Annotated in this window: 39 protein-coding genes (1 of these 39 running past the window's edge); 33 read left to right on the top strand and 6 right to left on the bottom strand. The window is 69.3% G+C overall.

Going from position 1 to position 57,671, the window contains the following annotated elements:
• The first annotated feature begins 141 nt into the window (after nucleotides 1–141).
• The 8 genes from VGR06_RS26065 to VGR06_RS26100 all read left to right on the top strand — a co-directional run bounded on the left by VGR06_RS26065 (nucleotide 142) and on the right by VGR06_RS26100 (nucleotide 9,139).
• A complete protein-coding gene (locus VGR06_RS26065; RefSeq protein WP_327561763.1) occupies nucleotides 142–1,368 on the top strand; it encodes a bifunctional cobalt-precorrin-7 (C(5))-methyltransferase/cobalt-precorrin-6B (C(15))-methyltransferase in 1,227 nt (408 codons plus the stop codon).
• A 114-nt stretch (nucleotides 1,369–1,482) separates the two neighbouring features.
• Complete coding sequence (locus VGR06_RS26070) at nucleotides 1,483–3,105, top strand: ABC transporter substrate-binding protein (protein ID WP_327561764.1); 1,623 nt, start codon at nucleotides 1,483–1,485, stop codon at nucleotides 3,103–3,105.
• Complete coding sequence (locus VGR06_RS26075; RefSeq protein WP_327561765.1) at nucleotides 3,102–4,058, top strand: ABC transporter permease; 957 nt, start codon at nucleotides 3,102–3,104, stop codon at nucleotides 4,056–4,058. The genes VGR06_RS26070 and VGR06_RS26075 overlap by 4 nt, the downstream gene beginning before the upstream one ends.
• A gap of 61 nt (nucleotides 4,059–4,119) precedes the next feature.
• Nucleotides 4,120–5,004, top strand: coding sequence for an ABC transporter permease (locus VGR06_RS26080; RefSeq protein ID WP_327561766.1), 885 nt, complete (start codon nucleotides 4,120–4,122; stop codon nucleotides 5,002–5,004).
• A 178-nt stretch (nucleotides 5,005–5,182) separates the two neighbouring features.
• Nucleotides 5,183–6,184 (top strand): ABC transporter ATP-binding protein, encoded by a 1,002-nt coding sequence (locus tag VGR06_RS26085; protein WP_327561767.1) that lies wholly within the window; start codon nucleotides 5,183–5,185, stop codon nucleotides 6,182–6,184.
• A gap of 202 nt (nucleotides 6,185–6,386) precedes the next feature.
• Nucleotides 6,387–7,385 (top strand): oligopeptide/dipeptide ABC transporter ATP-binding protein, encoded by a 999-nt coding sequence (locus tag VGR06_RS26090; RefSeq protein WP_327561768.1) that lies wholly within the window; start codon nucleotides 6,387–6,389, stop codon nucleotides 7,383–7,385.
• Nucleotides 7,386–7,409: 24 nt separating this feature from the next.
• Entirely contained in the window at nucleotides 7,410–8,450 is a 1,041-nt protein-coding gene (locus VGR06_RS26095) for a hypothetical protein (RefSeq protein ID WP_327561769.1), read from the top strand.
• 131 nt (nucleotides 8,451–8,581) lie between these two features.
• Nucleotides 8,582–9,139, top strand: coding sequence for a hypothetical protein (locus VGR06_RS26100; protein WP_327561770.1), 558 nt, complete (start codon nucleotides 8,582–8,584; stop codon nucleotides 9,137–9,139).
• A gap of 141 nt (nucleotides 9,140–9,280) precedes the next feature.
• On the opposite strand, the gene ligD is transcribed toward VGR06_RS26100, so the two are convergent.
• Nucleotides 9,281–10,300, bottom strand: coding sequence for a non-homologous end-joining DNA ligase (gene ligD / locus VGR06_RS26105; RefSeq protein WP_327561771.1), 1,020 nt, complete (start codon nucleotides 10,298–10,300; stop codon nucleotides 9,281–9,283).
• Nucleotides 10,301–10,321: 21 nt separating this feature from the next.
• The gene (locus VGR06_RS26110) at nucleotides 10,322–11,131 is read right to left on the bottom strand and encodes an SAM-dependent methyltransferase (protein WP_327561772.1); all 810 of its coding nucleotides are present in this window, start codon (nucleotides 11,129–11,131) and stop codon (nucleotides 10,322–10,324) included.
• A gap of 148 nt (nucleotides 11,132–11,279) precedes the next feature.
• On the opposite strand from VGR06_RS26110, the gene VGR06_RS26115 reads away from it, so the two are divergent.
• The 4 genes from VGR06_RS26115 to VGR06_RS26130 all read left to right on the top strand — a co-directional run bounded on the left by VGR06_RS26115 (nucleotide 11,280) and on the right by VGR06_RS26130 (nucleotide 15,653).
• Complete coding sequence (locus VGR06_RS26115; RefSeq protein WP_327561773.1) at nucleotides 11,280–11,573, top strand: hypothetical protein; 294 nt, start codon at nucleotides 11,280–11,282, stop codon at nucleotides 11,571–11,573.
• A 287-nt stretch (nucleotides 11,574–11,860) separates the two neighbouring features.
• Entirely contained in the window at nucleotides 11,861–12,502 is a 642-nt protein-coding gene (locus VGR06_RS26120; RefSeq protein WP_327561774.1) for a VPLPA-CTERM sorting domain-containing protein, read from the top strand.
• Between the two features lie 85 nt (nucleotides 12,503–12,587).
• Nucleotides 12,588–13,331 carry an SDR family oxidoreductase gene (locus tag VGR06_RS26125; protein WP_327561775.1) on the top strand — a complete coding sequence of 248 codons (744 nt, stop codon included), beginning with the start codon at nucleotides 12,588–12,590 and terminating at the stop codon, nucleotides 13,329–13,331.
• Between the two features lie 504 nt (nucleotides 13,332–13,835).
• Entirely contained in the window at nucleotides 13,836–15,653 is a 1,818-nt protein-coding gene (locus VGR06_RS26130; protein WP_327561776.1) for a glycoside hydrolase family 6 protein, read from the top strand.
• 355 nt (nucleotides 15,654–16,008) lie between these two features.
• On the opposite strand, the gene VGR06_RS26135 is transcribed toward VGR06_RS26130, so the two are convergent.
• The gene (locus VGR06_RS26135; RefSeq protein WP_327561777.1) at nucleotides 16,009–17,181 is read right to left on the bottom strand and encodes a lytic polysaccharide monooxygenase; all 1,173 of its coding nucleotides are present in this window, start codon (nucleotides 17,179–17,181) and stop codon (nucleotides 16,009–16,011) included.
• A 260-nt stretch (nucleotides 17,182–17,441) separates the two neighbouring features.
• On the opposite strand from VGR06_RS26135, the gene VGR06_RS26140 reads away from it, so the two are divergent.
• The 17 genes from VGR06_RS26140 to VGR06_RS26220 all read left to right on the top strand — a co-directional run bounded on the left by VGR06_RS26140 (nucleotide 17,442) and on the right by VGR06_RS26220 (nucleotide 48,121).
• Nucleotides 17,442–20,381, top strand: coding sequence for a glycoside hydrolase family 48 protein (locus VGR06_RS26140; RefSeq protein ID WP_327561778.1), 2,940 nt, complete (start codon nucleotides 17,442–17,444; stop codon nucleotides 20,379–20,381).
• Nucleotides 20,382–20,481: 100 nt separating this feature from the next.
• A complete protein-coding gene (locus VGR06_RS26145) occupies nucleotides 20,482–23,049 on the top strand; it encodes a glycoside hydrolase family 9 protein (protein ID WP_327561779.1) in 2,568 nt (855 codons plus the stop codon).
• A gap of 17 nt (nucleotides 23,050–23,066) precedes the next feature.
• A complete protein-coding gene (locus tag VGR06_RS26150) occupies nucleotides 23,067–24,632 on the top strand; it encodes a cellulase family glycosylhydrolase (RefSeq protein ID WP_327561780.1) in 1,566 nt (521 codons plus the stop codon).
• A gap of 165 nt (nucleotides 24,633–24,797) precedes the next feature.
• Nucleotides 24,798–26,672, top strand: coding sequence for a cellulose binding domain-containing protein (locus VGR06_RS26155; RefSeq protein WP_327561781.1), 1,875 nt, complete (start codon nucleotides 24,798–24,800; stop codon nucleotides 26,670–26,672).
• A gap of 120 nt (nucleotides 26,673–26,792) precedes the next feature.
• Complete coding sequence (locus VGR06_RS26160) at nucleotides 26,793–29,537, top strand: cellulose binding domain-containing protein (RefSeq protein WP_327561782.1); 2,745 nt, start codon at nucleotides 26,793–26,795, stop codon at nucleotides 29,535–29,537.
• Nucleotides 29,538–29,700: 163 nt separating this feature from the next.
• The gene (locus VGR06_RS26165) at nucleotides 29,701–31,602 is read left to right on the top strand and encodes an endo-1,4-beta-xylanase (RefSeq protein ID WP_327561783.1); all 1,902 of its coding nucleotides are present in this window, start codon (nucleotides 29,701–29,703) and stop codon (nucleotides 31,600–31,602) included.
• Between the two features lie 11 nt (nucleotides 31,603–31,613).
• Nucleotides 31,614–33,314: an endo-1,4-beta-xylanase gene (locus tag VGR06_RS26170; protein WP_327561784.1), complete on the top strand. Its 1,701-nt coding sequence runs from the start codon at nucleotides 31,614–31,616 to the stop codon at nucleotides 33,312–33,314.
• A 10-nt stretch (nucleotides 33,315–33,324) separates the two neighbouring features.
• Nucleotides 33,325–34,848 (top strand): endo-1,4-beta-xylanase, encoded by a 1,524-nt coding sequence (locus VGR06_RS26175; protein WP_327561785.1) that lies wholly within the window; start codon nucleotides 33,325–33,327, stop codon nucleotides 34,846–34,848.
• A gap of 196 nt (nucleotides 34,849–35,044) precedes the next feature.
• The gene (locus VGR06_RS26180; protein ID WP_327561786.1) at nucleotides 35,045–36,613 is read left to right on the top strand and encodes a heme peroxidase family protein; all 1,569 of its coding nucleotides are present in this window, start codon (nucleotides 35,045–35,047) and stop codon (nucleotides 36,611–36,613) included.
• 437 nt (nucleotides 36,614–37,050) lie between these two features.
• Nucleotides 37,051–38,547, top strand: a complete 1,497-nt coding sequence (locus VGR06_RS26185; protein WP_327561787.1) for a DUF7405 family protein — start codon at nucleotides 37,051–37,053, stop codon at nucleotides 38,545–38,547.
• Between the two features lie 275 nt (nucleotides 38,548–38,822).
• Nucleotides 38,823–39,341, top strand: coding sequence for a hypothetical protein (locus VGR06_RS26190; RefSeq protein ID WP_327561788.1), 519 nt, complete (start codon nucleotides 38,823–38,825; stop codon nucleotides 39,339–39,341).
• 442 nt (nucleotides 39,342–39,783) lie between these two features.
• A complete protein-coding gene (locus VGR06_RS26195; RefSeq protein ID WP_327561789.1) occupies nucleotides 39,784–40,362 on the top strand; it encodes a PadR family transcriptional regulator in 579 nt (192 codons plus the stop codon).
• On the top strand, nucleotides 40,359–41,087 hold the full coding sequence (locus VGR06_RS26200) for an ABC transporter ATP-binding protein (RefSeq protein WP_327561790.1): 729 nt from the start codon (nucleotides 40,359–40,361) through the stop codon (nucleotides 41,085–41,087). Before VGR06_RS26195 ends, VGR06_RS26200 begins: the two co-directional genes overlap by 4 nt.
• A 154-nt stretch (nucleotides 41,088–41,241) precedes the next feature.
• Complete coding sequence (locus VGR06_RS26205; protein ID WP_327561791.1) at nucleotides 41,242–43,950, top strand: FtsX-like permease family protein; 2,709 nt, start codon at nucleotides 41,242–41,244, stop codon at nucleotides 43,948–43,950.
• A 69-nt stretch (nucleotides 43,951–44,019) separates the two neighbouring features.
• Nucleotides 44,020–44,886, top strand: a complete 867-nt coding sequence (locus VGR06_RS26210) for a class I SAM-dependent methyltransferase (RefSeq protein ID WP_327561792.1) — start codon at nucleotides 44,020–44,022, stop codon at nucleotides 44,884–44,886.
• Between the two features lie 81 nt (nucleotides 44,887–44,967).
• On the top strand, nucleotides 44,968–46,665 hold the full coding sequence (acpA, locus tag VGR06_RS26215) for an acid phosphatase (protein ID WP_327561793.1): 1,698 nt from the start codon (nucleotides 44,968–44,970) through the stop codon (nucleotides 46,663–46,665).
• A 205-nt stretch (nucleotides 46,666–46,870) separates the two neighbouring features.
• Entirely contained in the window at nucleotides 46,871–48,121 is a 1,251-nt protein-coding gene (locus VGR06_RS26220; RefSeq protein WP_327561813.1) for a cytochrome P450, read from the top strand.
• Nucleotides 48,122–48,173: 52 nt separating this feature from the next.
• Here the strand turns inward: VGR06_RS26220 and VGR06_RS26225 are convergent, their stop codons facing one another.
• From VGR06_RS26225 to VGR06_RS26235, 3 genes are all read right to left on the bottom strand, one after another.
• Complete coding sequence (locus tag VGR06_RS26225) at nucleotides 48,174–49,643, bottom strand: sialidase family protein (protein ID WP_327561794.1); 1,470 nt, start codon at nucleotides 49,641–49,643, stop codon at nucleotides 48,174–48,176.
• Nucleotides 49,644–49,789: 146 nt separating this feature from the next.
• Nucleotides 49,790–50,155 (bottom strand): YidH family protein, encoded by a 366-nt coding sequence (locus VGR06_RS26230; RefSeq protein WP_327561795.1) that lies wholly within the window; start codon nucleotides 50,153–50,155, stop codon nucleotides 49,790–49,792.
• Nucleotides 50,156–50,245: 90 nt separating this feature from the next.
• A complete protein-coding gene (locus VGR06_RS26235; protein WP_327561796.1) occupies nucleotides 50,246–51,574 on the bottom strand; it encodes a sigma-70 family RNA polymerase sigma factor in 1,329 nt (442 codons plus the stop codon).
• Nucleotides 51,575–51,786: 212 nt separating this feature from the next.
• On the opposite strand from VGR06_RS26235, the gene VGR06_RS26240 reads away from it, so the two are divergent.
• From VGR06_RS26240 to VGR06_RS26255, 4 genes are all read left to right on the top strand, one after another.
• On the top strand, nucleotides 51,787–53,376 hold the full coding sequence (locus VGR06_RS26240) for a tryptophan halogenase family protein (protein ID WP_327561797.1): 1,590 nt from the start codon (nucleotides 51,787–51,789) through the stop codon (nucleotides 53,374–53,376).
• Between the two features lie 4 nt (nucleotides 53,377–53,380).
• The gene (locus VGR06_RS26245; RefSeq protein ID WP_327561798.1) at nucleotides 53,381–54,622 is read left to right on the top strand and encodes a cation:proton antiporter; all 1,242 of its coding nucleotides are present in this window, start codon (nucleotides 53,381–53,383) and stop codon (nucleotides 54,620–54,622) included.
• A gap of 150 nt (nucleotides 54,623–54,772) precedes the next feature.
• Nucleotides 54,773–56,563, top strand: coding sequence for a hypothetical protein (locus VGR06_RS26250; RefSeq protein WP_327561799.1), 1,791 nt, complete (start codon nucleotides 54,773–54,775; stop codon nucleotides 56,561–56,563).
• Between the two features lie 38 nt (nucleotides 56,564–56,601).
• A protein-coding gene (locus VGR06_RS26255; RefSeq protein WP_414637331.1) for an AAA family ATPase crosses the window boundary here: on the top strand, nucleotides 56,602–57,671 show its 5' portion. 58 nt of this gene lie beyond the right edge of the window; 1,070 of the gene's 1,128 nt are visible here — the first part of the coding sequence; the start codon lies at nucleotides 56,602–56,604; its stop codon lies off the right edge, out of view.

Raw genomic sequence — 57,671 nt, forward strand, 5'->3', positions numbered from 1 at the left:
GTAGGCCGTAAGGCCCTGAAGGCCGCCTTCGGGACGTTCATCGTCCCGAAGGCGGCCTTCACGGCATGTCACCCGGATGATGCGCGATGTTGCACCCTTCTTCCCTGCCGGGGCGGCGCCGGGCGTGGTCTGATGGGTGGCGTGACCGCCACCGTGACCGTCATCGGCGTGGACGGGCGCAGCCTGCCGCCGGGGGCCGTGCCGGCGCTGGCCGGTGCGCGGTTGGTGGTGGGGCGGCGGGCGCTGCTGCACACCTACGCGGGTGCCGGGGCGCGGATGGTGGAGCTGGGCGCGGCGGCTGCGATGCCGGTGGCGGCGCTGGACGCGCTGGACGCGTCGGTGCGGGCGGGGGAGCCGGCGGTGGTGCTGGCGTCCGGGGATCCCGGGTTTTTCGGGCTGCTGCGGCAGTTGCGGGAGCGTGGCCTGCCGACCGTGAGCTGGCCGTCGGTTTCCTGCCTGCAGCGGGTGGCCGCGGCCATGGGGCGGCCGTGGGACGACGTGTCGGTGGTGAGCGCGCGGGACTTCGCCGCCGCGGTGAACGTGTGCCGGGCGCGGCGTGCGGTGGCGGTGGTGACCGCGCCGGGATCCGGGCCGGCCGAGCTGGGTGCGGCGCTGGACGGCTGGCGGCGCACGCTGGTCGTGCTGGAGGATCACGGCGGGCCGGGCGAGAAGCTGTCCGTTGTGGACACTGTGGAGGCCGCCGGGCGGGACTGGCAGGAGCCGAACATCGTGCTGTGCCTGGCCGATCCGGAGGGGGTCGGCCGGGACAGCTGGCTGGCCGGGGGCGAGGTGGTGCCGCCGGCTGACGGCTGGGCGCTGCCCGAGGACCGGTTCGCGCACCGGGAGGGGGTCGGCAGCCCGCCGGAGGTGCGCGCACTGGCGCTGGCCAAGCTCGCGCCGCGGCCGGGAACCCTGGTGTGGGACGTGTTCGCCGGCTCCGGCGCGCTGGGCATCGAGGCCGCCCGGCTCGGCGCCGCGGTGCTGGCCGTGGAGAGCGACCAGGGCCTGTGCGTGCGGATCGTGGCCAACGCCAGCGCGCACGGCGTGGACGTCCGGCTGGTCGAGGGCGACCTGCCGGCCGTGCTCGCCGGCCTGCCCGCCCCCGACGCGATCTTCATCGGCACCGCCCGCTCGGACGTGGTGCGCCGCTGCGCCGGCGTCGGCGCCTGCCGGGTGGTGGTCGTCGTGCACGAGTTGGAGGGCCTCGGCCCGGCCCGGGACGCGCTCACCGACAACGGGTACACAGTAGACGGTTGCCAGCTTTCCGCTGCGCCGCTTGAGGGTCTGGCCGGTGGCGGTGCCGCGGTGGGCGCGGCCAACTCGACGTTCCTGCTCTGGGGCGCTCAGCAGCGCGTGTACCTGCCCTGAAGGTGCGGTTGGTCGCATACCGGTCACGATTACGGTTGGGCAACGAGCCCATTGTCGACCTTCAACTGTATGCAGTATGTTCCGGAAAACCTCCAATTGAACCGGGAGGGCTCCATGACTCGTTCCCGTGTTCGAGGCGGCGCCGCTGTTGCCGCCCTGCTGCTGGCGCTGACCGGCTGCGGCAAGATCGATAACCAGCAACAACCGTCCGGCGGCGGCAACAGCGCCGACAACCGGGCGGTCAAGAGCGGCGGCACGCTGCGCATCGCGCTGGACGGCGAGCCGGACAAACTCGACCCGACGCTGGCCCGCACCCTGGTCGGCCGCAACGTGTTCGCCGCGATCTGCGAGAAGCTCTACGACGTCAACGAGAAGCTCGAGGTCGTCCCGCAGCTGGCCGCGGCGATGCCCGAGGTGTCGTCCGACGGCAAGACCGTGACGATCAAGCTGCGTACCGGGCTGCGGTTCTCCGACGGCACCACGCTGGACGCGGCCGCGGTGAAGACGTCGCTGGACCGGCACCGCACGCTCGACGGCTCGCAGCGCAAGAGCGAGCTGGCCAACGTCAAGGATGTCACCGTGACCGACCCGGCGACGGTGACGCTCGGCCTCGCCCAGCCGTTCGCGCCGCTGGCCGCCGTGCTCGCCGACCGCGCCGGGATGATCATGTCGCCGGCCGTGCTGACGGCTAAGGGTGCCGACTTCGGCACCGCGCCGTCCTGCGTCGGGCCGTTCAAGTTCGCCACCCGGGTCGCCCAGGACCGGATCGAGGTGGTCAAGGACCCGAACTACTACGACGCGGCCAAGGTCAAGCTGGACAAGGTGATCTACCGGTCCATCCCGGATGCCAACACCCGGTTCAACAACCTGCGCTCGGGCGACATCGACGTGGTGTTCAACGTGAGCCCGATCAACGTCGACGAGCTCAAGGGCATGAGCAACCTGCGCCTGATCAGCACGGAGTCCCTTGGCTACCAAGGCATCACGGTCAACATCGGGAACGTCGCCGGGGTCGGCAAGGCACCCGGGACGCTCGCCGCACCCTTTGCCGGGCCGTTCGCCACCGAAGCCAAGGTGCGCCGGGCGTTCATGCTGACCATCGACCGGGATTCGCTCAACCGCACGGTGTTCCGCGGTCAGTATGCCCCGGCGTGCGGCCCGGTCAGCCCGGCCAGCCAGCTCTCCTCGGACGCCGCGCAGGCCTGCCCGAAGCATGACGTCGCCGAGGCGAAGAAGCTGCTCGGCGAGGCCGGGGTGCAGACTCCGGTCAAGGTCAGCCTGACCGTGGTCAACGACCCGGACAACCGGCGGATCGGCGAGGCGGTCAAGTCCATGGCCGCCGAGGGCGGATTCGACGTGCAGCTCGAGCCGACCGAGTTCGCCAGCTCCCTCGACCTCACCGACGCCGGCAAGTACCAGCTGTACCGGATCGGCTGGTCCGGCCGGGTCGACGCGGACGGCAACATCACGCCGTTCGTGCAGACCAAGGGCTCGCAGAACGTCGCCGGCTACTCCGACGCGGAGATCGACCAGTGGCTCAACGACGCGCGCTCCACGCAGGACCTGACGAAGCGCAAGGAGCTGTACGGGAAGGTGGTCGGCAAGCTGCAGCAGGACGCCCCGCTGATCTACCTGTACCGGCAGAAGAACCTCACCGGCGTGACCAGCAAAGCCGGTCAGGTCAAGGAGTTCGGTGACGGCATCATCCGGGTCACCACGGCCGGTTTCGTCGAGTGAATCGGTACCTGGCGCGGCGCCTCGTCGAGTCGATCATCACGTTGTTTTTGGCAACCGTGGTGGTGTTCCTCGGAATCCGGGCGCTGCCCGGGGACCCGGCGCGGGTGCTGGCCGGTGAGGAGAGCGACCCGCAGGCGATCGCCGAGGTACGCGCCTCCTATGGTCTGGACCAGCCGCTGCCGGTGCAGTACGTGCGGTACCTCGGCAAGGCGTTCACCGGGGATCTCGGCACGTCGGTGCGCACCGGGCTGCCGGTCACCGAGATCATCGCCGGCGCCCTGCCGGTGACGCTGGAGCTGGCGTTCCTGGCCATGCTCGTCGCGATCCTGATCGGCCTGTCCACCGGCGTGATCGCCGCGGTGCGCCGGCGCGGGCCACTGGAGTGGGCGTCGAACTCGGTTGCCCTGCTCGGACTGTCCATTCCGAACTTCTGGTTCGGGCAGATGGGCATCCTGCTGTTCGCGGTGCTCCTCGGCGTGCTGCCGGCGTCGGGTTTCGTGCCGTTCCTGGACGACCCGGTGGAGAACCTGCGGCGCATGATCATGCCGGCGGTCGTGCTCGGTTCGGCGATCGCCGCGGTGATCATGCGGCAGACCCGGTCGGCCATGCTGGAGTCGCTCACCGCGGACTTCGTGCGCACCGCCCGGGCCAAGGGGTTGCCGCGGCACCAGGTGATCCTCGGCCACGCACTGCGCAACAGCCTGATCGTGGTCACCACCGTGGTGGGGCTGCAGCTCGGCATCCTCATCTCCGGCGCGGTGGTCACCGAGTCGATCTTCGTGCTGCCCGGCTTCGGCCGGCTCACCCTTGACGCCGTGTTCACCAGGGACTACCCCTTGATGCAGGGGGTCGTGCTGATCACGGCGACCGCGTACATCGTACTGAACCTGCTCGTCGACCTGCTGTACTCGGTCATCGACCCGCGGATCCGGGTGGGAGGTGCGGCGCTGTGAGCGAGCTTGCGAGCGAACCATCAGGCAGGGCGCGGCGGCACCGAGCTTGCGAGGTGACGCTGTGACGGCCGTCGTCGACGCACCCGTGGTAAAGGAACCGCGGCTGACCCGGCGCCGGGCGCTGCGCCGCGTGCTGCGCAACCCGCTGGCCATGGTCGGGCTCAGCGTGGTGCTGCTGGCCGTGCTGCTCGCCATTCTCGCCCCGCTCATCGCGCCCTTCCCTTACGAGGCAACGGATTTCACCGCGCCCGCGCCGCAACCGCCGTCCGGGCACCACTGGCTGGGCACCGACGAGCTCGGCCGTGACCAGTTCTCCCGCGTGCTGTTCGGGTTGCGCGCGTCGGTCGTGGTCGGCGCGCTGGCGGTGCTGCTGTCCGTGATCGTCGGTGTCCCGCTGGGGCTGCTGGCCGGGTTCTACGGCTGGCTGGACCCGATCGTGTCCCGGCTCACCGACCTGCTGCTGGCCTTCCCGTTCCTGATCCTGGCGGTGGGGCTCGCCGTGATCCTCGGCCCGTCGCTGTTCACCGCGGTGGTCGCGATCGGGGTGGGGCAGATCCCCGGCATGATCCGGGTGACCCGCGGGGAGACACTCCGGTTGCGTGGCATGGACTACGTGGGCGCGGCGTTCGCCAACGGCGCCGGCGACCTGACCGTGCTCGGCCGGCACATCCTGCCCAACGCGGTGAACGCGATCCTGGTCCAGGCCACCGTGTACGTGCCGGCCGCGATCATCGGCGAGGCGGTGCTTTCCTTCCTGGGCCTCGGGGTTCGCCCGCCCACCCCGTCACTCGGCGTGATGCTGGCCAGTGCGCAGCCGTTCTACCACGACGGCCCGTGGATGGCGGTGTTCCCCGGCCTGGTGATCGTCGTTTTGACGCTGGCGCTGAACCTGCTCGGCGACGGCCTGCGGGATGCGCTGGACCCCAAGGAAAGCGGTCGGGCATGAAGCTTGCGGAATGCCGGGCGAGGGAGTTGGCCCACCGCGACGAGGGGGGCCCGAGGAACTGGGGTCTGGGGGCCTGCCCCCAGTGGAGCGCTGTCTGCCCGAGGAGCGGTCCGGTGACCCACCACCCAAGGAGACCCAAGACCATGGCCAACACTCCCGAGTTGACGGGCACTGCCTCGTGACGCTGCTGGAGGTGTCCGACCTCACCGTCGCGTTCCACACCGAGGACGGGCCGGTGCTCGCGGTGGACTCGGCGTCGTTCACCATGGCGGAGCGGGAAGTCCTGGCGCTGGTCGGCGAGTCCGGGTGCGGCAAGAGCGTGACCTCGATGGCGCTGACCGGGTTGCTGCCGGCCAACGCCGAAGTGTCCGGCTCGGTGCGTTTCGCCGAGCGGGAACTCGTCGGCCTGCCGGAGAACCGGCTCTCCGGGGTACGCGGGCGGGACGTCGCCTACGTCTTCCAGGAACCGATGACCTCGCTGAATCCGGTGCTCACCGTGGGGCGGCAGATCCGTGAGGTGTTGTACCGGCACCAGCGGATGGCGCGGTCCGCGGCCTCCCGGCGGGCGCTGGAACTGCTGAACCAGGTGGGAATTCCGGAGCCGGAGCGGCGGCTGGGGGAGTACCCGCATCAGCTTTCCGGCGGCATGCGGCAGCGCGTGATGATCGCGATGGCGCTGGCCTGCCGGCCCCGGCTACTGGTGGCCGACGAGCCGACGACCGCGCTGGACGTGACGATCCAGGCCGGGATCCTCGACCTGCTGCGGACGCTGAGTGCCGAGATCGGCACCGCGGTTCTGCTGATCACGCACGACCTCGGGGTGGTCGCCGACATCGCCGACCGCGTGGTGGTGATGTACGCCGGGCGCACCATCGAAGAGTCCACAGTAGATGGACTGTTCGCAAGCCCGTCCCATCCGTACACTCGCGGGCTGCTCGACGCGGTGCCCAACCCGGCCCGGCGCACCGACGGCGGGCTGCGCGAGATCCCAGGCCTGGTACCGGTTCTGTCGTCCTCTTCGGACTCCTGCACGTTCGCCGACCGGTGCGCTCACACCGACGATCTCTGCCGGAGCAGCCGTCCACCGTTTGAACCCGGACCCGCCGGTCATCCGGTCGCCTGCTGGCATCCAGTGTCTACTGTGGATGCTTCACCGGAGCTGTGGCGGGCCGGCGCCTGATGAGCGGGCCGGCGGTGTCTGGACTGACGAGCAGCGCAGGGTGCGAGGAGGAGGGGGCGGGTCCCCGCAGGGGGTCGGTATCAACACCGGCGACCGAGCAGCGCAGGAGGGAAGACACCGCGTCACGGCCCGCTCCCGCGAGCGGAGCGAGCCAAATGTCACTGCCCGCTCACGCGAGCGGAGCGAGCCGATTGGACACAGCATGAGCGGGCCGGTGTTGGAGCTCGTGGACCTGGTGAAGCATTTCGGCACCGGTTCGTCTGCGGTGCGCGCGGTCGACGGGGTGAGCTTGACGCTCTCACCCGGCGAGGTCGTCGGCCTGGTCGGTGAGTCCGGCAGCGGCAAGACGACCCTGGGTCGCTGCGTGGTGCGGCTGGTGCCGGTGACGTCCGGCCAGGTGGTCATGCGCGGTGTGGACATCGCCGGGCTGCCGCGTCGCAAACTGCGCGGGTTGCGCCGGCACTTCAACATCGTGTTCCAGGACCCGTCCTCCTCGTTGAACCCGCGCATGACCGTCGCCGACATCGTGTGCGAACCCTTGCGGCTGCACCGGATCGCCGACTCCGCCGGCCGCCGGGCCCGGCTCACCGAGCTGCTCGACCAGGTCGGCCTGCGCCCCGAAGTCGCCCGCCGCTACCCGCACGAGCTCTCCGGCGGCCAGCGCCAGCGCGTCAGCCTCGCCCGTGCCCTTTCCGCCGGGCCGGCCTTGCTGGTGGCCGACGAGCCGACCTCCGCCCTCGACGTCTCCGTCCAGGCCTCGGTCCTCAACCTGATCGCCCGCCTCCAGGCCGACCTCGGTTTCGCCTGCCTCTTCATCACCCACGACCTCGCCGCCGTCGAGTTCCTCGCCCAGCGGATCGCCGTGATGTACCTGGGAAAGCTCGTCGAGGTCGCCGAACGCGCCGAGCTTTTCGCCACCCCGCGCCACCCCTACACCCAGGCGCTGCTGTCGGCCGCCCCCATCCCCGATCCCCGCCTACAACGCACCCGGCAGCGAATCGTGCTGTCCGGCGATGTCCCCAGCCCGGTCCACCCCCCGCCCGGCTGCCGCTTCCACACCCGCTGCCCGGTCGCCGAAATCCGTTGCCGCACCGAAGAACCCCCATTGCGCCCGGTCGGCCCGGACGGCGCACTCGTCGCCTGCCACCTGGTTACCGACGCCGGCCTCGGCCCGCGCCTGGTCCAACCGGCCGTGGTCTGACCGGTGTCACGGTACGGTGTGGCCATGAACGGGCCGCTCCGGTCGTTCTTCCTTGACCTGGGGCTCATTCGGCGCGCGCTGCAGCGGGAGATCCAGCTTGCCGAGGACCGGGTGTCGCGGGAGGCCGAGGAGGCCCTCGACCGCGCCCGCGAGCGCCACCGGAAAGCCCTGCGCGAGCGCGCGGACCAGAACACCGAACTCCAGGGCCACAACGACGAGCTGCGCCAACGCATCACCGACCTCGAAACCACCGCTCACGACCTCCGCAAGGAGCTGGTCGCGGAGCGGCACAGCGGACACCGAAGACAGCGCGAACACGAGGCTGAGCAAGAACATCGGCGCGAGCTCGACCAGGACACCACCTCGGATCTGTTCTGCTGCCTGACCTGTACGTCGTTATGGCTGCTGAGCGCCCGCACCGACAACAGCTGCACGGTCCGCCGCCCGGTCGGCGACGGCTGCGACACCTGCAACGAGACGCCCCTGCACTGGTTGTGGGCGGCCCGAACCAGCGGCGCCAAGTCGGCTGCCGCCACCAAGGTCGCCCGCCCGTCCCGCGGCGCCCCCGGCCCGATGATGATTCTCCCGCTCCCCGGCGACCGCCCCGTCCGCACCGAGATCGGCGTCCGCCTGGCGACCGCGCTCCGCGACAACGACCAGGACGCCGCCATCACCGCGCTCGCCGGCGAACTCGCCCGCCACCCGGCCGAACCACCTCACACCTGCGCCACCCTCAATGCCATCGCCATCGGCCTCGACCGGATCCCGGACTCGATCCGCACCGGCGTCGTCTGGTGCACCACCGACATCACCGGTTCGCCCGAGAATGTCGCCAACGTCCTCACCGAAATCGCCACCCGCACAGCCGCACCGTCCAAAGACGTCGCCCGCGCCGCCCGCGTCGTCGGCCTCGTCTCCTGCGCCGCCGGTAACCGTTTAGGCGAATGCCACTGCGCCCGCCAACTCGTCACCGGGGACAAACTCAAAAGAATGGTCGACGACCTCATCGACGCCCGCTCACCCGGATACGGCGGCTGGTTCGACTCATCCGACGAAGACCAATAGCGCGAGCCCGGGTCCCGTCATCCGGCGGGCACGTTCCCGGGCTCACTTCCGGCCACCTCCGCAGACCGACCGGCTTCGCTGCAGAGGGTACTGGATCGAGCACTGTCGGTCCTCCCGGTTACCGTCCACTCGTGACTGAGCGGATCATGGCGCACGTCGACGAGGCCGGGGCCAATCTCCCCGGCGGGCATCGGCTGTACGTGCTTGCCGCCGTGATCAGCTCACCGTGTGATCACGCTCGCGTGATCGATGCGATGACTGCTCTGCAGATTCGGAAACTCCCGCTGCACTTTCATCCCGAAGGTCCGGAGCGCCGGGTGACTATTGCCAAGGCCCTTGCAGATTTGCCGTTTCACGGCGCGATCGTGCTGGCGACCAGAAGCACGAACACTGGCCAGGAACGGGCTCGAGCTCGCCTGATGGCGGCGTTGCTGCCGCGTCTTGAACATGTCGAGCGGGTCAGCCAGGTCATCGTGGAGAGCCGAGCCGGCGGCGATCGCCACGACCGTCGGATTCGGGAGCAACTGCGTCGCTCTCGCCTGATCACTGCAGCGCTCGTGCTGGATCATGCGGGCAAGTCTGAACCGTTGCTCTGGCCTGCCGACTTTTGTAGCTTCCTCCTACGTTGCCGCGCACCACCGCAGCGAACGCGCACCATGGGATGTCTTCAACCGCAGCCATCCGATTGATGTCATCGAGATTCCCCAGACATGACGCGAGCCGGAGGTCCCGTCATCCGGCGGGCACGTTCTCCGGCTCACTTCCGGCCGCATCCGCGGATCGACCGGCTTCGTACGCAACTGTACCGCACCCGTCCGCTGGGGTGCTCGTCAATCCTCCTTCTTGGCGCGGCTGGGGGCGACGCGGGGGGGTTCGTTGGGCATCTTGGGGTAGACGGGGGGCCAGGGGGCGTCCATGAGGCCGGCGGACATGTCGCGGTCGTGGAGGGCGAGGAGGGGGTCGAGGTTCTGGGGCTTGGTGTACATCTCCGACCAGGGGTTGCCGGCGGCGGCGACGCGGGCGGGGACGGTGGCGAGGGTGAGCTCGCGGGGGACGATCTGGTCTAGTTCGGACCAGGAGAAGGGGGCGGAGACCTGGGCGTGGCGATTGGCGCGGACGGACCAGGCGCCGAAGACGGTGCGGTGCGGGGCGTTCTGGTTGTAGTCGATGAAGACGCGGGCGCCGCGTTCTTCTTTCCACCAGGCGGCGGTGATCAGGTCGGGGCGGCGGCGCTCGAGCTCGCGGGCGGCGGCGACGGCGGCGGAGCGGACCTGGTAAGGGTCCCAGCGGGGTTCGAGGCGGGCGTAGATGTGGATGCCGCGGTTGCCGGTGGTCTTGGGGTAGCTGTCGATGCCGAGCTCGTCGAAGAGGGTTTTGGTTTCGACGGCGGCTTCCTGGATCATGCTGAACGTGACGCCGGGGCTGGGGTCGAGGTCCATGCGGAGCTCGTCGCAGTGCGCAGGGTCGGCGGCGGTGTTCGGCCAGACGTGGAAGCCGAGGCAGCCCATGTTCACCGCCCAGAGCACGTGGGCGAGGTCGACGGCGACGAGGGCGTCGGAGGTCGTTCCGTTCGGAGTGGACACCACGGTGGTGGTGATCCAGGGGTCGGATTTGGTTGGGGCGACGCGCTTCTGGAAGAACGACGGGCCGGTGGCGCCGCTGGGGAAGCGTTGCAGCAGCACCGGGCGCCCGCCCATGGCGGCCATCAGCGGCTCGGCGACGGCCAGGTAGTAGCGGGCGAGGTCCAACTTGGTGTCCCCGCGCTCGGGGAAGAACACGCGGTTCGGGCTGGTGATCCGCACCTGCCGGCCGGCAACTTCGAGCACCTCGGCGTCGTCATCCTTGGCCACCGGACGACCGTACCCGGGTGATCAGGGTTTGCGCGCCACCGCGGCGTAGAAGCCATCATCCTCCGGGTTGACGGCAACGTCCTCGGGGCGTTCCGGGCGCCATTGCGAGGTGGTCACGAGACCGGGCTCGACCAGTTCGAAGTCGCCGAACAGGGCCATCACCTCGGCGCGGTTGCGGGGGTACACGCCGATGTGACCCTTACGGGCCAGCTCCCGGACCGCCAGCGTGCGGGCGGTGGCGTAGTCGTCGGTGGTGTGGGTGATCGCCAGGTAGCTGCCGGGTGTGACCGCGTCGCGGTAGCGGGCGAACACACCGACCGGGTCGCGCTGGGGCGAAAGGTGATGGCCGATGGTGATCGCGAGGATCCCGATCGGCTCGCGGAAGTCCAGCGTGCGGCGGGTCTGTGGGGCATGCAGCACGATGTCGGGTTCGGTGATGTCAGCCTGGAGGATGACCGCGCGGTCGTTCCCCTCGAGGACGAGCTCGCTGTGCGCGACCGCCACGGGCTCGTAGTCGACGTACACCACGCGGCACTCGGGGTCGGCCTGCTGGGCGATCTCGTGCACGTTGCCGACGGTGGGGATGCCGGAGCCCAGGTCGAGGAACTGGCGGATGCCGGACTCGATCAGGAACAGCACCACACGGCGCAGGAACGCCCGGTTCATGATCGCGAAACGGCGCATCTCGGGCTGCGCGGCCAGCATCTTGTCCACGAGCAGACGGTCGGCCTCCAGGTTGTGGCCGCCGCCGAGGATGTAGTCGTACATCCGCGCCGTGCTGGGCTGGCCGATGTCGACCGTTTCCGGGATCCAGCCCGTCTGCCCTGTCACCACTCACCTCGATCTTCCCCTGGTGGCGGGAACAGTACTGAGCGCATACCGGTAACCGGGATGGGCTTCACTCGGATGGCCTAGCCTGTAGAACACCTGTTCGAGACTTGGCTAGGCTGGCGCGGTGCATGCTGAGGGAGGGAGCCTGGTGATCAAGACTTATCAGCCCTGGCCGGCGCCGGTGTTGGCGGCGTGTTTCCGGGACCCGGGGGTGTTGCCGGAGATCGACCGGTGGGTGGCGACTCTGCGTGATCAGGGTCGGGTTCCGGCCGAGGTGGACTTCACCGTTCGGCGGAACGGCGCCACGCTGGTGGGTGTTCTCCGCGACCGGACCGGGGAGCACGAACTGCCGCCCGGCGGCTTCCTCGTGCTCGGCGGGGGTGGGCTGCGGGTGCTTGACGAGCGCTCGTTCTTCCGGCACTACCGGGATCCGGACGCCTGAGCGTCGAACTCGGTTGCGTGAGCGTCGGACTCGCGGGAGTTTGATCGTCCTATTGTCACAGTTTCGTCTCGAGTTGGTGATCGACATCCGGTCAGAGGGCCTACCGCGGGGGTCGAAAGGGGTGCGACACGCCGGCTACGCAGGGCAGATGTTGTGAGACCCGACCCGGTGAAAGTTAACCCACAGGGGTGAGTACTCTTCGGCAAATCATCGCCGGTTGGTGACTCCCTGCCAGGTCACCAGCGCCAGCCGTAACCGTTGGGATCGCAGCAGTCCTGGAGGATTTCATGGCCCTCACCCCGTCCCTCGCCAGGAGAGCACTCGCCGTCGGCGCAGCCGCCACAGTCGCCCTCGTCGCGCTTGCCGTGCCGGCGAGCGCGCACCGAGGGAAGCCGGTTGCCAGCTGCGACAAGGAGACCGGGAAGACCACCCTCACGGTCAACCTCGTCGACTACAACCCCAACAAGCCGGGTGACGAGAGCAAGGCCCCGAACACGATCAAGATCATCGATGGCGACCAGGTCCTGCTGGCCCTCACCCACTTCGGCGGCAAGTACCCGCGTCCCGACACGGACGACAAGAGTTCGTTCGTGTTGCCCGGCGACGTCGAGCACAACTTCACCGTCGTGGTCACGGCGTGGGACGACGAGGACCTGAAGGACGACGAGTGGTCGTTCACCTGGAAGGACAAGGTCGAGGCCTGCGTCGAGAAGGAGCAGCCGCCGTCGTCCGTGTCCAGCCCGCCGAGCTCGCCGAGCAGCCCGCCGTCGAGCGCGCCGACCACGACGACGACCGCCCCGGCCGTGGTCGCCTCCACCGCGCTGGCCGACACCGGCGCGAGCATCGGGTTGCCGCTGGCCATCGGCGCGCTGCTGCTGATCGGTGGCGTGGGCATGTTGATCCTGGTGCGCCGCCGCCGCAAGATCTGATCCCTTCTTAAGGCACCGACCGCGCCGCGGGGTGAGCTTCGGCCACTCCGCGGCGCTGTCGTGTCCACCGCGTTAGGTTGCAGCCGTGCGAAAGAACATCCTGATCACCGGGGCGAGCGCGGGGCTCGGCGCGGAGATGGCCCGGCAGTTCGCCGCCCTGGGCCGCAACCTCGCCCTGTGCGCCCGGCGCACCGACCGGCTCGACCGGTTGCGCGGCGAGCTGACCGCGGCGCACCCGGGCCTCACGGTCGCGGTCCGGCGCCTCGACGTGACAGACCATGACGCGGTCTTCACCGTGTTCCGGGAGCTCGACGAGGAGCTCGGCGGGCTCGACCGGGTCATCGTGAACGCCGGGATCGGCAAGGGCCAACCGGTCGGCACCGGTCATTTCCCGGCCAACCTGCACACGGCGGAGACCAACTTCGTCGCCGCGCTCGCCCAGTGCGAGGCGGCCATGGAGCTGTTCCGCGAGCGCGGCGCCGGCCACCTGGTGGTGATCTCCTCGGTGAGCGCCCTGCGCGGGCTGCCGGGCGCCGTGACCACCTACGCCGCGACCAAGGCCGGGGTGTCCGCGCTGGCCGAGGGAATCCGGGCGGACACGCTGCGCACACCGATCCGGGTGAGCGCGATCCTGCCCGGTTACATCCGCTCCGAGATGAACCCTGAGCCGCACGCGCCAATGATCGTCAGCACCGAGAAGGGTGTTCGGGCGATGGTTCGGGCCATCGAGCGCGAGGTGCCCAGCGCCTGCGTGCCGCCTTGGCCGTGGCGATTGATCGGTGCCGCGATGCGGGTCGCGCCGCTGCGCTTGATCGCCCGTTTCCTCTAGGTCACCGGCCGGGGGAGCCCACAACGTGGACTCCACTGTCTATAGTGGACAGTCGCCTTCCGTTGTGCCGCAATCTGTTCCAATGTGGGTGGAATGGTGATGTAACCGGTTACAAAGCGCAGGCCAAGGTTTGACCATGAGAGCGTTGTCCGATTAGGCATGCCGGTGCCGACTAATTCGACGTTCTCCGGAGCTCCCTTTCGCGTCACGGATAGACCCGGTTTCCGATGCTTTAGTGCGACTATTTTCGGTACCGCTGGAGAATCGTGTGGACCGTGGTTCTACTTCGAGCGTGCTGAGTTGTCGGGACCCCCGGCGGGTGTTGCGGACGTGCCGTGGAGGTCAGCCCGCCCAGCCGTGGTCGAGGCCGGATCGGGAGGGCGTTTCGAGCCGGCAAAGCCTCTGTACAGGCCGTGTTAACCCAGTTACCATCCGGTCTGGGAGCGCTCCCAGAAGGGGGCAGCTGACCGCTGTCCGACATTGGCGTCGAGAGGACGATCCCCGATGAGAATCCCTGCACAGCCACCACCAGACCGGAAACGCCGAGGTCGCGCGTTCGCGGTCGCCGGCGCGACGGTCGTGCTGGCGGCCGCCACGATCACCTTGGCTAGTACCGGCCCGGCCGGTGCCGCCCCGGCATGTTCGGTGACCTATACGATCCAGAGCGACTGGGGTGCCGGGTTCGTCGCGAACCTGCACTTGGCCAACTCGGGTGATGCGACGAGCAGTTGGCGAGTCACCTTCACGTTCCCGGGCAACCAGCAGATCCAGATGCCGGGCTGGGGCGCGAACTGGTCCCAGACGGGCCAGAGCGTGGCGGCGACGAACATGTCCTGGAACGGTGCCCTCGGCAACGGGGCGTCCACCGACTTCGGTTTTCAGGCCGCCTACAGCGGAACCAACGCCAGACCGTCCAATGTCGCGGTGACGTGTACCCCCGCCGGCGGCGGAACGACCACCACGACGCCGACCACCACGACCACGACGAGGACCACGACGTCGACCACCACGACGACGTCGACCACCACCTCGTCGACGACGACCACCACCACCGGCCCACCCCCGCCGGGCAAGGTGGACAACCCGTTCGCGGGCGCCCGGGGCTACGTCAACCCGGACTGGGCCGCCAACGCCAACAGCGTCGCGGGCGGCAACCGGATCTCCAACCAGTCGACCGCCGTGTGGATGGACCGGATCGCGGCGATCGCCGGCACGACGACGTCCCGCGGCCTGGTCGGTCACCTCGACGAGGCGGTGCGGCAGGCGGGCAGCAACCCGCTGACGATCCAGATAGTGATCTACGACCTGCCCGGTCGGGACTGCGCGGCGCTGGCTTCCAACGGTGAGCTCGGCCCGACCGACATCGCCCGGTACGAGCACGACTACGTCGACGTGATCGCGGGCATCATGGCCCGCCCGGCGTACCGCAACCTGCGGATCGTCGCGATCATCGAGCCGGACTCGCTGCCGAACATGGTCACCAACGCCGACGGGCAGGCGGGCGCGACCCCGCAGTGCGCCACGATGAAGCAGAACGGCAACTACGTCACCGGTGTCGGGTACGCGCTGCACACGCTGAACGCGGTCGGCAACGTGTACAACTACATCGACGTCGGCCACCACGCCTGGTTGGGCTGGGACTCGAACTTCAACCCGGCCATCGACGAGTTCAAGCTGGCGGCCACCTCGGCCGGCGCCACCGTCGACGACGTGTGGGGCTTCATCACCAACCTGGCCAACTACGGGGCCACCACCGAGCCGAACTTCACGATCAACAGCTCGGTGAACGGCACGTCGGTGCGCCAGGCGCACTGGATCGACTTCAACAACTTTGTCGACGAGCAGTCCTGGGCTGTGGGATTCCGAAACGGGCTGATCAGCCGGGGCGGTTTCCGGTCCAACATCGGCATGCTGATCGACACCTCCCGCAACGGGTGGGGCGGCTCCGCCCGTCCGGCCGGTCCCGGCCCGACCACCAGCGTCGACACGTTCGTCGACGGTGGCCGGATCGACCGCCGCATCCACGCCGGCAACTGGTGCAACCAGGCCGGTGCAGGTCTGGGCGCGCGGCCGACCGCGGCCCCGGCGGCCGGGATCGACGCCTACGTCTGGGTCAAGCCGCCGGGTGAGTCCGATGGTTCCAGCACGGCGATCCCGAACGACGAGGGCAAGGGCTTTGACCGGATGTGCGACCCCACGTACACCGGCAACGCGCGCAACGGCAACAGCATGTCCGGCGCGCTGCCCGACTCGCCGCTGGCCGGGCGCTTCTTCCCGGCGCAGTTCCAGCAGCTGATGCAGAACGCTTTCCCGGCACTGTAAGGGAAAGTAGTTAGACCTGAGGGCCGCCCGCATCATCCCGGAGGGTGCGGGCGGCCTTCAGCCTGCCCAGGGCACGGAACACACCTACGCCAAGCCGGAACACACCTACGCGAAGCCGTAACACACCCACGCCAAGCCGTGACACGGCTACGCGAAGCCGGGACACGCGGTGTGGTGGTGGCGGCCCGGGCGTGTCCCGCTTTCCGGTAGGCATGTTCCGGGTCTGCGTAGGCGTGTTCGGCTTTGGCGTAGGCATGTTCGGCGTTGACGTAGGTGTGTTCCGCTTTCCGGGGCTGGCAAGCCGAAGGCCGCCCTCGCGGTGGCGGGGGCGGCCTTCGGGTGGGGCGAGGCGGGATCAGCCGCCGTGGTGGTGTGCGACGGACTGCACGTCACCGTTCTGGTGGTTGAAGTGCTGGAACAGGGTGGGGAGGGCCTTCAGCCGCAGGAAGAGGTTGCTGATGAAGGTGGTTGGGGTTGCTGAGGTGGAGCTGGCACCGGTGGGGGTTTGACATGCCGTGATGTTCGTCGGCGGGTTGTTGGTGCCGTCATGGGAGCCCTGGAAGCCGAAGGTCACCGACTTGCCGGGGTCGATGTGCAGGTTGTATCTCGCGTTGTTGGCGGTGACGTTCTGGGCGGTCTGCGCGATGTCGGAGTCCCAGAACTGGGTGACCCGCTGGTTGTTCGGGAACGTCCAGCGGACGGTCCAGCCGTTGACCGGGTTGGTGCCGGTGTTGGTCACCGTCACGTTGGCGTTGAAGCCGACGTTCCAGCTGGCCGTGATCGTGTAGGTGGCCGAGCAGCTGACCGGCGGCGGCGGGGGCGGTGGCGGCGGGGGCGGCGGCGCGCCCGCACCGAACCAGACGTCCGAGCAGTTGTAGAACGCCTCCGGGCTGTCCGAGCGCTGCATGATCGTGTAGATGATGTGGCGGCCGGACTTGTTGGCCGGCAAGGTAACCGGCCAGGTGTACTCGCGACCGAGCGGGCCGCTGCCGTCGAGCGGCGGGTTGGTCACCGAGTTGAACGGCGTGGCCTCCAGATCAGACCACTTGAGTGGCAGATCGGGGTTCCAGCCGTCCCGGGTCACGAAGCTCTGCCAGGTGCCGGGGTGCGGCGCCCAGGCGTTGTAGCGGAACGTGACGTTGGCACCGGGTTGCATTCCGGTGGTCGGGAAGTCCTGCCGGCCGGCCCGGAACTTGATGAACGCATCCTGCGGTCCGCAGAGGTTACCGTCCGGAACGATCGTCCGGTGGTTGCCGCCGGCGTTGCTGAGCAGGTTGCCGAACCAGTTCCAGAACGCGAAGTGGTCCTGCGGACCGTTGAGCCAGGCGTCCTGGCAGGCCGGGTTCGTCGGGAACAGATCCCCTCCGTTTCCGCCGTTCAGGCCGTCGACGTAGCACGCGTACGTGCGGGAAGGGGGGAAAACCGTGGAACCGTGCGCGAACGCGACGGGCCCGGGCAACACCACCAGCAGGGCGCCGGTGAGGGCGGCGGTCATGGCGCCCACCCCCACCTTGTGGAGTGCTCTCATGTGGCCCACCGTCTCCTTTCAGTTACCGAAAGCGATTGGGAGCGCTCCCAGGATCAAGCGTGTAACGTCCGTGTGTCAACGGCAGGTGTCTCAAGTTGCGTATCAATGTCGTGCGGCAGTCATCTTGGGCACGGTGAAACATTGACACCTCAGGTGATCACCTGGTAACAACTTGTTTACGGATTTCTGGGAGCGCTCCCAGAATGTCGCTCGCGACCCATGCGGCCACCCGGACGCGGCCTGACCACCTGGAGTACCCAATGAGACGACTAAACCGGCTGGGAGCGCTCCCAAGCGCGATCCTGGCCATCAGCGTCGCGGCCACACCCTTGGCCGTGGCCGCGGACGTATCGCCACAAGCCATCGCCTGCTCGGTCGACTACACGATCCAGAACGACTGGGGCGCGGGCTTCGTCACGAACATCCGGCTCACCAACCGCGGTGACGCCCTCAACGGGTGGTCACTCACCTTTACGTTCCCGGGCAACCAGCGGATTCAGATGCCCGGGTGGAGCGCGAACTGGACCCAGGCGGCCGGCAGCGCCAACGTCACGGCGACGAACCTGAGCTGGAACGGGAACCTGGCCAACGGTCAGTTCACCGAGTTCGGGTTCCAGGCCACCAACAGCGGCACCAACGCGAAGCCGACGAACTTCGCCGTCAACGGCACCGTCTGCGGTGGCGGTGTCAACCAGCCGCCGACCGTGTCGCTGACCTCGCCGGCCTCCGGCGCCAGCTTCACCGCGGGCAGCAACATCCCGCTGGCCGCCACCGCCGCCGACACCGACGGCACCGTGGCGAAGGTGGACTTCTTCGCCAACAACGGCGGCTCCGACGTCCTGGTCGGCACCGACAACTCCAGCCCGTACGCGGCCACCTGGCAGAACGTGGCCGCCGGCAACTACGTGCTGACGGCCCGGGCCACCGACAACGCGGGCGCGGTCGGCGCCTCGACACCGGTGGACATCACGGTGCGGCCGAACACCGGACCGGCCGTCGTCGCGGCACCCGCGGCGATCAACGTCCCGGAGAACGGCACGGCCACCGTGGCCCTGCGGCTGTCCCAGCAGCCGACCGGCACGGTCACCGTGAACACCGCCAAGACCTCCGGTGACGCCGACCTGACGGTGTCCGCGGGGGCCGCGCTGACGTTCAACGCCACCACCTGGAACACCCCGCAGAACGTGACGCTGCGGGCGGCCGAGGACACCGACAGCGCCAACGGCGTGGCCACGTTCTCCGCCACCGCGACCGGGCACACGGCGGCCACCATCACGGCCACCGAGACGGACAACGACCTGTCCGACATGGCCCAGCGGTTCATGACGCAGTACAACAAGATCATGGCCACGGGTGCCGGGTACTTCAGCAGCCACACGCCGAAGATCCCGTACCACTCGATCGAGACGCTGATCGTCGAGGCGCCGGACTACGGCCACGTCACCACGTCCGAGGCGTACAGCTACTGGCTCTGGCTCGAGGCCGCGTACGGCCAGGCCACCCAGGACTGGAGCCGGTTCAACACGGCCTGGCAGTCGATGGAGACGCACATCATCCCCACGTCGGCCGACCAGCCGGGCAACGCCGGCTACAACCCGAACGACACGGCGACCTTCGCGCCCGAGTTCGACCTGCCCAACCAGTACCCGTCGCCGCTGGACAACAACGTCGCGACCGGTCCGGACCCGCTGGCCAACGAGCTGCAGAGCACGTACGGCACCCGGGACATCTACGGCATGCACTGGCTGCAGGACGTGGACAACCGGTACGGCTACGGCCGCCGCGGGCAGGCCAACACCAGCCCGGCCTACATCAACACCTTCCAGCGTGGCCCGCAGGAGTCGGTGTGGGAGACCATCCCGCAGCCGTCCTGGGAGCCGTTCAACGCCGGACAGGGTGGGCCCAACGGGTTCCTGCCGCTGTTCATCCAGGATTCCAGCTATGCCAGGCAATGGCGCTACACCAACGCGCCGGACGCCGACGCCCGCGCCGTGCAGGCCGCCTACTGGGCCCTGACCTGGTCCACCCAGCAGGGCAAGCAGGCCGACACCGCGACCACCGTGGGCAAGGCCGCGAAGCTGGGCGACTACCTGAGGTACGCGTTCTACGACAAGTACTTCAAGAAGGTGGGCAACTGCGTCGGACCGACCACCTGCCCGGCCGGTACCGGCAAGGACGCCTCCACCGGCCTGCTCACCTGGTACTACGCCTGGGGCGGCGCGATGGACGGCGCCTGGGCGTGGCGCATCGGGTCGAGCCAGGCGCACTTCGGCTACCAGAACCCGCTGGCCGCGTTCGCGCTGTCGACGGTGCCGCAACTCCGGCCGCAGTCGCCGACCGCGGCCGCCGACTGGGCCGGCAGCCTCACCCGGCAGATGGAGTTCTACCGGTGGCTGCAGTCCAACGAGGGCGGCATCGCCGGTGGCGCGACCAACAGTTGGGCCGGGCGGTACGCCACTCCGCCGGCCGGTGACCCGACCTTCTACGGGATGTTCTACGACTTCCAGCCCGTCTACCACGACCCGCCGAGCAACGAGTGGTTCGGCATGCAGGTGTGGTCGATGGAACGCGTCGCCGAGTACTACAACGTGACCGGCAACGCGGCTGCGAAGACGATCCTGGACAAGTGGGTCTCCTGGGCGCGCGCCAACACCACGGTGAACGCCGCGGCGGGCACCTGGTCCATCCCGAGCAAGCTGGGCTGGTCCGGGCAGCCGGACACCTGGAACCCGACCACCCCGGGTGCCAACGCCGGCCTGCACGTTTCGGTCGTCGAGCGTGGCAACGACGTCGGTGTGACGGCCGCTCTGGCCAAGACACTGATGTACTACGCGGCGCGCGCGGGCGACACGGTGTCCCGTGACCTGGCCAAGAGCCTGCTCGACGCGATGTGGGCGACTCCGAACCAGGACACCAAGGGCATCTCGGTGACCGAGACCCGGACCGACTACAACCGGTTCGACGACCCGGTCTTCGTTCCGTCCGGCTTCACCGGGACGATGGCCAACGGCGACGCGATCAACCAGAGCTCGACGTTCATGTCGATCCGGTCCTGGTACCAGCAGGACCAGGCGTGGCCGCAGGTGCAGACGTTCCTGAACGGCGGCGCGGCACCCAGCTTCCGGTACCACCGGTTCTGGGCGCAGGCCGACATCGCCCTGGCGATGGCTGACTACGGCCGGTTGTTCCCCACCCCATAAGACGGTGGCGGGGCCCGCTGCACCCTGTCGGCGCGGGCCCCGCCTCCTTTCACCGCAACAAATTCCATACCGTCCTTACCCAACGGAGGGATCGAGGACAATGCGTGTTCGAGCCATCCTCGCTACGCTCGGACTGGCACTGGGAGCCGTGCTCGTCGCTCCTGGCGCCATACCCGCGCACGCCGCCACGTTCAACTACGGCGAAGCCCTGCAGAAGGCGATCTGGTTCTACGAGGCCCAGGTTTCCGGGCCGAAACCGTCGTGGAACCGGGTGAGCTGGCGGGGTGACTCGGGCATGACCGACGGCCAGTCGGCCGGTGTGGATCTCACCGGTGGCTGGTACGACGCCGGTGACCACGTCAAGTTCGGCTTCCCCATGGCGTTCTCGGCCACCATGCTGGCCTGGGGCGCGGTGGAGTACCGCAACGCGTACACCCAGTCCGGCCAGCTCACCAGTCTCACCAACAACCTGAAGGTGGCCACGGACTACTTCCTCAAGGCGCACACCGCGCCGAACGTCCTCTATGGACAGGTCGGCGCCGGCGGCCCGGACCACGGCTGGTGGGGCCCGGTCGAGGTGATGCCGATGACCCGGCCGGCGTTCAAGATCGACGCCACCTGTGGCGGGTCGGACCTGGCCGGGGAGACCGCGGCCGCGCTGGCCGCGTCCTCCATGGTGTTCCGCCCGACCAATCCGTCCTATGCGGACACCCTGGTGACGCACGCCCGGCAGCTCTACACGTTCGCCGACACCGTGCGGCGCAAGTACTCCGACTGCATCACCGACGCCGCCGGCTTCTACCAGTCGTTCAGCGGCTTCCAGGACGAGCTGGTGTGGGGTGCGACCTGGCTCTACCGGGCCACCGGTGACACCGCGTTCCTGACCAAGGCGGAGACCGAGTACGACCGGATTCCGCTCGACCAGGCCGGTCTGCGGCCGTTCAAGTGGACCCTGGCCTGGGACGACAAGTCGTTCGGCACCTACATCCTGCTGGCCCGGATCACCGGCAAGCAGAAGTACATCGACGACGCCAACCGGTGGCTGGACTTCTGGACCGTCGGGGTCAACGGGCAGCGGGTCCGGTACTCGCCGGGCGGCCAGGCGTTCCTCGACGTCTGGGGATCCCTGCGGTACGCGGCCAACACCGCGTTCGCCGCGTTCGTGTACAGCGACTGGACCACCGACGCCACCCGCAAGACCCGCTACCACGACTTCGCCGTGCGGCAGATCAACTATGCGCTCGGCGAGAACCCGCGCAACGCCTCGTATCTGGTCGGGTTCGGCAGCAATCCGCCGCGGAACCCGCATCACCGCACGGCGCACGGGTCCTGGTCGGACAACATCGCCGAGCCCACGCTGAGCCGGCACATCCTGTACGGCGCGCTGGTCGGCGGCCCGGGCTCGGCCGACGACTCCTACGCCGACAGCCGGCAGGACTTCCAGCGCAACGAGGTGGCCACCGACTACAACGCCGGGTTCACCAGCGCGCTGGTCCGGATGTTCCAGGAGTTCGGCGGCAGCCCGCTGGCCAGCTTCCCGCCGACGGAGACCCCGGACGGCCCGGAGCTCTTCCTGCAGGCCGGGGTGAACGCCTCCGGCACGAACTTCACCGAGATCAAGACGTTGATCTTCAACCACTCCGCGTGGCCGGCCCGCGCGGTGAACAACGCCTCGTTCCGGTACTACTTCACGCTGGACGGCGCCACCACGCCGAGCCAGATCACGCTGTCCACGGCGTTCAGCCAGTGCTCGGCGCCGACCGGGCCGACATTGTTCTCCGGCAACGTCTACTACGTCACGGTGAGCTGCGCCGGGCAGAGCATCGCGCCGCAGGGGCAGTCGCCGTCCCGCCGGGAGATCCAGTTCCGGATCGCAAGCGCAGGGGCCGCTCTCTGGGACCCGACCAACGACTGGTCCTATCAGGACATCGCCAAGACCCCCGGGGCGACGCCGGTCACCGTGCAGAACATGGAGCTGTACGCGGGCACCACGAAGATCTACGGCAATGCGCCCGGCCCGCCGGTCAACGACCCGACGCCGCCGACCCAGCCCGGCACGCCGACCGCGGCGAACGTCACCGCCACCAGCGCGACGCTGTCCTGGACCGGGTCGACCGACGCCGGTGGCTCGGGGCTGGCCGGCTACGACCTGTTCCGGGTGACCGGCGCGCCACCGCCGGATCCGCTGCTCGCCCAGTCCGCCACGAACTCGGTCACGTTGCAGGGCCTCACGCCCAGCACGGTCTACCAGGTGTACGTGCGCGCCCGGGACGGCTCGGGCAACCAGTCCACCCCGTCGGCGACGCTCAGCTTCACCACCCAGCAGGGTCCACCGCCGGGTGGCTGCCGGGTGAGCTACACGGCCAGCGACTGGGGTACCGGCTCGGACGGGTTCACCGCCAACATGTCGCTGACCAACACCGGAAGTTCGACCGTCGCAAGTGGATGGTCATTTGTGTTCACGTTCCCGAACGGGCAGCGGGTCTCGCAGCCGGGCTGGAACGCCACCTTCACGCAGGCCGCCGGCAGCGGGACGGTGACGGCCACCGGGCCGCAGTCGATCGCACCGGGTGGCTCGTGGAGCTTCGGCTTCAACGGCACGCACCCGAGCACGAACTCGCCGCCCACCACCTTCACCCTCAACGGCCAACCCTGCACGACCGCTTGAGCGAGGGAGCTCCCACCATGAAACGCCTTTTCCGCCGCAAGATACTGCTTTCCCTGCTACCGGCACTGCTCGTGCTCGGGCTGGTGCCGGTCGTCGCGCTGACCGCGGCTCCGCCCCCGGCGGCCGCCGCCGGCGTGGGTTTCTGGCACACCAACGGAAAGCAGTTGCTGGACAGCAACAACCAGCCGGTGCGGATGACCGGCATCAACTGGTTCGGCCTGGAGACCGCGAACTACACCCCGCACGGGCTCTGGTCGCGCGGCTACAAGGACATGATGGACCAGATGAAGAGCCTGAAGTACAACACGCTCAGGCTTCCGTTCTCCAGCCAGCTCTTCGACGCCAGCAGCACCCCGAACAGCATCCGTTTCGACCTGAACCCGGACCTCCAGGGCCTGTCCGGCATCCAGATCATGGACAAGATCATCGCCTACGCCGGGCAGATCGGCATGAAGGTGCTGCTCGACCGGCACCGACCGGACTCCGGCGCGCAGTCCGCGCTCTGGTACACCGCGCAGTACCCGGAGAGCCGGTGGATCAGTGACTGGCAGATGCTGGCCCGCCGTTACGCCGGCAACACCGCGGTGATCGGCGCCGACCTGCACAACGAGCCGCACGGCATCCAGGGCGGCGGCGGCTCCACCTGGGGCACCGGCAGCATGACCACCGACTGGCGGCTGGCCGCCGAGCGTGCCGGCAACGCCATCCTGGCGATCAACTCGAACTGGCTGATCGTGGTCGAGGGCATCGACAACTTCAACAACGACGGCTACTGGTGGGGCGGCAACCTGCAGGGCGCCGCGCAGTTCCCGGTGCGGCTGAACGTGGCCAACCGGCTGGTCTACTCGGCCCACGACTACGCCACCTCGGTGTTCCAGCAGCCGTGGTTCTCCGACCCGACCTTCCCGAACAACATGCCCGGCATCTGGAACCGGATGTGGGGCTTCCTGGTGCAGAACAACGTGGCGCCGGTCCTGGTCGGCGAGTTCGGCACCACCCTTCAGGATCCGCGGGACGAGACCTGGCTGCGCGCGCTGATGAACTACATGGGCACCGGCAGCAACGGGATCAACTTCACGTTCTGGTCGTGGAACCCCAACTCCGGTGACACCGGCGGGATCCTCAACGACGACTGGACCACCGTGAACACCCGCAAGCAGAACATCCTCAACCCGTTCCTGCTCGGCGTGGACGCGCCGCCGACGTCCGGCACCACCGGCCCGACCACCTCGACCAGCACCACGCCACCCCCGCCGGTGCGCTGCACGGTGACCTGGGTCCCCAACGACTGGGGCACCGGGTTCACCACGCAGGTCTCGATCGCCAACACCGGCACCACCGCGATCAACGGCTGGACGTTGGCGTTCTCCTTCGCCGGCAACCAGAGGATCTCCAACGGCTGGGGCGCCACCTGGACCCAGGCGGCCGGCAGCGCCAACGTCACCGCGGTCAACCTGGACTTCAACCGCACGATCGCGGCCGGCGCCACGGTGCGGGACATGGGATTCCAGGCCGCTTACACCGGGACCAACGCGCGCCCGACCAACTTCACGGTCAACGGTTCGGCCTGCACGGTCGCATGAAGCTTGCGGAATGCGAGGTGAGGGAGTTGGCCTACCGCGACGAGGGTAGGCCGAGGAACGAGGTCTGCCCGAGGAACGGTCCGGTGACCACCCAGTCAAGGCGACCCACGACCACGGCCAACATTCCCGAACTAGAAGACACCGCCTGAGGAAGAGAGAAACCCAATGACCAGCAGGCAATGGGGCCGCTGGATCGCCGGAGTGGGGGCCGCGGTGCTGACCGCGGCCACCCTCGCGGTGGCGGGCGCACCGCAGGCGGCGGCCGGGCCGGTGTTCGTCACCCGCAACGGGTCCTCGTTCGACCTCGGCGGGCAGCCGTTCCGCTGGGGCGGCACGAACAACTACTACCTGCACTACAAGTCGCAGCTCATGGTCGACGACGTGTTCAGCGACGCGGTGGCCATGAACCTCAAGGTGCTGCGGGCGTGGACGTCGCTGGAGTGCGGCGGGGACAAGCCGAACTCGGCCGGCGGCTGCTCGGCCGGCCCGGACGCGTGGACGCAGCGGTGGAGCAACGCGCTGAACAAGCCGGAGATCAACACCGGCGCGGGCGGGCTGCAGAAGCTGGACTACATGCTGGCCAAGGCGAACGCGGTCGGGATCAAGCTGATCCTGCCGTTCGTCAACAACTGGCGCGACTTCGGTGGTATGGACCAGTACGTCACCTGGTACGGCCTGCAGTTCCACGACCAGTTCTACACCGACACGCGGATCAAGCAGAACTACAGGGACTGGATCTCGGCGATCCTCAACCGGACCAACACGATCACCGGGGTGCAGTACAAGAACGACCCGGCGGTGTTCGCCTGGGAGCTGGGCAACGAGCCGCGCTGTATCAACGCCTCGCTGCCCGCCTCCGGCACCTGCACCGCGGACACGCTGACCGGCTGGGCCGGCGAGATGTCCACGTTCATCAAGGGCATTGACAGCAACCACATGGTGTCCGTGGGCGACGAGGGCTTCCACCCCGGAGTCGGCGGCACCGCGGGCAGCTGGCCGTACAACATCACCGACGGCGTCGACCACGCCCGGCTGACCGCGCTGCCGAACATCGACTTCGGCACCTACCACCTCTACCCCCAGGGCTGGGGCCAGTCCCCGGCGCAGGACTGGGGCACGGGGTGGATCAACGACCACAACTCGGTGGGCACCACGCTGAACAAGCCGGAGATCCTCGAGGAGTTCGGCAGCACCGACCAGTCCACAAGGGACGCGACGTACACCGCGTGGACCAACGCGCTGCGCATGGGGAGTGCCGGTGGCGGCTTCATGTTCTGGCTGCTCACCGGGATCCAGGACGACGGCCAGCTCTACCCCGACTTCGACGGTTTCCGTGTCGTCACCCCATCCGGCACGGCAACCGTCCTCACCAACGCCGCCAACCAGATGAGCGGGGGCAGCGGGGACGTGACGCCGCCGACCACACCCGGCACGCCGACCGCGTCCGCGGTGACCGCAACCGGCGCGAGCCTCGCCTGGACGGCGTCCTCGGACGGGTCGGGCAGCGGTCTGGCCGGATACAGCGTCTACCGCCGGCAGGGCACGACGGACACGTTGCTGTCGAATTCGACGACGAATTCGACGACCCTGACCGGATTGACGCCGGCCACCCAGTACCAGATCGTGGTGCGCGCCCGGGACAATGCCGGGAATTTGTCGGCGGCCTCCGGCGCGGTCACGTTCACGACATTGCCGGACACCACCGGCGGGCGCTGCCGCGTCGTTTATCAATCCAGCAACTGGGGTGGGACGCCCGGCTTCACGGCCAACGTCACCATCACCAACACCGGCACCGCCACGGTCACCGGCTGGACCCTGGCGTTCACCTTCCCCGCCGGTCAACGCGTCACCGACGGCTGGAGCGCCACCTGGAGCCAGGCCGCCGGCAGTGCGAACGTCACCGCGGTGAACCTGGACTGGAACCGCACCCTGGCGCCGAATGCGTCGGTCGGTATTGGTTTCAACGGCTCGTTCACCGGAACGTCCAACCCGGCGCCCACGGCCTTCACGCTGAACGGCAACACGTGCTCGACTTCATAAGGAGGAAATAGCACACGAGGAGTAACGAACACTGAATACTGCACACCCAGTCCACAATTGTCCACAGGCTCTTACCTAATGTGGGTCCTGCAGCGAAATCCACACAATGGAGGGTCGACCATGCGAGGGAAGCTAGCTCACGCGCTGGCCGGGATGGTCGTCGCCGGCTCGGTCATAGTGGCGGTCCAGGGAGCCGTCCAGACCGCGCCGGCGGCGGCCGGGGACATCCTGGCCAGCGAGCCGTACACCTGGAAGAACGTGCAGATCGCCGGTGGCGGCTTCGTGCCGGGCATCGTGTTCAACCCGACCGAACGCAACCTGATCTACGCCCGCACCGACATCGGTGGGGCCTACCGCTGGAACGAGAGCACCCAGCGGTGGATTCCCTTGCTGGACTGGGTGGGCCAGAACAACTGGGGCTTCAACGGGGTGAGTGCCCTGGCCACCGACCCGGTGGAGACCAACCGGGTCTACGCGGCCGCCGGCATGTACACCAACAGCTGGGACCCCAACAACGGCGCCATCCTGCGCTCGGCCGACAGGGGCAACACCTGGCAGACCACCAACCTGCCGTTCAAGCTGGGCGGAAACATGCCCGGCCGCGGCATGGGCGAGCGCCTCGCGGTCGACCCGAACCGGAACAGCACCGTCTACTTCGGAGCGCCGGAGGGCAACGGCCTGTGGCGCAGCACCGACTTCGGCGCCACCTGGGCGAAGGTGACCAGCTTCCCCAACCCCGGCACCTGGTCGCAGGATCCGAACGACCCGAACCAGTACCTGTCGCACAAGCCCGGCGTGGTGTGGGTGACGTTCGACAAGCGCACCGGTTCGACCGGCAACGCCACGCAGACCATCTACGCCGGCGTCTCCGACCTGACCACCACCGTCTACCGCAGCACCAACGGCGGATCGACCTGGACGGCCCTCGCCGGCCAGCCGACCGGCATGATGGCGCAGCAGGGCGCGCTGGACGAGGTCAACGGCTTCCTGTACATCACCACCAGCAACAACGGCGGCCCGTACGACGGCACCAACGGCGCGGTGTGGCGCTACACCACGGCGACCGGCGCCTGGACCAACGTGACTCCGCCGCCACCGCTGGGCAACACCGCACCGTACTACGGGCATGCCGGCCTCTCCCTCGACATGCAGCGCCCGGGCACGCTCATGGTCACCGGCTACAGCTCGTGGTGGCCGGACACCTGGATCTTCCGCAGCACCGACAGCGGCGCCACCTGGCAGCGGCTCTGGGACGTGCCGAGCTTCCCGACCCGCGCCAACCGCTACACGCAGGACATCACGTCGGTGCCGTGGATGGCCTTCGGGCCCAACCCGAACCCGGCGGCGCCGGAGTCCTTCCTGAAGCTGGGCTGGATGACCCAGGCGCTGGAGATCGACCCGTTCAACTCCAACCGGTTCATGTACGGCACCGGCGCCACCATCTACGGCAGCACCAACCTGACCACGTTCGACACCGGCGGCAACATCACGATCAAGCCGATGGTCGCGGGGCTGGAGGAGACCGCGGTGCTCGACCTGATCAGCCCGCCGTCCGGGGCGCCGCTGATCTCCGGGCTCGGTGACGTCGGCGGGTTCCAGCACACCAACCTGGACGCCGTCCCGTCGAAGACGTTCACCCAGCCGTACTTCACCACCACGTCCAGCCTGGACTACGCCGAGCGCACGCCGAGCATCATGGTGCGGGCCGGCAACTTCGCCGACGCCGACCGCCCAAACGACAGCCACGTGGCGTTCTCCACCGACGGCGGCGCGAACTGGTTCCAGGGCAGCGAACCCGGCGGCATCAACGAGGGCGGCACGGTGGCCGCCAACGCCGACGGCAGCCGGTTCGTCTGGGCACCCAATGGCCAGACGCCGGTCTTCTCGGTGGGCTTCGGCAACTCCTGGACCCAGGTGCAGGGCCTGCCCACGCTGTCGCAGGTCGAGTCGGACCGGGTCAACGCCAGCAAGTTCTACGGGTTCAACGGCGGCCAGTTCTACGTCAGCACCAACGGCGGCCAGTCGTTCACCGCGACGGTCCAAACAGGACTGCCCAGCACCGGGAAGTTCAAGGCGATCCCGGGCACCGAGGGCGAGATCTGGCTCGCCGGCGACACCGGCGTGTTCCGCTCGACCAACTCGGGCACCAGCTTCACCAAGATCGCCTCGGTGACCTCGGCGAAGAGCATCGGGTTCGGCCGGGCGGCCCCCGGGCGGACGAACCCGGCGCTGTTCATCCTGGGCACGGTCGGCGGCGTGACCGGCGTGTTCCGGTCCGACGACGCCGGCACGAACTGGGTGCAGATCAACGACAGCGCGCACCAGTACGGCAACGCGGGCGATGCGATCACCGGTGACCCCCGGGTCTACGGCCGCGTGTACCTCGGCACCAACGGGCGGGGTGTGCTCTACGCCGACCGGAACGGCGGCGGGACCACGACCTCCAGCAGCACCACCACGTCGACGTCCACCAGCACGACGACGACCACCACCCGCACCACGACGACGACGTCGACCACAACGACCAGCACGCCACCGGGCAACTGCCGGGTGACCTACCGGATCACCAACCAGTGGGACACCGGGTTCAACGCCAACGTGAACATCGCCAACACCGGCACGGCGGCGATCAACGGGTGGACGCTGCGGTTCAACTTCCCGGCGACCCAGCGCGTCACGAGCGGCTGGAGCGCGACCTGGACGCAGGCGACCGGTAGCGCCAGCGTCTCGGCGGTCAATTTCGACTGGAACGCAAATATTGGAGTTGGTAACTCGATCGACATCGGATTCACCGGCTCGTGGGCCGGCAGCAACCCACAGCCAACCAGTTTCACGATCAACAACAACCAGTGTTCAACCGGATAGGGATGGCTGTACACACCCCGGACCGGCTCGGGTGGGACGCTGACACCGCCCGAGCCGCCGGGCATGGACCGCCATCTCGCTCAACTAACAGAGGTGGCCCTCAATGCGAAGGAAATTGCTTGCTGCGGCAATTTGCGCTGCACTAGGCGCGCTCGGAACGGTCGTGCTGGCGACACCGGCACAGGCCGCTCCGCTGCGCAGTCACGGCGGACCCATGATCGGCACGGCGGTGGACACCAACGCGCTGGCGAACGAGGCGATGTACCGCACGGTGCTCAACCGCGAGTTCAACATCGTCACGGCCGAGAACGCGATGAAGTGGGACGCGACCGAGCCGAACGCTCCCGGTCAGTTCACCTTCGGCGGCGCCGACACGATCGTGAGCACTGCCCGGGCCAACGGCCAGCAGATCCACGGGCACACGCTGGTCTGGCACAGCCAGACGCCGGGCTGGGTGCAGAGCCTGAACGCCACGGACATGCGCGCCGCGATGCAACGGCACATCAACGCCCTGCTCACCCGGTACGGCAGTGACGTCCGCTCCTGGGACGTGGTGAACGAGGCGTTCAACGAGGACGGCACGATGCGCAACTCGTTCTGGCTGCAGCGCCTCGGCTCGGGGTACATCGCCGACGCCTTCCGGCTCGCCCGCGCCGCCGACCCCGACGCCGAGCTGTGCATCAACGACTTCAACACCGAGGGCCAGAACGCCAAGAGCAACGGCCTGTTCAACCTCGTGCAGTCGTTGCTGCAGCAGGGTGTTCCGATCAACTGCGTCGGCTTCCAGGGCCACCTGGCCATCCAGTTCGGCTTCCCGAGCAACGTGCAGGCCAACTTCCAGCGGTTCGCCAACCTCGGGCTGAACGTGAAGATCACCGAGCTGGACGTCCGGATGCAGACCCCGCGCGACGCGAACAAGGACACCCAGCAGGCCACCTTCTACCGCAACATGGTCAACGCCTGCGTCGCCGTCTCGCGGTGCAACCAGATCACCATGTGGGGCTTCACCGACCTGCACTCCTGGGTGCCCGGCACCTTCCCGAACGAGGGTTTCGCGCTGCCGCTCGACAACAACTACCAGCCCAAGCCCGCGTACACCGCGATCGACCAGGCCCTCCCACCCGGTGGTGGTGGCGACACCACGCCGCCCACCACGCCGGGCACGCCCACCGCGTCCAATGTGACCTCGACGGGCGCGAGTCTGGCCTGGGCGGCGTCGACCGATGCCGGTGGCAGTGGTCTGGCCGGTTACGACATCGTGCGCCGGCAGGGGACCACGGACACGGTGCTGTCCACGTCGACGACGAACTCGGCGACGTTGACCAACCTGACCGCGAACACGCAGTACGTGCTGCTGATCCGAGCGCGCGACGGCGCCGGCAACCAGTCCGCACTGTCCGGCTCGGTCACGTTCACCACGCAGGCCGGTGGCGGCGACACCACTCCGCCGACCACGCCCGGCACACCCACCGCGTCCAACGTGACCTCGACCGGGGCGAGTCTGGCCTGGGCGGCGTCGACCGATGCCGGTGGCAGTGGTCTGGCCGGTTACGACATCGTGCGCCGGCAGGGGACCACGGACACGGTGCTGTCCACGTCGACGACCAACTCGGCGACGCTGACCAACCTGACCCCGGCGACGCAGTACGTACTGCTGATCCGGGCGCGCGACGGCGCCGGTAACCAGTCCGCTCTGTCCGCGTCGGTCACGTTCACCACCCAGTCCGGCACCGGCGGAACCTGCCGGGTCGCCTACAGCGCCTCGAACTGGGGCACCGGCTCCAACGGGTTCACCGCCAACGTGGTGATCACCAACACCGGCACGGCCGCGATCAACGGCTGGACGCTGGCGTTCGCCTTCCCGTCCGGGCAGCAGATCACCCCGCCCGGCTGGAGCGCCACCTGGGCGCAGAGCGGTGCCAACATGACCGCGACGAACCTGGACTGGAACCGCACGCTGAACGCCGGCACGGGCACGACCACGATCGGGTTCAACGGCACCTTCACCGGCACCAACACGGCGCCGACGGGCTTCACGCTCAACGGCACCGCGTGCACGGCATGAGGGAGGCGGTCATGCGCAACAAGTTATTGACGGCTGCCCTCGGCGGTGCACTCGCTGTGGCCGGTGTCGTCGTGCCGGCGGCCGTGCAGACGGTGACCATCGCGCAGGCGGCGGCGCCGGGCTCGCTCGGCGCGCTCGCCGCCGCGCGCGGGAAGTACTTCGGCGACGCGGTGGACAACGTGGTGAACCAGGAGGCGGCCGATCCGCAGTACCGGCCGATCATCAACACCGAGTTCACCTCGCTGACCGCGGGCAACGGGATGAAGTGGGACTCCACCGAGCCGACCCTCGGGCAGTTCAACTTCAGCAAGGGCGACGAGATCGTCGGCATCGCCCGGGCGAACGGCCAGGCGGTGCGCGGGCACACGCTGGTGTGGCACCAGCAGACGCCCACCCAGGTGCAGAACCTGAACGCGACCGATCTGCGCGCGGCGATGAACCGCCACATCAGCACGGTGATGACGCATTACGTCGGGCAGCTGTCCGCGTGGGACGTGGTCAACGAGGCGTTCAACGATGACGGCACGATGCGGCAGTCGTTCTGGCTGCAGAAGCTCGGTAACACCTACATCGCCGACGCGTTCCGGGCAGCCCGGGCGGCCGACCCGAACGTCAAGCTGTACTACAACGACTTCAACATCGAGGGCATGGGCGCCAAGAGCAACGCCGTGTTCACGATGGCGCAGTCGCTGAAACAGCAGGGTCTGATCGACGGTGTCGGCTTCCAGACGCACCTGGCCGTCCAGTTCCCGTTCCCCACGCAGTTCCAGCAGAACCTGCAGCGGTTCGCCGACCTCGGCCTGGACGTGGCGATCACCGAGCTGGACGTGCGGATGCAGCTGCCGGCGGACGCCACCAAGGTCGCCACGCAGGACACGTACTACCGCAACGTGGTGAACGCGTGCCTCGCGGTCACCCGCTGCGTCGGGATCACCGAGTGGGGCTTCACCGACAAGTACTCGTGGATTCCGGGCGTGTTCCCCGGTGAGGGCTCGGCGCACCTGGCCGACGGCAACTTCGTGAACAAGTCCGCCTACACGGTGGTACGGGACGCGTTGGCCGGTACACCGACCGACACCACCCCGCCGACCACACCCGGTACGCCGACGGTGTCCGGCGTGACGTCGAACAGCGCCAGCCTGGCGTGGACGGCGTCGACGGACATGGGCGGCAGCGGGCTCGCCGGGTACAACGTCTATCGCCGGCAGGGCACGACGGACGCGCTGCTGCAGCAGTCGACGACGAACTCGGCGAACCTGACCAACCTGACCCCGTCCACGCAGTACGTGGTGGTGGTGCGGGCCCGGGACGGGGCCGGCAACCTGTCGACCGCGTCCGGGGCCGCCACGTTCACCACCATGGCGGGTACCGGAACCGGCACCTGCCGGGTCACCTACAGCGCCCCGAACTGGGGCGGTGGCGGCGGTTTCACGGCCAGCGTCACGATCGCCAACACCGGAACCACCGCGATCAACGGGTGGACGCTGGCGTTCAGCTACCCCTCCGGCCAGCGGCTGACCCCGCCGGGCTGGGGCGCGACCTGGACCCAGGCCACGGGCAGCGCCAACGTGACCGCGACCAACCTGGACTGGAACCGCACGCTCAACCCGAACGGCGGCAACACCAGCATCGGGTTCAACGGCACGTTCACCGGTACCAACACGGCGCCGACGAGCTTCACGCTCAACGGCACCGCCTGCACGACCGGCTAGGAGGTCGAGCATGCGCAAGGCGACGCTCACAGTCCTCTGTGGAGTGATCGTCGGCGCGGTCGTGCCGGCTCCCGCGCAGGCGGCGGCACCCGGTTCGCTGGGTGCCCTCGCCGCCGCGCGGGGCCGGTACTTCGGCGACGCGGTGGACCACAACGAGCTGCCCGACCCGGTCTACCGGCCGATCATCAACACCGAGTTCACCTCGCTCACCCCGGGCAACGCGATGAAGTGGGACGTGACCGAGCCGATCCGCGGTCAGTTCACCTTCACCCGCGGCGACGAGATCGTGGCCGTCGCCCGGGCGAACGGCCAGGCGGTGCGCGGGCACACCCTGGTGTGGCACAGCCAGTCCCCGGCGTACCTGCAGGGTCTGACCAACGCCGATCTCCGCACCACCATGCGGAACCACATCAGCGCCCTGGTCACCCACTACCAGGGCCAGCTGTCCGCCTGGGACGTGGTCAACGAACCGCTGGCCGCGGACGGGTCGCTGCGGCCGTCCTTCTGGCTGCAGAAGCTCGGGCCCGGGTACGTCGCCGAGGCGTTCCGGGCGGCCCGGGCGGCCGACCCGAACGTCAAGCTGTACCGGGGCGAGCTCGGTGCCGAGGGCATCGGCGCGAAGAGCGACGGCCTGTACCTGTTGGTGCAGTCGTTGCTGCAGCAGGGAGTGCCGATCGACGGCGTGGGCTTCCAGGCGCATGTGGCGATCCAGCTCCCGTTCCCGAGCGGGATGCGGCAGAACCTGCAGCGGTTCGCCGATCTCGGTCTGGACGTGGCGGTCACCGAGCTCGAGGTGCGGATGCCGCTGCCGCCGGACAGCGCCAAGTTCGCCACCCAGGCCACGGTCTACCGCGACGTGGTGAACGCGTGCCTGGTGGTGACCCGGTGCGTCGGGGTCACCGTGCGGAACTACACCGACAAGTACTCGTTCGTGCCGGTGACGTTCCCCAACGAGGGCTCGTCCTCGTTGGCGGATCAGAACTTCGTGCGGAAACCGGCCTACGCGGCGGTGCGCGACGCGCTCGCCGCCGGTCCGGTCGACACCATTCCGCCGACCGTACCCGGCACACCGACGGTCACCGACGTGACCGCCGGTGGTGCGTCGCTGTCCTGGACGCCGTCCACGGACACGGGTGGATCAGGGCTCGCCGGGTACAACGTCTACCGGCGGCAGGGCGGCACGGACACCCTGCTGCTGCAGACGATCCTGAACTCGGTCCGGCTGGCCGGGCTCGCCCCGGGCACCGTGCACGTCATCGTGGTGCGCGCCCGGGACGGCGCCGGGAACCTCTCCCAGCCGACACCGCCGGTCGTGTTCACCACCCTGCCCGGCTGGGGCGCGGCGTTGGGGCAGACAACGGGCAGCCCCGACGTCACCGCGACCAGTCAGGACTTCAACCGCGCCCTTGCGCCGAGCGGCTCGACGAACATCGGGTTCAACGGCACCGTCCCCGGCTCCAACCCGGCGCCGGCCACATTCACCCCTCAACGGCAACACCTGCTCGGTCAGTTAAAACCAGGCCAACGGGAATAAGTAGAACAAAAACCCCCTAAGGGACAAAGAGGACTATTTCCGGAAGGGGTTCAGAGGCAACCTTCCCGGTGTGGCGCAGGTATTGCCACACGGCGGGGGCGGCGGGCCTGTGGGCGGCCCGCCGCCACCCGCGGCATCGCCCACCGTTCCCACCACGAGAGATCTTCCACAGAAAGTCGACGAGGAGGTCGACACCATGGGTACTGACGCACGCCTCAAACGGCGTGGCTTCCTGACCGGGCTCGGGCTCGGCGCCGGCGCGCTCGCGCTGCGCCCGGCCGAGGCCCTCGCACAAGTGATCACCGAGGCCGCCGGCGGGCTGGCCACCAGCCCGGACCGGTTCGGCCGGATCTTCAATCTCGCCCCGTTCGCGGACTTCAACTCCTCGTCGCTGCGTACCGCGCTGTCGGCGATGGGCGCCCCGGGCGGCCTCATGGACGCGCGCGACCCGCTGTCCGAAGGCCCGATCCGGCTGATCACCAACCCGGAGCTCAGCCCGAACAACCAGGACAACCCCACGCACACGGCCGGCACCACGTTCTTCGGCCAGTTCCTGGACCACGACATGACCTTCGACCAGACCTCGCGGCTGGGTGTGGTCACCGCCCCCGAGACGTCACCCAACACCCGGACGCCGGCCCTGGACCTGGACTCCGTCTACGGACGTGGACCGGCGCTGGACCCGCAGTTCTACGACCCGGCGGACCGGGACAAGTTCCGGGTGGAGAGCGGCGGCCTGTTCGAGGACCTGCCCCGGCAGGCCAACGGCACGGCGATCATCGGGGACCCGCGCAACGACGAGAACCTGATGATCTCCGGGCTGCACGCGGCGTTCCTGCTGTTCCACAACCGGGTCGTGGACACGCTGCGGGCGCAGGGCCAGACGAACGTGTTCGCGGCCGCGCAGCGGACGGTCCGCTGGCACTACCAGTGGATCATCCTGCACGAGTTCCTGCCGCAGATCGTCGGCCAGCCGCTGATCGACGACGTCCTGCGCAACGGCCGGCGGGTCTACCGGCCGGCGGCCGGGCAGCAGTTCATCCCGGTCGAGTTCCAGGGCGCCTGCTACCGGTTCGGGCACAGCATGGTCCGGCCGTCCTACCGGGCGAACCTGGCCGGCGACCCGGGCGGCTCCGCGGCCAGCGGCGCACCGGCGTTCTTCGGTTTCGTCTTCGACCCGGCGGGCGAGGGCCAGGCCGACCCGGTGGACCTGCGCGGCGGGGCCCGGGCACGCCGGCGGTTCATCGGCTGGCAGACGTTCTTCAACTTCGGTGACGGCGCGGTGCGGCCGAACAAGCGGATCGACACGAAGATCTCCACGCCGCTGTTCAACCTGCCGCTCGGGGCCATCGCGAGCGGTGACCCGCCGACCGCGCTGCCGCAGCGCAACCTGCTCCGGCACGTCACCTGGTCCATACCCGGTGGCCAGCAGATCGCGATGGCCCTCGGCATCCAGCCGCTGTGGGCCGAGCACTTCCCGGAGCTGCAGCAGCTCGGCCACGGCCTGCCGAGCAGCACCCCGCTGTGGTACTACGCGTTGAAGGAGGCCGAGGTGGCCGGCGGGCAGCGGCTGGCCGGCGTCGGCGCGCGGATCGTCGCCGAGGTGTTCGTCGGCCTGCTCCAGCTCGACCCCGGCGCCTACCTCGCGACCCAGCCGGGCTGGGTGCCGACGCTGCCGCGCCGCGGCGGGCTGCCGACCGGGGACTTCACGATGGTGGACCTGCTCACCTTCGCCCGGGTGGACCCGACCAGCCGGGGGCAGTAGTCCGGGCGCGGAGGGTGGCCCTGGACGGTACCTGAGTACGGGGCCACCCTCCTAAGTAATGCCGGTGGACAGACCGGTGATGTCGGGATTTGCCGGGTCAAAACGGACGGCGTTCCGAACCCCCAAGGGTTTCTCATCCGACGGCCGAAATTCACCCGTATTCGTTGTGTGGCGTGGGATTTCTCCGATCCGCGGGGTCACGGTCGCGTTACTTGAGTGGTTCTGGTCGTGGAGTCTTGTTGACCTTGACTCATATATTGGAATCGGTCCAGGTATTGCATCCCTGGGTCTATTTGCGCTGACTGCCTTTCCCACCACCACGGAGGGTCCCTGTGGCTGAAAAAACCTCTGGTCGACATACTTCACGCTGCCCGGTGGCGCATGGGCGACCGGCCCAGGCCGACACCAGCAATATGGTTCCTATTCTCACGCGGCCGGTGTCGCGCCGCATGGCGCTGCGCACCGGCGGCGCGTTCGCCGGGGCGATGGCCGCCATCGGCACTCTGGGCCTGCTCGACAATCTGGGCTGGGTTCCGGAGCGGGTCGCCTGGGCCGACCCCGGCACGCTCGCGTTCCCGGACGTCCAGTTCGACATCGGCCCGTTCATGCCGCCCGCGCAGACCATCGACGGCGTGCCGGTGGCCATGCCGCCCATCCACACGGTGTTCGTCACCGCCCGGCTGGCCCGGGCTCCGTCCAAGGCCGACCAGGTGCGGATGGAGGCGGCGCTGCGCAACATCGAGGCGAACTACCCGTACTCGCCCGGCGGCGTGATGACGCACGTGTCCTACAGCGACAACTACTTCGCCCGGCTGCCCGCCACGGTGGTCACCGCCAACATGCCGCTCACCGTGGCGTTCAACGGTTTGCCGGCGGGGCAGCGGGTGCTCAAGCGCGCGGTGCCGGGGCCGACCGACGTGGCGCCCGGGAACCGGACGCTGGAGCTGCGCCGGGCCGAGTTCACCGTGCCGGTCGTCATGGAGAGCAACGACATCCTGTTCACCGTGCGCGGCGACGACGCCTCGCGGATCGCCGATGTGGTGCAGTGGCTGGGCGGCAGCAACCGGATGCTGGGCCGGGCACAGCCCTCGCCGGTGTTCGACGCCGGCATGACGATCACCTCGACCCGCGCGGAGTTCGTCCAGATGGGCCTGCCCCGGAACGTGGCGGCCACTCAGGGCCTCGTCTTCGCGGACTTCGTCAACCCGTTCTCCCCGATGTGGATGGGCTTTGCCGACCAGCAGGTGGACGCCAGCGCACCGCCGCAGAACGTGACGTTCGTAGGCGGTGGCGGGATCAAGCTCACCAACGCCGCGGCCGGCAGCTACTTCGACAACGGCGCGATCCAGCACCTGTCGCATCTGCTGCTCGACCTTCGCCAGTTCTATGTGGACGGTACGCCGCCGGAAGAGCCGGGCGACGACGTCCGGGAGCCGTTCAGCGAGCGGCTGCAGTACATGTTCGAGGCCCCGCCGCAGGTGCAGGAGGATCCCACGGATCCGTTCCGGGACGGCGGCGGGCCGCGCAACCTCGGCCGGCGCGGTGCCTTCCTGCCGAACGTGTTCCGCGGTGCGAACTACGCCCAGCAGTCCGCGCAGCAGTTCGCCCGGATCGGGCACGTCTCGGCGCTGCACCGGTCCGGCCGGGCGTCCGACGGGCGGCCGATCCACCTGCGGATCGACGGGCCGGGCTTCGACGCGATGGACACCACCACCGGCCGCAACACGCCGAAGCTGCAGTTCTCCGGGTTCTTCCCGAGCGCCGACTTCTTCAGCACGTTGCGGCGCAACCAGGGCTCGCTGGACCTGCTGGACCAGTTCGACCTGGAGGAGGAGGACCACGGCCTGGAGCGGTTCATCACCGCCACCCGCCGGCAGAACTACCTGATCCCGCCGCGCAGGCACCGGGCCTTCCCGCTCATCGAGCTCACCTGAGGTGCCGTGCAGGACCCCCTCGGACTCCCCCCGAGGGGGTCCTTCATTTTGTTCGGATCATGCACTCTGGAACGGATCGCTAAACTGCGGGGCTCGCTAATTTGCTCGAATCCAATTGTAACTTTTCGAAATCACTAATACCACCTAAGTGTCTTGTGAATTCCTGGTGTCTGTGGGCACACTTGATGGATCAAGGGCGCGCATGGTGGTTTGTTTTTCGAGGTTAGAAGGGGATTCGCGCCATGCCTGGAGAAATAGTTGACAACGCCATAGCCGTGCCCGCCGCCGCTTCCGGTTCGCACCGTGTGCTGCCGGCCGCGGTCCGAAAGTTTCAGGCGTTGGAAGTGCGGGCCATCGACGAGCTGCGCCGTATCAGCCTGCCCCTGCTGCGCTGGGCGGTCGGCATCGTGTTCGTCTGGTTCGGCGCACTGAAGCTGGTAGGTAGCACACCGGTCGCCGATTTCGTGGCGCACACGCTGCCCTGGTTCAATCGCGCCTGGCTCATTCCCGCGCTCGGCCTGTTCGAGGTCGCCATCGGGGTCGCCATGATTGTCGGACGTTTCCTCACGGTGGTGTGCGCCGTGATGGTGGCCCACCTGGCCGGCACGTTCCTCTCCCTGGTCATGCAGCCCGAGGTCACCTTCCAGCACGGCAACCCGCTGATGCTGACCGCTGAGGGCGAGTTCGTCATGAAGAACCTGGTGCTGATCGCCGCCGGCCTGGTCATCGCCGCCCGCTTCACCCGCCCCCGCCGCGCCGCCATCCCCGCTTCGCGGCGCCCCGGCGAGGACTGATCGGCGACAAGTCGGTTGCCCGGCGGGCTCGCGGCGGTGGGCGCGTGGCTCGCCGGGGTGGTCCGGTGGCGTCGGCGGGCGGCGGTTTGGGGTGGGCGCCCGGCTTTGAAGATGGCTTGGGAAGGCGGCCGGGCCGGTCGGGCGCCGGGTTCCGGGAGTTGTCCATCGTGATCGGGGTGATCGGGTCTGGTGTGGCTGGTGGGACCGGTGGGGCGTTGACCAATGCCCTGAAGGCGGCCTTCGGGACGTTGAGCGTCCTGAAGGCCGCCTTCAGGGCATGTGTCGACCGCCCAATAGTCTCACCAGTCCCTCGTCCTTGCCTTCTTTCCCGGCCACCCAGCCAACCGTCACCCGCCCCGTCGCCCGGACCCACCCGCCAGCCACGACACCTGACCAAACTGGCTCTTGTTTTGACCATACCGAGTATGCATACTCGGTATCCATGTCAGTCAAGCACGGCCTGCTCGCGCTGCTGGAACGCGGCCCGATGTACGGCTACCAGCTGCGCGCGGCGTTCGAGGAGTCCACGGGCGGCACCTGGCCGCTGAACATCGGGCAGGTGTACACCACCCTGTCCCGGCTGGAGCGCGACGAGCTGGTGCGCGCGCTGCCGGAGGGTGAGGGCGGGCAGCGCTCCTACGAGATCACCGGAGCGGGGCGGGCGGAGCTGGCGCTCTGGTTCGCCACCCCGGTGAGCCGTGGCGACCGGCCGCGCGACGAGCTGGCGATCAAGCTGGCGCTGGCGCTGACCACGCCGGGCGTCGACGCGCGGGCGGTGCTGCAGACCCAGCGCACCGCCACCATGCGCGGGTTGCAGGAGCTCACCCGGCTGAAGTCGCGGTCCGCCGCGCCCGGGGACCTGGCCTGGCGGCTGGTGCTGGACTCGATGCTGTTCCAGGCGGAGGCGGAGGTGCGCTGGTTGGACCACTGCGAGGCGAGCCTGAGCCGCTATGCCGCGCCGCCGGAGCCGGTCCCGGTCGCGCCCGAAGAGGAACCGAGTGAGGAGGGGGCACGTCGATGACGATCTTGGAGCTGGATGCGGTGCACCGGGTGCACGGCAGTGGGGCGACGGCGGTGCATGCCTTGCGGGGGGTTTCGGTGAGTGTGGGGCAGGGGGAGCTGGTGGCGGTGATGGGGCCGTCCGGGTCCGGCAAGTCCACGTTGCTGAACCTGGCCGGCGGGTTGGACTCGCCGACCCAGGGCACGGTCACGGTGGACGGCACGTCGCTGGGGGAGTGCGGCCGGCGGGCGCTGGCGGCGCTGCGGCGACGCCGGGTGGGCTACGTGTTCCAGGACCTGAACCTGCTGGCCAGCCTCACCGCGGCGGAGAACGTGGCACTGCCGCTGGAGTTGGACGGGATGCCGGTGCGGAAGGCCCGCCCGCTCGCCGAGGCCGCACTGTCCGAAGTGGACCTCGACGGTCTCGGCCAGCGGTTCCCGGACGAGCTTTCCGGCGGGCAGCAGCAGCGGGTGGCCATCGCCCGGGCGCTGATCGGGGAGCGCCGGCTGATCCTGGCCGACGAGCCGACCGGGGCGCTGGACTCGCAGACCGGCGAGGCCGTGCTCCGGCTCCTTCGCTCCAAAGTAGACGGTGGGGCGGCGGGTGTCCTGGTCACGCATGACGCGCGGCACGCGGCGTGGGCGGACCGGGTGGTCTTCCTGCGGGACGGCGTCATCGTGGACACCGCCGGGCCGCTCGACCAGCCCGACGAGCTGCTCAACGTGCCGGGTGGTGCGCGGTCATGAGCGGAGCTTGCGGAGCGAATCATCGATACTCCGGCAACTCCGAGCCTGCGAGGAGATGCCGGCTTGGCGGACCTTGCGGAGCGCATCAAACACCGGCCCGGCCCCGAGGGACGCGGGGCCGGGGTCTGCGTCACCGAGCTAGCGAGGTGAAGCAATGAGGGGATGGCTGACCGCGCTGCGGATGGCCCGGCGTGAGGCCCGGCGCGCCAAGGGCCGCTCCCTGCTGGTGATCGGGATGATCCTGCTGCCGGCCGCGGCGCTGTCGTTCCTCGCGGTGGGGGACGACAACTTCACCCTCACCCCCGAGGAGAGTGCGGACCGGGCGATGGGCACCGCGCAGGCGGTGATCAGCTGGCCGTACGGCGGCCCCGTGCAGCAGTTGCACGATTTCCTGGACGCCCTCCCGGGCCGCGACACACCGCCACCGCCGGCCGCCGAGCCGACCGACGAGGCGCTGCTGGCCCTGCTGCCGGCCGGCTCCCGGGTCATCCCGTACCGGCTCGGGACGCTCACCATGCGCACCGCGACCGGGACCGGAACCCTCAGCGCCCGGATGCTCGACTACGCCGATCCCCTGGCCCAGGGCATCTACACCCAGCTCTCCGGCCGGGCTCCGGCGAACCCGGACGAGGTCGCGCTGACCAGGTCCGCCGCGAGCCGGCTGGGGGTCGACCTGAACGGCTCGGTCAGCCTCGCCGACGGCAGCCGCACGTTCCGCGTCGCGTCCCTCGTGGAGGATCCGAAGGAACTGAAGGCGACCACGATCATCCTGCCGCCCCAGCAGCTGCGGTTGTCCGAGGACCGGGCGGACCGGCAGTGGCTGGCGGCCACGCCGTCCACGCTGACCTGGACCCAGGTCAAGGAGCTCAACACGCACGGGGTGACCGCGCTGTCCCGGTACGTGCTGGCGCACACGCCGAGCGACGCCGAGCTCTACCAGACGGGCGTGCACCGCAGCAGCGGCAGCCATGGGATACCGCCCGACGTCTTCACGCTCGTGGCCGGAGTGGCGACGCTCGAGGTGGTCCTGCTGGCCGGGCCGGCGTTCGCGGTCGGCGCCCGGCGCCGCAGGCGGGAGCTGGCGCTGGTCGCGGCGGCCGGTGCCACCCCGGCGCAGGTCCGGCGGATCGTGCTGGCCGACGGCGTGGTGCTCGGGGCGGTGGCCGCGGTCATCGGTGCCGCGCTGGGGATCGCGGCCGGGGCGGTCCTCCGGCCGGTGCTCGAGAAGTCCTTCGGCTACCGCGCCGCCGCGGACTTCGGGGTGAGCCCGCTGGCGCAGGTGATCCTCATCTGCCTGGCCGTGCTGACCGGCGTGCTGGCCGCGCTGGTGCCGGCGTGGATCACCGGCCGGCAGGACGTGGTGGCCGCCCTCGCCGGCCGGCGGGGGATCACCCGGACCCGGCGGCGCTGGCCGGTTCTCGGCCTGGTGCTGGCCGCCGCCGGCATCGGCGTGGTGATCTTCGGGGCGACCCTGGACGACGAGGACCGGCAATTTCCGGTCATTCTCATCGGGGTGATCGTCTTCGAGTTGGGTCTGGTCGCCTGCACACCCGCGCTGGTGGGTCTGGTCGCGCGGCTGAGCCGGTGGACGCCGCTGGCCTTGCGGATCGCGCTACGCGACACGTCCCGCAACCGCACCGCGGCAGCGCCGGCGATCTCCGCGGTGATGGCCGCGGTCGTCGGCACCATCGCCGTCGGGGTCGTGTCCATCTCGATCACCGCACGGGAGGCCTCGGAGAGTGCCGGGCAGCCGGGCGACGTCATCGTGTTGCGGATCAACCGGGACGGCTCCGGCGGCGTGCGGGGCGTTCCGGCCGACGCCATCGAACGGCTGCGCACCGTGCTGCCGGTGGCCTCCGCACACGAGATCAACATGCCGAACTGCTCCGGGCGGTGCTTCATCCACCCGGCTATTCCCGCGGCCATCGCCTGCCCGTACTCGGGTGACGTGCTGGGCCACCTGCCGAACGCGGACGAGCAGCGCGCCGCGCGGGCCGACCGGCGCTGCGACGACGTGCGCCGGGTGAACCGGTATTTCAGCGGCACCTACGGCACCGACAGCGGCCTGGCGGTCATCCTCGACGACACGTCGGCGAGCGCGATGGTCAGCATGCCGGCCGGGGACGCCGAGGCGGTCAACGCGGCGATGCGCGGCGGTGCCGTGGTCGTCAGCGACGCCCGCTACCTGGAGAGCGGCCGGGCCTTGCTGGGCATCGGGGAGATCGGCTCGGACGGGCCGGAGCGCACCGTGACCGCGCCCGGTTTCCTGCTGCCGCGCGGCGCCAAGGCCCCGATCGCCATGATGACCAGCGAAACCGCGCGCTCGCTCGGGTTCGTGCCGGCCCCGTTCGGCACGCTGGTGAAGACCAGCCGGATGCCGACCGTGGCGGAGGAGGACGCGGCGGCGGCGGTCCTGGGCACGGAGTACGACCTGGTGGTCGACCGGGGCTCGGAGCCGGACAACCAGATGCTGATCATTCTGGCCATCGTGGCCGCGGTGATCACGCTGGGCACGGCCGCGATCGCCACCGGGCTGATGGCCGCGGACGGCCGCGCGGACCTGGCCACCCTCGGCGCCGTCGGGGCGTCCCCTCGGGTGCGCAAGTTGCTGTCGTTGAGCCAGTCCGGGGTGATCGCCGGGCTCGGATCGCTGCTCGGCGCGGCCGCCGGGCTGGGCGTCTCCACGGCCGTGCTGGCCGCGCTCAACCAGCGCTTCGCCGGCATCTGGCCGGCGCCCACCCCGTTCCCGATCGGGGTGCCCTGGCTCAACGTCGCCCTCGCGGTGGTCGCGGTGCCGGTGGTGGCGATGCTCGGCGCCGGCCTGCTCACCCGGGCCCGGCTGCCCATCGAGCGCCGAGAATAATGCGGTGAATGCGTCCTTCCGCGCGCTCAGTGAGAGGAAGGACGCATTCACCGCACTCGAGGGGGACGCATGAGCGACCGGTGGGCGGCATGGCTCCTCGAGCACCGATTCGGCGCGAACGCGGCGGCCAAGGAGCGGATGCTGGTCTGGTTGGGGGAGGTCCGGGACAAGGTGCTGGCCGGCGCGCGGATCCAGCCCGGGGACACGGTGCTCGACGTGGGCTGCGGCGACGGGCTGCTCGGGGTCGGTGCGGCGGAGCGGGTCGGCGAGAGCGGCACGGTGATCTTCAGCGACATCTCGGCCGAATTGTTGGACCGGTGCCGGGAGATCACCACCGACCTCGGCGCGGCCGGCCGGTACCGGTTCGTCCACAGTGGACTACCGGATCTTGCCGCCCTGGAACCGGATTCGGCCGACGTCGTGCTGACCCGCTCGGTGCTGATCTACGTGGCCGACAAGGCCGCCGCGTTCGCCACGATGCACCGCCTGCTCCGCCCCGGCGGCCGGCTGTCGATCTTCGAGCCGATCAACCGGTTCGGCAAGCCGAGCCCGCCCGGCGAACTCGCCGGGTTCGACGTCACCGGGCTCGAACCGCTGGCCGCCAAGTTCCGCGACACCTACCGCACGCACCAGCCCGACAACGACCCGATGGGCGACTTCGACGAGCGGGACCTGCTCGGGCATGCCATGGCCGCCGGGTTCACCGACGTTCACCTGGAGTACCTGGTCGACGTCGGCCGGGACCCGGACCCCGTTGACTGGGACACGTTCCTGCGCACCGCGCCCAACCCGCTGGTGCCCACGTTCGGCGAGATCCTCGACGAGGCGCTCGACCCGGCCGAGCGGGAAACGCTGACCCGGCACCTCCGCACCCAGCTCGGTCCGGGCGCGCGCATCCGAAGACAGGCCGTGGCATACCTGACCGCCCGGTGCTGATTCACCGGGCAGTTTCGCGGGGTAGCTCTTGCCAGAAACATGCCATGGGGCAAGGCTTTCGCGCGGACGCGGAGGTGAGCGATGAATTTCCGGACATACCGGAAGAATGTGGCAGTACTCCTGACGATTCCGGCGCTCGGGCTCGGGACGACCACGGCGAGCGCGCTCCCGGATCACGGGCAACGGCCCGCGATCGACCACATCGTGGTGATCTACGAGGAGAACCACAGCTTCGACAACCTGTTCGGCGGCTGGGAGCGGGTCGACGGGCTGCCGCACGCCCGCCCGCAGACCCAGGTCGCCCCGGACGGGACCGCGCTGCCGTGCCTGCCGATGAACGACGTCAACCTGACCTCGCCGCCACTGCCGGCCACCTGCACCGGCACCATCGGCGGCACGCCGGTCAGCTCGGCGTTCACCAACCGGCCGTTCCCGATCGACAACTACATCGCGCCGGCCGACACCACCTGCCCCACCCCCGGCCAGTTCGTGCCCAACGGCATCCCGAAGGGGCAGGGCCTGCCCGGCGGCTGCACCCGCGACCTGGTGCACCGCTTCTACAACGAGCAGTACCAGATCAACGGCGGGGCGATGGACCGCTACGTCGCCGGCAGCGACGCCGTGGGCCTGGTCATGGGCACCTACGACACCCGCGGCCTGCCGATCTACGAGTACCTGCACGGGCGCGGCGCCCCGGACTACGCCGTCGCCGACCGGTTCTTCCAGGGCTCGTTCGGCGGCTCCTTCCTCAACCACCAGTGGCTGATCACGCCGAACACCCCGGTGTTCCCGAACGCGGTGCGCAGCGGGCCGGACGACCTGCACTCGGTGGTCGGGCCGGACGGCTTCCCGGCCGGCACGCTGCTGCACCCGGCCACGCCCGGCACCGCGGACCGCGCGCTCACCCAGGCGGCCAACCCGGACGGGACCTGCGCGGTGCCGGCCGGCGCCGCGCCGCCGCCCGCCGGAACCGCCTGCGGTGACTTCGCGGTGAACACCATCCAGCCGCCGTACCAGCCGTTCGCCCCCGGTACCGCGGTGTCCCGGCGGCTTCCGCCGCAGACCACGCCCACCATCGGCGACCGGCTCACCAGCGCCGGGATCGACTGGGCCTGGTACTCCGGCGGCTGGGACAACGCCAACGGCAACGTCGGCGGCCCCGGCTGGACCAACGGCACAACCCCGGGCACCTGCACCAGCCCGCGCACCGCGGCCGGCGCGGTCTACCCGAACTGCCCGGACGCCACGTTCCAGTACCACCACCAGCCGTTCAACTACTTCGCCAACTACGCGCCCGGCACCGCGGCCCGCACCGCGCACCTGCGCGACGAGGTCGAGTTCATCGCCGCGGCGAAGGCCGGGCGGTTGACGCCGGTGAGCTTCATCAAGCCTGTCGGCGAGGAGAACGAGCACCCCGGCTACGCCAGCGAGGACACCGGCAGCCGGCACCTGGTCGACCTGATCAAGGCGGTGCAGTCCGGCCGGGACGCCGAGCACACCCTGATCGTGGTCACCTACGACGAGTTCGGCGGCCAATGGGACCACGTCCCGCCGCCGTCGGGCCGGCACGCGGTCGCCGACCAGTGGGGCCCGGGCACCCGCATCCCCACGCTGCTGATCTCACCCGCGCTGCGCCGCCCGTTCTTCGTCGACCACACCTCGCACGACACCACCTCGATCATGGCCACCATCGAGCGCCGCTGGCACCTGCCCCCGATCGGCACCCGCGACGCCCGCGTGGCCGACCTGTCAACGGCGTTCCCGGGCGGCCGACTCTAGGTCGGGACGGTACGACTCGGTTGCGGGACGGTACGACTCGCTGGCTGGAACGTACGACTCGCCGGGCCTGGGCACGGCACCGGCGAGTCGTACCGTCGGGCACGCGAGTCGTACGCTCGGGCAACCGAGTCGTACCGGCTGGCACCTGGCTCGCGTTCGTGGGCTGGATCTGTAGCATGCGGCCGTGGGGAAACTCCGTTCACGGATTGTCGGCTGGGTGGGCCGCCGATATCTGGCGCGTACCCAGAAAAACGGGCTCGACCTGTCGAAGGTTCTGCCCGATCAGGCGCTGATGCCGCTGCGCCGAACCGGCCTGGATCCGGTGGGTGAGCTGGGCCACATGCGGGCCGAGCAGCCGATCGCGAAGCTGAAAATGCCACTCGGCGTAAGCGTGTGGCTGGTATCCGGTTACCCCGAGGCAAAGGCGGTTCTCGGCCGGACCCACGGTTTCAGCAATGATTTCGCGAACCTCATGGGAAATATGGGGGCCTCCGCCGAGCAGAATCCGGGCGGCCTGGGATTCGCCGACCCGCCGGTGCACACCCGGCTGCGGAAGCTGCTCACGCCGGAGTTCACCATGCGCCGGCTGTCCCGGCTCACGCCGCGGATCGAGGCCATCGTGGCCGACCAGCTCGACGCGATGGCGGAGGTGGACGGTCCGGTCGACCTCTGGCAGTCGTTCGCGCTGCCCATCCCGTCGCTGACCATCTGCGAGCTGCTCGGCGTCGCCTACGAGGACCGCGCCGACTTCCAGCGCCTGTCCACGGCGCGGTTCGACCTGTTCGGGGGCGCCAACGCCTCGCTCGGCGCGATCTCGGAGTCGCTGACCTACCTGCTGGACGTGGTGAAACGGCAGCGCGAGTCGCCCGGCGACGGGCTGCTCGGCATGCTGATCAAGGAGCACGGCCACGAGATCGACGACCAGGAGCTGGCCGGGCTCGCCGACGGGTTGCTCACCGGCGGGCTGGAGACCACGGCGAGCATGCTCGCGCTCGGCACCCTGGTGCTGATGCAACGCCCGGAGTCGGCGGAGCTGCTCGGCAAGGACGAGGACGCGGTCACCCGGTTCGTCGAGGAGCTGCTGCGCTACCTCACCGTGGTGCAGGTGGCGTTCCCGCGGTTCGCCACCGAGGACCTGGACATCGCCGGCGTGCGGATCGCCCAGGGCGACATCGTGGTGGCCTCGCTCTCCGGCGCGAACCGGGACCAGACGCTCGGCCCGGACATGGAGCGCTTCGACCCCACCCGGGCGCCGACCTCGCACCTGGCGTTCGGCTACGGCATCCACCGCTGCATCGGTGCCGAGCTCGCCCGGATGGAGCTGCGCGCCGCGTACCCGGCCCTGGTGCGCCGGTTCCCCGCGATGCGGCTGGCCGTCGAGCCGGGCGCGGTGCCGTACCGGCAGACCTCGATCGTGTACGGGGTGGACACGCTGCCCGTGTTGCTCAAGCCCTGAAGGCGGCCTTTCCCACGCTGGGTGTGAGGAAGGCCGCCTTCATCGCACTCCGCTAGTGGAGGTTGAGCTGCCCGGGCGCGGAGCTGGTCCGCTCCGCGAATCCGCTCGCCGAACCCGCGGTGGCGGTCCGGAGCTCGGCCGTGACCGAGCCGCCGGTGATCGGCAGGCCGCCCGTGGGCACCTGCATGGACATCCGGAACGAGCTGCCGACCGGCGCGCTGGCCACCGGGACCACCGGGTAGGCGTTGCCGCCGAACGGGATCGAGGTGGAGATGCGGTCGCCGACCATCCGGCCCTGGTTGGTGTTCGGCAGCCAGGACAGCGTCATCGGCCCGGCGATCTGGACCGGTGCGCTCCAGGTCGAGCCGCCGTTCGTGGACGAGATGAACCCGACGTTGAGCTGGCACGTCGCCGCCGTGCAGGACCCGCTCGAGTAGTAGTAATACGTGATGCCGATCCGGGCGGAGGTGCTACCGCTGGTCAGGTCCACCGAGATGCCCGGCAGGAAGTGGTCCACGTTGCTGGTCACCGGGTCGATCGGCACCCGGATCGTCGGGCCCCACGTGGTCTCGCTTGTGGACTTTGCCATCACGATGTCGTTGACGGCGCAGTTGGCCCGGAAGCCGCAGTCCGACCACACGAGGTAGACCGTGCCCGGCCCGTCCCGCTCGGCCGTCGGCATCGGGAACTCGCGCAGCCCGCCCGCGGGGGTGTCGTGGAAGACCGCGTCCACCTGGACCGTCGCCCGCCAGGACGCGCCACCGTCGACCGAGCGGAACGAGCCCATGTCACCGAAGAACGTGTCGAAGTAGGGCACGAGCACGGTGCCGTTGTTCAGCACCACGGGTTGCCCGCCGATGCCCGAGGCACCGTCGCCGGTGGACATGCCCGGACCCCAGGTGAGACCGCCGTCCTTGGAGGTCTTCATCCGGAGGATGTTGCCGTTGACGATGTCGTAGGTGACGTAGCAGTTGCCGAAGAACGGGCTCGCCGCGTTGTTGTCGCAGGCGATTCCCGGCTTGTCGAGCAGATCACCGAAAGCGGTGCGGACCGGCGTGCTCCAGGTCAGGCCGTTGTCGGTGGAGCGGCTGGTGAGCACGTCCGCTGTGGACGAGGTCAGGCCCAGCGAGGAGATCAGCCACACGTTGTGCTTCAGGTCGAACGCGACGGACGGTCCGGAGGCCTGACCGTAGCCGCCGGCGGGCGAACCATTGGGGGTTATTCCGGGCAGGAAGCCACGTGTCCAGGTGGCACCACCATTGGTCGAGGTGGCCCAGCCGATGTTCGAGGAGCCACCGCCGAACACGCGGCCGGACTGGAACGCCGAGACGATCGTGCTACCCCATTGGAACGTGTCCGGTTCCACCTGGGTCTGGTGCTGGGCCTGGGCATCGGCGTAGGGATCCGTGCTGGCCTGGGTAAGTGCGACGTTGGCGTAGGCGGACGGCGTCGCCACCAGGACCGCGGTAGCGGTCGAGACGGCGACGACGCCTAAACGGACGAATGGGCCGACGAGACGCATGAGCGTCCCCCTTCCCTTTTTGTGGGCGTTTTTGGGGAAAAGAGGCCGGCCTGCCGCCTGAGGTGTAGCACTGGTGAGTTCTGCACAGCAAGAGCCCTAGGTGGTATGGCGCGCGCGGGAAACCCGGCCGGCGGTACCCCCCGGGTTCAGGCGATCAGCATGAGCACCACGGTGATCACGACGCCCACCGCGAGCCCGGTGCCCACGATCCACGATGTCCACGACGGCGGAATGGGCTCGCCCAGCCGCATCGCCCGCTCCACCCGCCGCCAGCGCCGGTGCGCGGTCGCGGACAGCAGCAGCGCCAACCCGATCAGCAGCAACCCGAGCACCAGCCGGGGCGGGCGGGGGATCGCCGCCGGCAGGAACTGGATCACGCCGACGCCGGCCGCCAGCAGTGCCAGCGCGGTCCGGATGCCGGCCAGAAACGTGCGCTCGTTGGCCAGCGAGAACCGGTAGTCCGGCGGCTCGCCAACCTCGCGCACGGATCGGTCCGGGGTCCAGCCACGCACCCGCCCAGTCTGACCTGCCGGGGTGCCGGCCGGCTCGACCACCCCACTGTCCCGCGGGTTAACGACCGTTTCCCTTACCTCGTCCGGGTTTTACGGCCGGCTGACCGGGGTGGCCGCCGGCTCCGGGGCTTTTCCCTTGCCGCCCTGGGCCGGGGTCGGTGGTGTGGCTCGCTGCCCCTGCTGCCCGGCCTGCCCCTGCTGCCCGGCCTGCCCCTGCGCTTCGGCGGCCTGCTGGCCTTGCTCGGCCTGCTCGCCCGACGCGCTTTCCTGGCCCTTCGGCTCCTTCTCCTTTGCCGCGGCCTCGGTGCCGTTTTCGTCCTCGGCCGTCGATCCGGATGGGGAGGCGGCGGGTTCGGCGGCCGCGGAGCCCGGCTCGGTGCTTCCGTTCGGTGTGGGCGCGGTTCCGGTGATCTCCGAGGTCTGCCGCTGAACGGGCGGTTGCACGGCGACGACCCCGCCGTTGCCACCCGGCGGGCTGACGCCGGGATCCGAGGCGACGACCGTCACCGCGGTCACCGCCGCGACCGCGGCCGCCGCACCGGCCTGTGCCGCGGCCGTGGTGACCGACGCCTTCACCGCGGAGAGCCAGGACACCGTGGCGACGCCGGTGGACGCCGAGGTCAGCATCGTCGCGTGCAGGTACGCGGCGGCCAGCGGGGCGCCGAGCACGATCGGGCCGAGCACCGCCCGGAGCCCGCCGTTGACCTGCTCCAGGCCGGCGGCCACCTCGCGGCAGCGGGCGCAGTGGGCCAGGTGCGCGGCCACCTTTCGGCGCTGTGGCGCGGAGATGCTGCGCCGCACCCAGCCGGCGAGCTTGTCCGTGGCGGCCCGGCACTCCCGCTGATCGGCGGCCGGCACGTGCAGCCGGAGGTAGGCCTGGCGCAACCCTTCGCGCGCCCGGTAGGCAAGCGCCGCAACACCATTGGGGGTCATGCCGAGCAGCGGCGCGATGGCCGCCGGGGACTCGCCCTCGACCTCGGTGTGCCAGAGCACGACCCGCCAGCGCTCGGGCAGCCCGGCGAACGCGTTGGCCGCGTCGCTGCCGTGCAGGCGGGCCGCCACCGGGTCGTCCCCAGCGGGCAGGTAGGCGTCGGGGACCTCGGCGAACAGCGCCGTGCTCGGCGTGCGGCGGGCCGTGTTGATCGCCAGGTGCCGCATGGTGACCAGCAGGTACGGCCGGAACTCCTCGTGCGGCCCGCGCCCGGACCGCAGGGTCTGTAAGACCCGGGTGAACGCCTCGGCGACCAGATCCTCGCGCTCGGCCGGGGTGGTCGCCAGGCAGGCGGCGGCCCGCTTGGCGGCGGCCAGATGCCGCTCGTACAGCACGCCGTACGCGCTCACGTCGCCGTGCCGCACGGCTGTGATCAGCACGGCGTCGCTCGAACCGTCGGGGAGCATCCTCTGGAGAGCCTCGCTCACCTGCCAACCTCCCCGCGTGCGCACGACGATGGTGTAAGAGTCGGGTCACCCGGACGAAACATTACGGCATCCTGCCGCGCCCGTGGCGGGCCCAGGTGACACCCTCAGTAGTGATCGCTGCAACCCGTTTGGCGGTGTCCTCAAGAGACGCTCCCCTGACACACTCCCGGTCGTTCAAGATCGATGCAGGTTTTGGGACCGGGACGGGGCACATGGACTACCGTATTAAGCGCGTCGTCGTGCTGGGCGGCGGCACGGCCGGATGGATGGCGGCATCCTACTTAGGCAGGGCCCTCGGGCCTGGTGTGAGCATCACGGTGCTGGAAGCTCCCAGCATTCCGCGGATCGGCGTCGGCGAGGCCACCGTGCCGAACCTGCACAAGACCTTTTTCGACTTTCTCGGGCTGGCCGAGGAAGAGTGGATGCGCGAGGTCAACGCCAGCTTCAAGATGGGCATCAAGTTCCTCAACTGGCGCACCGACGGCGCCGGCGAGGCCACCGGCCGGCCGTTCGGTGCGGGCCCCGATCACTACTACCACCTCTTCGGACTGCTGCCCAACGTCAACAACCTGCCGCTGTCGCACTACTGGACCTACAAGAAGCTCGCCGGCACGACCGACGAGCCGTTCGAGTACGCCTGCTACCGCGAACCCCCGGCCATGGACAGGAACCTGGCCCCGCGCTTCCTCGACGGCCACAAGTGGACGAACTACGCCTGGCACTTCGACGCCCAGCTCGTCGCCGACTTCCTGCGCCGCTTCGCGGTCACCAAGCAGGGCGCGGTGCACGTCGAGGACAAGATGACCGAGGCGCTCATCGACCAGCGCGGGCACGTGACAGCGCTGCGCACCGAGGGCGGCCGCACGATCGAGGGCGACCTGTTCATCGACTGCTCCGGCTTCCGCGGCCTGCTGATCAACCAGGTCATGAAGGAGCCGTTCCTGGACATGAGCGACCACCTGCTCAACGACAGCGCGGTCGCCACCCAGATCCCCAACGACGACGAGGCGCTCGGAGTGGAGCCGTACACCTCGGCGATCGCCATGACCTCCGGCTGGACCTGGAAGATCCCGATGCTCGGCCGGTTCGGCACCGGCTACGTGTTCTCCTCGCGGTTCCAGACCCGCGACGACGCCACGCTGGAGTTCTGCCGGATGTGGGGCGTCGACCCGGAGACCCAGCCGCTCAACCAGATCAAGTTCCGGGTCGGCCGCAACCGCCGCGCCTGGGTGAGGAACGTGATCAGCATCGGCCTGGCGTCCTGCTTCCTGGAGCCGCTGGAGTCCACCGGCATCTACTTCATCACCGCCGCGCTCTACCAGCTCGGCAAGCACTTCCCGGACAAGCGGTTCGACCCGATCATGTCGGCCCGGTTCAACGCCGAGATCGAGACCATGTTCGACGACTCGCGCGACTTCATCCAGGCGCACTTCAGCTTCGCGCCGCGCAACGACACCGCGTTCTGGCGCGCCTGCAAGGAGCTGGAGCTGGCGCCGGACATCGTGGAGAAGAACGCGATGTACCGGGCCGGGCTCGCGGTGAACATGCCGATCACCGACGAGGGCACGTACTACGCCAACTTCGACGCCGAGTTCCGCAACTTCTGGAACAACAGCAACTACTACTGCATCTATGCCGGCCTCGGCTTCCTCCCCGACCACGCGTTACCCTCGCTCGCCGCCCGCCCGGACGGCATCGACCAGGCCGAGCCGGTCTTCGCCGACATCAAACGCACGCAGGCCGAGCTCCTCGAGAGCCTGCCGACCACCCACGAGTACCTGCGCCTGCTGCACGGCAAGTGAACCGGTGAGCTCGCATCAGGCCACCCTGCTGCTGCTCGATCTCGCGTTGATCCTGGTGGTCACCCGTGCCCTGGGCGCGGTGGCCACCAGGATCGGCCAGCCCGCGGTGATCGGCGAGGTGCTCGGCGGCATCCTGCTCGGCCCGACCCTGTTCCACGGCACCCTGTTCCCGGCCGACGTCCGCCCGTTCCTGTCCGCCCTGGCCAGCGTCGGCGTGGCGCTGTTCATGTTCGTCGTCGGCATGGAGCTCGACCAACGCCTGATCAAGGGCAAGCTCCGCATCGCCGTCAGCGTCTCGGCCGGCTCCCTCGTGCTCCCGCTCGGCCTCGGCATGCTCCTGGCCCTCTACCTGGCTCCCCGCCACACGTTCTCCGGCGACCGCCTCGGCTTCGTCCTGTTCATGGGCGCCGCCATGTCCGTCACCGCCTTCCCCGTCCTGGCAAGGATCCTCACCGACCGCAACCTGCACCGCACCACGATCGGCAGCCTCGCCCTGGCCAGCGCCGCGATCGGCGACGTGCTGGCCTGGTCCCTGCTCGCCGTGGTGGTGGCCATGGTCAGCGGCACCCTGCACTGGCAGCTGATCTTCGCGCCGCCCTACCTGATCCTGATGTTCACCGTCGTCCGCCCCCTCCTCCGCCGTCTCGCCACCGTGCACGACACCGACGGCACCCGCTCCCGCACCTCGCTCGCGCTGGTACTCACCGGCCTGCTCGCCTCCGGCGCCCTCACCGAATGGTTCGGCCTGCACTACATCTTCGGCGCGTTCCTCTTCGGCGTGGTCATGCCCCGCAGCTCCATCCTCCGCGAAGACATCCTGGCCCCGATCGAGCAGATCAGCATGACGTTCCTGCTCCCCATATTCTTCGTGGTCGCCGGCCTCTCGGTGAACCTCTCCACCATCGGCACCGTCGGCCTCACCGAGCTGTCGCTGATCCTCGCCGTCGCCATCACCGGCAAGTTCCTGGGCGCCTTCCTCGCCGCCCGCCTCCAAGGCGTCCCCACCCGCCCTGCCGCCATCCTCGGCACCCTCATGAACACCCGCGGCCTCACCGAACTGGTGATCCTCACCGTCGGCCTCCAACTCCACGTCCTCGACCCCAACCTCTACTCCCTCATGGTCATCATGGCCCTGGTGACGACGGCCATGGCCGGCCCCCTGCTGCACTTCCTCCAATCCGGGCAGAACCCGGAGAAGGTCCTCGACGGCCTCCCCGCCGATGCGGGTGTCGATTTGCGGCGCTGACTCTGATTGATCCCATTCAGTGAATGGGTTGCCGGTGGTTCGGGTTTGCCCATGTCTTGTCCCAGGCTGTCCAGTCCCCGTGCTGTCAACCGGCCGCCGATCATGGTGAAATCAAGAGGGCTCTGTGGTCGGTAGGGGAGGGATGGTCCCGTGCAGCAGCACATGCCTCTCCACCGCACGATCGTGGTCGTGGACGTCGCCGGGTTCATGAATCCGGCGCGCACCATGGCCCACCAGCAGGCCGTGCACGATGGCATGTACGACGTGCTGCGCCGCGCGTTCGCCGAAGTCGGGGTGGACCTCGACGCCGCATGCACGGTCGAGGACCGCGGGGACGGCGCACTCATCCTGGTGCCACCGGAGATTCCCAAAAGTCTGCTGACGGACCAGTTTCCCAGCCGGTTGGTGGCGGAGTTGCGGCGGTACAACGCGGTGCACGCCACGGAGGCGATGTTCCAGTTGCGGGTCGGGCTGCACGCGGGCGAGGTCCGGCAGAACAGCCGGGGCGCGGTCAGCCCGGCGATCAACCTCGCCTTCCGCATCCTGGACGCCTCGGCGGCCAAGCTCGCGTTGCGCCGGACCGCCGCCCTGCTCGCCTTGATCGCCTCGGACTTCTTCTACCACGAGGTGATCGAGCAGGATCCGGCGGCTGAGCCCGACACGTACCACCGAATTCCCGTTCAGGTCAAGGAAACCTCGACGGAGGCGTGGCTGCGGGTGTCCGAGGGGGTCGGTGTCCCGGCGCCGGCTCCGGACGTCGACGTGTTCATCCCCGAGCAGGCGGGCCCGGCCGACCCGGAGGTGCTCGGCATCCTGCCGGCCCGAGAGCTCGACCAGCTGCGCGGCTGGCTGTCCGGGATCGCCGTGCGCGGCACAGCGACGCTGATCCGGCGCGCCGCCGGCCCGGGCGTTCCGCCGCCGCCGGGTGACGCCGACGCCTGGCAGGTGTTCCAGCACCTCATGGACTTCAATGCCGGCAGCGACGGGTTGCCCCCGGCTTTCGTGTTCCTTGAGTTGCTGTCCGGCCAGCTGACCGACTCGCTGGCCGCGTGGCTGCGGGCGTGGCTGACCGACCGCGTGGGGCACCTGCGGCTCAAGCCGGCGTTGCAGGCGTTGCGTGCGCGGTCCTTCCCGGTGGACCTGGACGCGCGGCTGCATCTGCTGATCGTGGTGGAGCACGACGCCATCGACCCGGCACGGTGCCAGCTTTCCTTCTGGCGGCAGGACGATCCGGACGAGTGGCCGCCGCAGCGTGGGAACACCCGGGAGCTACGGCTCGCGGATCTGCCGGACGCGGTGGACCACCTGATCGTCGACGCCGAGCGGGCCTGGTCCGGGCACGGTGGCAACGCGGCGCTGGAGTTCGTGCTGCCGCGCGCGTTGCTGCATCTGCCGGTGCACCGCTGGTACAAGGAGCGCAGCTCCGGCGATCCCCGCATGCTGTGCCTGGCCTATCCCGTCGTGGTGCGTTCGCTGGAGCGGATGAGAACGACGCACTGGCACCGTGTCTGGCACGAGCGCTGGCGGATCTTGATGAATGACCCCGAGGCCGCGCAGGTGCTGTTCGTGGATGCCGCCGACCTGCGTGAACGACACCGTCTCGACGCCATTTTGAATAGTCCACAATGGTCCGCGATGGTATTGACGAAGCCGCCGTTACCCCGGCCCGTGCGAGGGTCGGAGGCCGACGAGCTCACTGCCGCGTTGCGGGCCGGTTTGCCGGCGCTGATATGGCATCCCAAGTTGCCTGCGGATGCGTTGCGGGAGATCGTTTCCTGGCTCGCGGAGGCGGATGGCATGCGCGATCTGTCTGCACGTGCACAGGCCGCGCGACTCGCTGCTTTACGGGCCGATCCGACTCCGTTCGACGCCGACCTGGCACTTGATTTGGTGGTATTGTGGGACAACCCCGAGCGCCGGGTGGTTCTTGATCAGCTCTAGGGGTCGTCCCGCCGGTAACGGCAAATGAGGAATTACCGATGAGCGGTAACGACAATTCGTCGGAATCGATGTCCGGCCTACCCGCCGCGCACGGCAAGGCTCCGGACTGGCGCATCTACCGCGGTACCGGGCGGCCGTTACCGGACGTCAACCTCGCTGAGTCGCTGCCGCCGCCGCCCCCCTGGCGCGTGTTCGCCGGCGAGCCGTTGCCGGCCAGCGACGAGCCGCCCGCCGACGACGGTGAGGCGGACCGCCGGCTGGGCTCCGAGTTTCATCTGACCGAGCGTGACATCGACCCGAACGAGGTCGACATGGTCAACGCCGCCCTGTATTTACGCCGCCCGTTGCTGGTGACCGGCCCTCCCGGTACCGGAAAGTCCAGCATCGCGTTCAAGATTGTCCGGGAGTTGGGCCTCGGACGGGTGTTGCGGTGGCCGATCACCAGCCATACCACCCTGAAGGAAGGGCTGTACCTCTACGACGCCATTGGCCGGGCGCAGGCGGCGGCCACCAGGCAGATCGCCGCCAAGGCGGACGCCATCGCCGGAGCCCATGGCTCGACGGAGTTCCTCGCCGAGCTGCCGATCGGCGAGTTCGTGAAGCTCGGTCCACTGGGCACGGCTTTCTTGCCGCGGAGGTTGCCGCGGGTCCTGCTCATCGACGAGCTGGACAAGAGCGAGGCGGATCTGCCGAATGACCTTCTGGGGATTTTCGAGGACGGCGAGGTCAACATTCCCGAGCTGGCGCGGGCGCGGGACCGGACCCCCGAAGTATCCGTTTTCACCGATGACCCTGCGGCGACCGCCACCATTGTCGGTGGTTCGCTGCGGTGTCGCGCCTTCCCTATGATCGTAATCACGAGTAATGGCGAAAGGGACTTTCCGCCGGCGTTTCTCCGGCGCTGCCTGAGGTTGGAGACCCGCGCTCCCGACGCCGAACAACTGGCCAAGATGGTGGCCAATCACCTGACCGATCCCGACGGTGAGCTCAGGAATCGGCTGGTTCGCGAGTTCGTCGAGCGCAGCGCGGAAACCGGCGGCCTGCCCGCTGACAAGCTGATGGACGCCGTCTATCTGGCGACCTCCGGCGCTTACGAAGCGGGCGACCC

The sequence above is a fragment of the Actinophytocola sp. genome (genome assembly GCF_036002505.1).
Taxonomy (GTDB): Bacteria; Actinomycetota; Actinomycetes; order Mycobacteriales; family Pseudonocardiaceae; genus DASYTH01.

Excerpts from the sequence above, each read along its gene's own strand:
- VGR06_RS26070 (WP_327561764.1), top strand. The coding sequence starts at position 1,483 with ATGACTCGTTCCCGTGTTCGAGGCGGCGCCGCTGTTGCCGCCCTGCTG.
- VGR06_RS26090 (WP_327561768.1), top strand. The coding sequence starts at position 6,387 with ATGAGCGGGCCGGTGTTGGAGCTCGTGGACCTGGTGAAGCATTTCGGC.
- VGR06_RS26095 (WP_327561769.1), top strand. The coding sequence starts at position 7,410 with ATGAACGGGCCGCTCCGGTCGTTCTTCCTTGACCTGGGGCTCATTCGG.
- VGR06_RS26120 (WP_327561774.1), top strand. The coding sequence starts at position 11,861 with ATGGCCCTCACCCCGTCCCTCGCCAGGAGAGCACTCGCCGTCGGCGCA.
- VGR06_RS26130 (WP_327561776.1), top strand. The coding sequence starts at position 13,836 with ATGAGAATCCCTGCACAGCCACCACCAGACCGGAAACGCCGAGGTCGC.
- VGR06_RS26135 (WP_327561777.1), bottom strand. The coding sequence starts at position 17,181 with ATGAGAGCACTCCACAAGGTGGGGGTGGGCGCCATGACCGCCGCCCTC.
- VGR06_RS26140 (WP_327561778.1), top strand. The coding sequence starts at position 17,442 with ATGAGACGACTAAACCGGCTGGGAGCGCTCCCAAGCGCGATCCTGGCC.
- VGR06_RS26145 (WP_327561779.1), top strand. The coding sequence starts at position 20,482 with ATGCGTGTTCGAGCCATCCTCGCTACGCTCGGACTGGCACTGGGAGCC.
- VGR06_RS26150 (WP_327561780.1), top strand. The coding sequence starts at position 23,067 with ATGAAACGCCTTTTCCGCCGCAAGATACTGCTTTCCCTGCTACCGGCA.
- VGR06_RS26155 (WP_327561781.1), top strand. The coding sequence starts at position 24,798 with ATGACCAGCAGGCAATGGGGCCGCTGGATCGCCGGAGTGGGGGCCGCG.
- VGR06_RS26160 (WP_327561782.1), top strand. The coding sequence starts at position 26,793 with ATGCGAGGGAAGCTAGCTCACGCGCTGGCCGGGATGGTCGTCGCCGGC.
- VGR06_RS26170 (WP_327561784.1), top strand. The coding sequence starts at position 31,614 with ATGCGCAACAAGTTATTGACGGCTGCCCTCGGCGGTGCACTCGCTGTG.
- VGR06_RS26175 (WP_327561785.1), top strand. The coding sequence starts at position 33,325 with ATGCGCAAGGCGACGCTCACAGTCCTCTGTGGAGTGATCGTCGGCGCG.
- VGR06_RS26180 (WP_327561786.1), top strand. The coding sequence starts at position 35,045 with ATGGGTACTGACGCACGCCTCAAACGGCGTGGCTTCCTGACCGGGCTC.
- VGR06_RS26195 (WP_327561789.1), top strand. The coding sequence starts at position 39,784 with ATGTCAGTCAAGCACGGCCTGCTCGCGCTGCTGGAACGCGGCCCGATG.
- VGR06_RS26200 (WP_327561790.1), top strand. The coding sequence starts at position 40,359 with ATGACGATCTTGGAGCTGGATGCGGTGCACCGGGTGCACGGCAGTGGG.
- VGR06_RS26205 (WP_327561791.1), top strand. The coding sequence starts at position 41,242 with ATGAGGGGATGGCTGACCGCGCTGCGGATGGCCCGGCGTGAGGCCCGG.
- VGR06_RS26210 (WP_327561792.1), top strand. The coding sequence starts at position 44,020 with ATGAGCGACCGGTGGGCGGCATGGCTCCTCGAGCACCGATTCGGCGCG.
- acpA (WP_327561793.1), top strand. The coding sequence starts at position 44,968 with ATGAATTTCCGGACATACCGGAAGAATGTGGCAGTACTCCTGACGATT.
- VGR06_RS26225 (WP_327561794.1), bottom strand. The coding sequence starts at position 49,643 with ATGCGTCTCGTCGGCCCATTCGTCCGTTTAGGCGTCGTCGCCGTCTCG.
- VGR06_RS26240 (WP_327561797.1), top strand. The coding sequence starts at position 51,787 with ATGGACTACCGTATTAAGCGCGTCGTCGTGCTGGGCGGCGGCACGGCC.